Source organism: Salegentibacter sp. UBA1130, assembly GCF_002311535.1.
GTDB lineage: Bacteria > Bacteroidota > Bacteroidia > Flavobacteriales > Flavobacteriaceae > Salegentibacter > Salegentibacter agarivorans.
Genome location: NZ_DCAP01000036.1, coordinates 1 through 57,671, shown reverse-complemented (window position 1 = coordinate 57,671; position 57,671 = coordinate 1). Strand labels below are relative to the sequence as shown.

Sequence of the window (57,671 nt, the reverse complement as noted above, 5' to 3'; positions counted from 1 at the left end):
CCTGGGCTGAAAAACCTGGAATTTACCAGATGGATCATCAGCCTTTAAAATACGATATTCTGTGGTTAAAGTGCTGTGACTTCCTATAATGATATATTCTTTCGACTTCGATTTATAAACATAGGTGTTAAAAGTTTCATCTTCTTCTTCAAAAACCAGTTCATCTTCGGCAGAATCTGTACCTAAAATGTGTTTATAAATTCGATAAGAACGAAGCGTTTGTTCGTCCTTTTTAGTATAGAAAAGCGTTTTATTATCGGCCGCCCAGGTAGAACCTCCGGTAGCATTTTCAATTTTATCAGGATAAGTTTCTCCTGTTTGTAGGTCTTTAATTTGAATGGTATATTTTCTTCGGCTTAAAGTATCTACCCCAAAAGCCACCATTTTATTATCAGGGCTCACATTCAATCCGCCAAGACTGTAATATTCAAACCCATCTGCCATTTCATTTACATCAAAAAGCAATTCTTCTGGCGCATCCAATTCCCGGTTTTTCCTTGAATAAATTGGGTAATCTTTTCCGGTTTCAAAACGGGTTAAATACCAGTAGTTATTCAATTTATAGGGAACCGATTCATCATCTTCTTTTATTCGGCCTTTCATTTCCTCAAATAACCGCTGCTGAAAATCTTTGGTATGGGCAGTCATTTTCTGGTTATATTCATTTTCCTGATTTAGATAATCAATAACTTCCGGATTGTCGCGGTTGTTCATCCAGTAATAATTATCTATTCTCACGTCTCCGTGAAATTCCAGGGTTTTAGGTATTTTCTTAGCTTTTGGCGGTAAAATTTCTTTTTTCAAATCTGCATTATTTTTAAGCGCTTGCAAAGGTAAGGCTTCCCAACCAAATACATAATTAGTGGGTTCAAATTAACAGGATTAAACCTGTAATTAGTAAATTTGTGTTTATTAAATTTAAAAAAGAGACTATGTTTGGAGATATGATGGGTATGATGAATAAGATCAAGGAAACCCAACAAAAGGTTGAAGAGACTAAAGAACGCCTAAAAACAGTAACTATTGAAGAAAAATCCAGTGACGGACTTCTAAAAGTAACTATTAGCGCTACGCGTGAAATTAAGAATATTAGCGTTGCTGATGAATTGATGGAAGATAAAGAACAGCTGGAAGATTATTTGGTATTAACTTTAAATAAAGCGATAAGCAGAGCTTCAGATATTAACGAAGCAGAACTTGCTGCAGTAGCAAAAGATGGGATGCCAGATATTCCCGGTTTAGATCAATTTAAATAGAATTTAATTATCTTAAATCCTGAATCTATTTCAGAATTTAAATCAAAAAAAACCTCACAGTTTTTAGAAAGCTGTGAGGTTTTTCTTTTTATGCTTCTCCCCTTGCTGGATATTCTTTATCTACCACAAAATCTATAGCCTTTAATAATTCATCAAATTTTGGCCTTGCGAAAGGCATCGTTTGAATAGAAGCCGCATAAAGCGTATTATCAGGTTTTACAAGAAATAGTCCGGGTTCAAAGAAAACTTCGGGTTCATCATTAATTCCTTCCGAAATATATAAATCCCATTTCCGGGCATCTTCAGGATTAAGATTATAACCTATAGTAAGATTATCTACTTCCACTCCTTCACCGTCTTTTCTGCCAAGGTCTTATTATTCGCGCTAATGCAAATAACACTCACTCCTTTCTCCTGAAATTTCTCAACTTTTCTATTTAATTCTTCTAAATACGATTTACAAACCGGGCAGTGCAATCCGCGATAAAAAATAACCATCGTAAAATTCTCTGGCTTCTGGTCGCGTATATCCCATTGCATTCCCCTAGTGGTTTCCACTCTTAATCTTGGTACTTCTTTTCTTGGCAATACATTTTTCATAACTCAATTTTGGTTTTTTGAAAATTATGAAATTCAATTCCCGAAACATATTAAAAGCATTCTAAGTTTAGGTTAAACTCTATTAAAACCTATAAATTAATTTCCCGTAGAACCTTCAAAAACTTCTGGTGCATTTCTTCGGAATAATCCAAATGGGTAACAATCCTTAATTTTCCCTGTCCCATATTGCTTATTCTAATATTTTCCTGCTGAAGCTTTTTCATAAAAGCAGTTTCATCTGAAGCATTTTTCAGGTAAAAAATAATAATATTTGTTTCTACAGTTTCCACCTCGCCCACATAGCTTGCAGCATCTAAAGTTTCAGCAATGTCTGCAGCTCTTTTATGGTCTTCGGCTAAACGCTCTACGTGGTTATCTAAGGCATAAATTCCGGCTGCGGCCATAAAACCTACCTGGCGCATACCACCACCTAAAACTTTACGAATTCTAATCGCGTTTTTCATAATTTCCTTATCACCAATAAGTACCGATCCCATAGGGATTCCCAGCCCTTTAGAAAGACAAACCGAAATAGTATCAAATAATTTTCCGTATTCTTTCGGATCTTCATTTTTAGCAACTAAGGCATTAAAAAGCCTTGCTCCGTCTAAATGCAAACCTAATTTATGCGTATTGCAAACCTTTCTTATTTTTTTGATCTCCTTGAGGTCATAACAAGCGCCACCACCTTTATTGGTGGTATTTTCCAAACAAACCAAACTCGTTAACGGACTGTGATAAAAGTCTGGTGGATTTATATTTTCTTCAACCTGGGCAGCAGTAATCATTCCGCGATCACCATCTACCAACTTGCAGGAAACCCCACTATTAAAAGAAGCGCCACCGCCTTCGTAATTAAAAACATGCGCCCATTTATCACAAATAAGCTGCTCGGCAGGTTGGGTATGCAATTTTATAGCGGCCTGGTTAGCCATACTTCCGGTAGGAAAAAATAAGGCTTCATCCTTCCCGAACATTTTTGCCAGTTTTTCTTCTAAAGCGTTTACGCTAGGATCTTCCTTATAAACATCATCGCCAACTTCGGCGCCCATTATTGCTTTTAACATTCCGCTTGTTGGGCGGGTTACGGTATCACTTCTTAAATCTATTTCTTTCATATATATATTTCTTTTTTATTTCTGCAAAAACAGAAATTATTTCCATTTGATTCATTATAACTTAATTTCTAAAATCAATTTCAAACCTCCAATGCAAAATTTCTTTTTCAGAAGAAATTATATTATTCTGGAAAGTGAGAAACTGACTAACAGCAAAATAAGTTAAAATCGCTTCATTAACGGCGTTTTATAGGAAGTCTAAAACTATAAAAATATCGTTAAATACTTTCCCGTCGCAGTCTTAAATTCTATTTTTACCTTATAAAATTTAGATATGATTACAACTGAGCAGATCAAAGATCTCAGAGAGCGCCTTGGTGCGTTAAGGAGGTATCTTTGACATTGATGCCAAAAAAATAGAAATCTCCAACCAGGAAGAAAAAACTTTTGCTCCAGATTTTTGGGACGATCCTAAAAAAGCTGAGGCACTAATGCGTGATCTCAATACTGAAAAGCAATGGGTAGACGAATTTGAAAAAGGAGAAACCCTGGTAGAAGATTTAGAGGTTTTGTATGAATTTTATAAGGAAGATGAAGCTACGCAAAAAGATGTGGAAGAAAAACATAAGCAGGCCTTAGACCTTATAGAACACCTTGAATTTAAAAATATGCTTTCGGAAGAGGGTGATAAATTGAGTGCGGTTTTACAAATTACTGCCGGTGCCGGTGGTACCGAAAGTTGCGACTGGGCAGAGATGCTTATGCGTATGTACCTTATGTGGGCCGAAAAGCGCAGGTTTAAAATAAAAGAATTGAATTACCAGGCAGGTGATGTTGCAGGAATTAAAACGGTAACGCTTGAAATTGAAGGCGATTTTGCTTTTGGATGGTTAAAAGGAGAAAATGGCGTACACAGATTGGTACGAATTTCCCCATTTGACAGTAATGCGAAAAGGCACACCTCTTTTGCTTCGGTTTATGTATATCCGTTGGCTGATGATTCTATTGCGATAGACATTAATCCTTCTGAGATTTCCTGGGAAACTATGCGTTCTTCTGGAGCTGGGGGACAAAATGTAAATAAGGTTGAAACCGCGGTTAGATTGCGCCACGCTCCCACGGGAATTGTTGTAGAAAATTCTGAAACACGATCGCAGCTGGAAAATAAGACCAAGGCAATGCAGCTTTTAAAAAGCCAGTTGTATGAAATAGAACTTCAGAAACAACAGGCACAGCGCAGGGAAATTGAAGATTCTAAAATGAAAATTGAATGGGGATCTCAAATTAGAAATTACGTGATGCATCCGTATAAATTGGTTAAAGACGTAAGAACTGCAGAAGAAACCGGAAATGTAGATGCCGTGATGAATGGTGATATTGATATGTTTTTAAAAGCTTTTTTAATGATGATGGGACAACGGCAGGAAGATTGATAAGTTTATGCTCATAAATTTTAGAATTAGAATTTATTGTTTATTTTAAAGAAGCCAAAACCAAAAAATAATGATTACAGTTTACCATAACGCCAGATGTAAAAAATCCCGGGAAGGATTGGAAATCGTTAAAAACTCAGGAAAAGATTATGAGGTTAGAGAATATTTAAAAGAACCTCTTTCTGAAACTGAATTAAAGCAAATTCTGGATAAATTAAGTTTTTATCCTATGCAGTTAATAAGAACCAACGAAAAGATCTGGAAAGAAGAATATAAAAATAAAGATCTTAGCGACAGGGAATTAATTACTGTAATGGTTAAAAATCCAAAATTAATTGAAAGACCTATTGTAGAAACTAAAGATACTGCGGTTGTAGGTCGCCCGGGTTCTAAAATTGAAGATTTATTACAATAAAAGTTTTGGTAATTCAAACCAGTAAAAAATGAAAACTCAACATAAAATAGCTATAATTGGGGCCGCCGGATTTCTAGCAGCGGGATTTGTTTTTTCCCATTTTTACCTGCATAGAAAAAGCAGAAAAGAACTTCTTGAAATTGCAAGGGAATTAGCCTATACCTGGAAAAGAGAATTAGAACTGGATTTTGAACAAACCGGTAAACTTGAAGATCTTATTATAGAATACACACTTAAAAAGAATGAAATCCTTAATACTACGGCTTTACATGAAGATGAAATAATCTTTAAACTCAAGGAAATTCAAAAGGCAGAACATAGAAAGTTGCAGAAATTAATGAGCAAAAAGCAGTTTGAAAAATATCTTGAATTAAATAAGAAAATTAGTCGTAAATCTTAAGTATTGAAGCTCAGTGATAAAAGTACTTTTAACATTTAAAAGTCGTATTTAACGCGAGTTTAACCCAAATTCCATTAAACCATTTGAGAAAGTTGGGGTCAAAGAATAAAATTTTTCTATGACCACCAAAATCTTGAGTACGCTCAGTGCAGCGTTTTTTCTTTTTTTCAGCCTTAGCGGCTTCGCCCAATCGGGCCCGCATAAAATTTCCGGAAAAGTAATGGACGAGGAGATGAATGTTCCTCTTGAATTTGCAACAGTTTCTGTAGTTAATGCCAACGAACCTGCAGATGTTACAGGAGTTGTAACCAATTCTCAGGGAAATTTCTCTATAGAAGTTCCAGAAGGCACCTATAATGTTATTGTTGAATTTATCTCTTATGAAACTAAAGAATTCAATGATCGTAAGGTAGATTCAGATATTAATTTAGGAACTATCAGCCTAGGGCTAGATTCAGATAGTCTTGACGAGGTTGTAGTCCAGGCAGAAACTACACAGGTTAGCGTTCAACTTGATAAAAAGATTTATAATATAGGAAAAGACCTTACCACCGCAGGAGGTACTGTTAGTGATGCTCTTAATAACGTTCCTTCGGTTTCTGTAGATGTTGAGGGCGGAATTAGCTTAAGAGGGAATCAAAATGTTAGAATCCTTATTAATGGTAAACCATCGGCAATGGCCGGGTTTGGAGATAGCAACGTTTTAAGCCAGCTTCCTGCTGAAGCTATTGAACGTGTTGAAGTTATTACTTCCCCCTCGGCTAGATATGATGCTGAAGGTACAGCGGGTATTTTAAATATTATTCTTAGACAAAAAGAAACCCTTGGATTTAACGGTTCAGTAAATTTAAACTTAGGTCATCCCGATAATGCCGGACTTTCCACTAATCTTAACTATAGAACTGAAAAATTCAATCTATTTACTAATATTGGATGGCGCTATTTTGATGCTCCCCAAAATAACTATAGCGATACCGAATATCTAAGACGATTTAATTCTGATGGGGAAATTGTTAGACCCGAATATGATAGAATTCGCGAGGAACGGGAAACAGAGCGTTTAAATAGAAACTACAACGGTAATTTTGGAATTGAATATTTCCTTACCGAACAATCTTCCCTTACAGCCAGTATTTTTTATCGCTACGGTGAGGATGAAGATAAAACCTTGAATAATAGTGATCGCTATATTGGTGGCAGTTTAGTTGAAGAAACTTTAAGAAGAGAGTTGCAAAGTGAAGAAGATAATAGCTACCAGATTTCAATAAATTACCAGAATAAATTTAATGATGAAGGTCACGAACTTACTGCCGATTTTCAATATGAAAATGATGCCGAAGTTCAAAATACTTTTATAAACGAAGAATATATTTCTACAAACCAGGAAAATACTGAAGCTTTTCAACGAGAAGAAGTTTATACCGAAGAAGATCAAAAAGAATATTTAATCCAGGCAGATTATGTTTTACCGCTTGGGGAAGACGCTAGATTTGAAGCCGGTTACCGCGGAAATTTTGAGAACGAAATTACAGATTACCGTCTACAACAGGAAGATTTAGCTACTGGAAATTTGGTAACTAACGATACGCTTACCAATATCTTTGATTACGAAGAAAACGTAAATGCCCTGTATTCTCAATACGGAACCAAATTTGGTAAATTTTCATTTCTTTTAGGTTTAAGATTAGAAAACACTCAACTTAAAGGTGATATAAATTCAAGACTAAGTGATGAAGAACTTGTTGAAGCTTTTGGATTCCCAATTCAAACCAAATTTGACAACAATTATTTAGGCTTGTTCCCAACAGTTAATTTAATTTACGAATTATCCAGTGATGGTGGCGAAGAAGAAAATATAACTGTAGGATATAATAGAAGGATTAACCGTCCAAGAGGTTGGTATATTAATCCGTTCCCATCTCGTTCAAGTCGTACCAATGTATTTCAGGGGAATCCTAATTTACAACCGGCTTTTGCCAGCGCTTTTGATATTGGATACTTAAAACGGTGGGATAAAATAACCTTTACTTCTTCTGTTTATTATCAGCACGAAACAGATTCGTTTGAAAGAGTTGAAGAAAATACAGGCCAGGAAACTACAGATGGGATTGATATTATTAGAACTATCCCTATTAACCTTGCTACTAATAAAAGAACCGGTGGTGAACTTGGTATTCTTTACAACCCTGCAGACTGGTTAAGATTAAATAGTAGTTTTAACTTTTTCCAGTTTGAAACTGAGGGTGAATTTAACGGTGTAGATTATGGAGCAAAAAATACAAGCTGGTTTGCAAGGTTTAGCTCTAAAGTAACACTTCCCGGTGCTATAGACTGGCAAACCAATGCTTTCTATCGTGGCCCACAAGAAAATGCACAAACTAAAAACGAAGGGATTTTTTCTATAGATCTTGCTTTTAGTAAAGAAATTCTAAACGATAATGTTACGCTCTCTTTAAACGTAAGAGATTTATTAAATTCAAGAAAAAGGAAATCATTTACTTCTACTGAATTCTTTAACAGGGAAAGTGAATTCCAATGGAGACAGAGACAAATTAATCTTTCGGTAATATATAGATTCAATCAGCAAAAACGTGAACAACGACGTGGTGGTGAAGAAGATTTTGATGATCCAGGATTTGAAGGATAATTTAGAACTAATAAAACCGGCTTAAATAAGCCGGTTTTATATTTTATTGTTAAAAAATAAGGCATAAAAAAAGGGACATTAACCGTCCCTTTTTTTATGCTTTTTCTTCTTTAGCTTTTTTTCTAGCTTCTTTCTTTTCTTTAAGCAATTCAGCAACCGAACCGCCTATCCAATAGGGTAAGATAGCCATTAGGAAAATCATAAGCCAGAATCCCATAGTTAAAATAACCAGGAAAGCCAGGAAACCGAGGTATTGATCGAATTCGAACATAATATCAAAAGTTTTTTGATCTGGTCAAAGATAGTAAGCTTTGCCGGCTTATCACAATTAATTTGTGAGAAATTCACACTTACTTGACAAAAATCAGAAAAAATACAGGCTAAATTCTTTGTTTTTATACCTGTAAAAAAGCCGCTAACTTGTAAATTTGTGTCACAACTAATATATTAATTATGGACTATAGAATAGAAAAAGATACTATTGGAGAAGTAAAGGTTCCGGCCGATAAACTCTGGGGTGCCCAAACGGAACGCTCCCGGAATAATTTTAAAATTGGTCCTGCCGCCAGTATGCCTCTGGAAATAGTTTATGGTTTTGCTTACCTCAAAAAAGCTGCTGCATACACCAACTGCGAATTAGGTGTTTTGCCGGTAGATAAAAGAGATTACATTGCCCAGGTTTGTGACGAAATTCTTGAAGGGAAACATGATAACCAATTTCCTTTGGTAATTTGGCAAACCGGAAGCGGTACTCAAAGCAATATGAACGTAAATGAAGTTATTGCCAACCGCGCGCACCAACTTGCAGGAAAAACTTTGGGAGAAGGCGATAAAACCCTGCAACCAAACGATGATGTAAATAAATCGCAATCTTCTAACGATACTTTTCCTACGGGAATGCATATCGCTGCCTATAAAAAAATCACGAAAGTTACCCTTCCGGGTGTAAGACAGCTTCGTGATACTTTAAAGAAAAAGTCAGATGAGTTTAAAGAAGTTGTAAAAATTGGGCGTACGCATTTTATGGATGCCACTCCCCTAACCCTGGGCCAAGAATTTAGTGGTTATGTGGCTCAACTGGATCACGGAATTAATGCGCTGGAAAATACGCTTCCGCATTTAGCCGAATTAGCACTTGGTGGCACCGCAGTTGGTACGGGATTAAATACTCCAAAAGGATATTCAAAGCGCGTTTCTGAATTTATCGCAAAATTCACTGAATTACCATTTGTTTCGGCAGGAAATAAATTTGAAGCTCTTGCCGCACATGATGCTTTTGTTGAAACTCACGGGGCTTTAAAACAATTAGCGGTTTCCCTAAATAAAATAGGAAATGATATTAGAATGCTTTCCTCAGGACCAAGAAGTGGAATTGGAGAGATCAATATTCCGGCTAATGAACCGGGATCTTCCATTATGCCCGGAAAAGTGAATCCTACGCAATGTGAAGCTTTAACTATGGTTTGCGCACAGGTAATGGGTAACGACGTGGCGATTGGTGTTGGCGGAATGCAGGGCCAGTTTGAATTAAATGTATTTAAACCGGTTATGGCTGCCAACTTATTACAAAGTGCAGAACTTATTGGTGACGCCTGTGTATCTTTTGATGTTAATTGTGCCCATGGAATTGAAGCGAACACGCCAAGAATTAAAGAACATTTAAATAATTCCTTGATGCTGGTTACTGCTTTAAATACAAAAATCGGGTATTACAAAGCCGCTGAAATTGCCAATAAAGCTCACGAAGACGGCACTACACTTAAAGAAGCTGCCGTTGAATTAGGACACCTTACCGAAGATCAATTTGATGAATGGGTGCAACCTAAAGATATGGTTGGAAATATTAAATAATTGATTCCTTTGTATAAACTCAAAAAGCCTGTCTAAAAAATTTAGACAGGCTTTTTTATTATTCGTCTTCCTAAACTTGTTTCAGGATCTAAGTTGTTGTGAATCTACACATATTAGAAGCATAACCACATTGCTTTAGGCACGAGACTTTTCAGTTCGCAATTTTCTAATTATTTTTCAATCTTCTTCTTAGGCTTTTTAGCATAAAACTTCTGGAATCTCCAGTACGAAACTGCACCCAGCAAGGCTACTATAGCCACGGCGTAATAAATAAATGTTGGCGTTATCACTTTATCTCCGCTTGCGTATGAGTGTAAACCAGCTAAGTAGAAGTTTACTCCAAAATAAGTCATTAAAATACTGGCAAAAGATACAACAGCCATAAGGTTAAAGAACCACCTGCTTCGTAATCCCGGCACCAGTCGCATATGTATTACGAAGGCATAAACCATAATACTAATTAAAGCCCAGGTTTCTTTAGGGTCCCAGCCCCAGTAACGTCCCCAGCTTTCATTAGCCCACTGGCCTCCAAGAAAGTTTCCAATAGTTAACATTACCAAACCAACAGTTAAGGCCATTTCAGTAATAATGGTGATCTCTTTTATATTGAGATCCATTTTCCTCTTATTCTTTTCCGTAGTAAAAATCATTAAAAGCAATGCCACTGCCCCCAGAATCATTCCCAGGGTAAACGGGCCGTAACTTCCTACAATTACTGAAACGTGAATCATTAACCAATAAGAATCTAACACAGGCTGGAGGTTTGCTATAGATGGATCCATCCAGTTCCAGTGCGCAATCATCAAAATCATTGAAGTTACAAAGGCTGTAGATGCAATAGTTAAGGTACTTTTTCTTCCAAAAGCCAAACCAAAGAACATTGTGGCCCAGGCTACGTAAATCATAGACTCGTAAGCATCACTCCAGGGTGCGTGTCCAGAAATATACCACCGGGCAATTAAACCTAAAGTATGTAAAACAAAAAGGACTATTATAACGCCGGCGCTTATTTTAACCAGCCAATCAATAAATTTATTTTCTTTAAAAATCTTTACAATTACAATAACCAGCATAAATAAACCGGCGATCATATACATCCAGAAAAGATTCCTGAAAATATCGTATTTGTTATAAGCAATTTCTGCATTAACCTTTTCTTCTGAAGGCAATACTTCGGCCCCGAATTTTTTTTGAAATCCTTTTATACTTTCAAGAAATTGGTTTGCTTTAGAATAATCTCCACTTTCAACCGCATCAGAAAGGGAGGTCATATAAAGCGGAAGAATTTGTTTGGTGTACACCGAATCCATTCCTTTAAAAGCACCTTCTTCATCTTCTAATTCAGGATAAGAAACCCATTTATTATTTTCATGTTCCGGAATTGGGAAAATTCTTAAAATCTTACCCTGAAGCGCACGATATAATAAATTCACTTTTTTATCGGTATTGATAAAATCTTTCTGAAATTTATTAGGTACAGCAGCCTGGTAGGCTTCTTCTAAAAGTGGAGAAAGCTTATAATTCCCCATTTCGTCAAAGAAACTACTAAGAGTGAGGTATTTTTTCCCTTCTTCTACCCCAAGAAGATTATGCAAACTATCGTTATGTTTTTCAACATAAATAATAGGTACATTATACCAAATCATTGGGTTTTGAGTAAGTGAGACTAAAACCTGGTCAGAACTTAAACCTTCGTAAGAATCAGATTTACTTAATTTTCGAAGCAATTCTGAAGAATACGTATTAGCGGGTTTCATCCTTCCACCGGCATCCTGGATTATAAGTCGGCCAAAATCAGCAGCGTGCTCTTCGCTTATGGCGTTGCTTTTAATAATAGAATCTACTTCCCTTTTGGCCGATTCAGCATGTTCGTGCTCGTCTCCCGGTGTTTGTGCAAACATAGAGCCGGTAGCCATAAAGAAAATAAGCACAGTAGTTAATTTTTTCTTTTTGTCTTTTACTTTTTCAAGCATATCCTTAAGGTTTCCAAAACGGGAACCTTTATCAAACAAGATGAGCATTAATCCTAAATAAAGTAGAAAATAACCTATATAAGTTACCCAGGTACCCCAGAAATCGTGATTTACAGAAAGTACTGTACCGCTTTCATCTGGCATAAAACTGGCCTGGAAGAATCTGAAACCTTTGTGATCTAAAACGTGGTTCATATAAATCTCGTACGGAACATTTTCTTTTCCTTCTTCCACAATTTCAACTTTACTTTTAAATGAAGAATAACTGTTTTCAGTTCCCGGATATCTATTGGCAATAAAATCGTTCAATTTTAATGCGAAAGGCAATTCTATCTCTTTACTACCGTAGTTAAGGAATAGTTCCAGGCCGGCAACTTCTACTTTATGCGGTTCACTGGGAATTCCCTGGCCACCCAAAATAGTAACTGTTTCAGATTCCCCTTCAGAAGTAACTTTTACCGTTAGCGCATCGCTCTGGCCATCGGTTTTTTCTGGTGTTTTTACAATATCGTATTTTCCTTTAACCACCGGTTCAGGAATTACAAATTGCATAGCCCCTATATTATAAAGAGAGCGCAGCATTAAGTTTTGCGTAGAATCTTTAACCAAATTCCCTTTCTCCTGGTCGGCCATTCGCATATAATCGCCTTCAAATGGAGAATTTATAGTGTATTTTCCGGTTTCTTCCTCATACGTTATATTAATCGCTCCCTCGGTAGGTTCATTTAATGCAAATAAAACATTATGTATGTTTTGAACTTCGCCCTCCTTTAAATAATGGTCGTGACGATTACCACCACCGGCTTCTACCAGTTTAAGATGATTCTCTCCATCTTCGGCAGGAACTAATTCTTCTTTAGCACCATAAATAAAATTGGTAGCTTCAATAGTAACCGGTTGCCCATTATAATCGGTATTTAATACGTAGTCATTCTCGGTTTCAGGGGCAAAAAGTACCTGTTCTTCCAAAACCCTTCGGCGAGGTTCGCCGTCTATTTCCCCGTCAATAAATGCGGTAAAATAGGTTTTTTCTGAAAGCATGATATTTGTAGTTTCACCTTCCGTGATAGGCATCACCCCTTCATAACTAATATATCGGGTAATAAAGGCACCAACTAAAATTAATACAAACGACAAATGGATTAAAAGTGAAGACCATTTTTCGCGTTTATGAAGGTTATACCGTTTAATATTTCCGGCGAAATTAATCACAAAAAATACCATAATGGCTTCAAACCACCAGGCGTTATAAATTAACACTCTTGCGGTTTCTATACTGTACCAACTTTCAATAAATGTTCCCAACGCCAGGGCTATTGCATAGACCACAAATAAGACTGCCATTATACGTGTAGAAAATATGACAGAGGCTATTTTATTCTGCATGAAGTAACTCTTTTAAGCCCGCAAATTTAGGGAATTTTAACGGTTTGAAATAGTAAAAATCAAGACATTCTTCTACATGAATGTTAATTTTATTGCCTCAATATTTTTAATAATTTAGCCGAATGATAGAAGTGGTAATTTTAGGTGCAGGGAATGTTGCATTTCATCTTTTTAAGGCATTTTCTGAAGCAGAAAACACCAGGGTAATCCAGGTGTATAATCACCGGGAAGAAAACCTGAGTTATTTTAAAGATTACACCAATATCACAAACAGAATCAGCGATTTAAAAGTGGCCGATTTCTATTTACTCGCTTTAAAAGATGATGTAATTGCCGATGTTGCCCATAATCTAAAAAACCTTCCAGGATTAGTTTTACATACCTCGGGCGCGGTAAGTTTAAATGCGTTGGAAAATTTGAGTAATTTCGGAGTGTTTTATCCGTTGCAAACTTTTTCTAAAAACAAATTGGTAGATTTTGCTGAAATCCCGGTTTGCATCGAAGCAAATTCAGCTGAAAATTTAGAAAAAATTAAGAAACTGGCTTTAGAAATCACCAAAGACGTTAGAGAAGTAAATTCTGAACAACGCAAAGCTTTACACCTGGCGGCAATTTTTGTAAATAATTTCAGCAATCATTTATATACTCTTGGCGCAGAAATTTGCGAAAATAACCAAGTAGATTTTAGTATTTTAAGACCACTTATTAAGGAAACGGCTTCAAAAATTGAAAGCTTAACACCAAAAGATGCTCAAACCGGCCCGGCCATAAGAAACGATCAAAAAACGATTGAAGCCCATTTAAGACTTTTACCAAAAAAAAATAAAGACATTTACAGCATTTTAACCCAATCTATTCAGGATTTCCATGGAAAAAAATTATAAAGAATACCTAAACCAAATTAACACCTTTGTTTTTGATGTAGACGGTGTGCTTACCGATGGTAGCATTCAAATTAGTACCGAAGGGGAACTACTGCGAACTATGAATATTAAAGATGGCTATGCTTTAAAAGCAGCTAAAAATGCCGGTTTTACGGTTTGTATAATTTCTGGAGGGAAAAACGAAGGCGTTCGGAAACGTCTTAGAGACCTTGGAATTACAGATATTTATCTTGGCATTCACGATAAAGTGGAACAAATGGACGAGTTTTTCGATATTTATGAAATTAACGCCGAAGATGTTCTCTATATGGGAGACGATATACCTGATTATTACCCTATGAAACTTGTTGGTTTACCTTGCTGCCCCCAGGATGCGGTAGCCGAAGTAAAAGAAATTTCAAAATATGTTTCGCATAAAAAAGGCGGAAAAGGCTGTGTAAGAGATGTGATTGAGCAGGTGATGAAAGTGCAGGGTAAATGGATTGAGAAATAATAAATGAACTGGATTATACTTATTCTCGCCGGACTTTTTGAAGTAGGTTTCGCTTTTTGCCTGGGAAAAATGAAAGTCACCTCGGGAAATACCAGTACCCTTTGGTTTGTTGGCTTTTTAATTTCGCTCACGCTAAGTATGGTTCTACTTTACAAAGCTACCCAAACGCTACCCATAGGTACTGCTTACGCGGTTTGGACAGGTATTGGAGCTGTGGGCACGGTTTTGCTGGGTATTTTTATCTTTAAGGAACCCGTGCATTTTTGGCGAATCTTTTTCTTAAGCACCTTAATTATTTCCATCATAGGTTTAAAATTTGTTTCTGAATAATTAAATATGATAGCATACCTCAAACTAATTCGGTGGCCTAACCTGGTTTTTATTGCACTCACTTTAATCCTGATTAAATTTTCATTTTTTGAGGAATTTGGCGCTGCAATTACGCTTAGCACTTTTGGGTATGCGCTACTTATGCTTGCCACACTTTGTATTGCCGCTTCGGGATACGTAATTAATGATATTTATGATGTACAGGCCGATAAAATTAATAAGCCGGAAAAGCTAATTATAGACAATAAAATTTCAGAAAAAAATGCGAATAATTTATTTATAATTTTAAATGTTATTGGCGTAGGAAGTGGTTTTTACCTGGCTAATTTACTGGGCAAACCCGGGTTTGTTGCGATTTTCATCTTTTCTTCAGCTTTACTCTACCTCTATGCCAGTTATTTAAAGCAAATTCCTGTGCTGGGGAATGTTTTAATTAGCTTGTTGGTTGGCTTTGTGGTGCTTTTGCCTTCGGTTTTTGATCTTTTTCCTGCAATAAATTCACAAAACAAGCAGGTTCAATCTTTACTATTTTCAATTTTACTGGATTATGCAATTTTTGCCTTTCTAATAAATTTACTTCGGGAAATATTAAAAGATCAGGAAGATGTGAAAGGAGATTATAACGCCGGAATACAAACCTTACCTATAATGCTTGGGCATAGCCGCACCAATAAAATCATTTTTGCAATAGGTATTTTACCTGTGGCCGCAATTGTATATTATATTTATAATTATTTATTTGAGAATACTTTCCTAGTAATTTTTACTCTTATTTTTATACTCGCACCCCTACTATATTTTCAGGTTAAAATTTGGGAAGCTAAAAAGAAGAAACATTATTCACACCTAAGCTTATTATTAAAAATAATAATGTTTTTCGGACTAACTTCTATAGGCTTATATCAGTTTATTCTTGCTTCATAGAATTTACAGTCGGTCTTTACAATGAACCAATTTTCCAAATAATCTTATCTTTCAGGGATTTTAATAATATTACTATGCTAAAAGCAATTTTAAAAAATAAAGAAATAATTCTCGCTTCAGGCTCACCGAGACGTCACCAATTTTTTAAAGACCTGGATATTCCCTTTAAAACCGATGTAAGACCGGTGAAAGAAGTTTGTCCCGACTACCTTAAAAAAGAAGAAATAACCGATTTCCTGGCTCAGTTAAAAGCTGAAGCTTTTCAAAAAGAATTAAAAAAAGATCAGATTTTAATTACCAGCGATACCATTGTGTATAACGAAAACAAAGCTATGGGAAAACCTGAAACCACGCTTGAAGCTAAAGAGATGCTTAGATCATTATCGGGTAAAACCCATAGTGTGTTTACTTCGGTATGCTTTACTACGCACAATCATCAATCTACTGTAAACTGCGAAACAAAAGTAACTTTTAAAGAACTTACCAGTGGGGAGATTGATTATTACGTTGAAAATTTTAAACCCTTTGACAAAGCTGGCGGCTATGCCATACAGGAATGGATTGGCTTAATTGGAATTACCAATCTGGAAGGAAGTTATTTTAATGTAGTAGGACTTCCAACCTATTTAGTTTATAACGAACTAATTGATCTTGCTTCTATTTAAATTGTAATTATTTTATTATAAAATTATTATGCAATACAATCTTAAGCTTTGAGTTAACTTTAAACGAAAAGTAAAAATTTTAAATAAGTCCATAATTTTTATTTGAAAATAGCTTTTAAAATCTACCTTTATATAAAATTATTAGCACTAAAATGTTTGAAGTTTTAACTCAATACAGATCTGAAATTACCTACACGATAATTACTGTATTTGCCTTATTAATCGTTCAGTTTTTATTAAAAAAAGCTGCTCATAGGGTTGGAAAACGAAGTGAAATAGACTTTACCCGAACCCGGTTAATGTTTAAATACATCAATATTCTTATCCTGTTTATCGCGGTTTTCTTATTAGCTATTGCCTGGGGAATGGGACTAACCGAACTTTCTTTAATCTTTTCTTCGGTTTTTGCAGTGCTTGGAGTTGCGCTTTTTGCTATTTGGTCTATTCTTAGCAATATTACTTCTGGTGTAATTCTTTTCTTTTCATTTCCGTATAAAATTGGAGACAAAATAAAGATTCACGATAAAGATCTACCTATTGAAGCTATTATTGAAGATATAAAGGCTTTCCATTTGCACCTCAGAACTTTAGAGGGAGAATTAATAACCTACCCAAATAACTTAATTCTGCAAAAAGCGGTTTCTTTAGTTGCCAAAGATGTTTACCTGGATGGAGATAAAAGCAGTCTTTAAACATTTTAGAAATCTTTTGCTTTCTAGAATTCTGCGGGTATTATTGTAAATTATAAATAGCTTCAGCATAATTAAATTACGATTACCGGGTAAAAGCAGTTAATTTTCTATCTTCAGGCGACTAAAGTTTTTATATTTGGATGTCTTATTAATCGCCGTGAAATTTATGCGAAAACTATTTAGTTTACTTTTCTGTTTTTTCCTGTTGAATTTACACGCACAGGAACCCGAAAAATTAAATGCTTCTGAAATATTTCAGAAAATAAAAAAGCTGAATTTCCTTGGTTCGGTTTTATACATTGGCGCACACCCCGATGATGAAAACACCCGATTAATCTCCTATTTTTCAAACGAAAAACACGCGCGAACAGCATATTTATCCTTAACCCGAGGCGATGGTGGTCAAAACCTAATTGGCCCAGAACTAAGAGAACAACTGGGATTAATAAGAACCCAGGAATTACTTGCGGCGAGAGAAATAGATGGTGGAGAGCAGTTTTTTACCCGTGCTAACGATTTTGGTTATTCTAAAACCCCGGAAGAAACCCTTGAAATATGGGATAAAGAAAAAGTATTAAGCGATGTGGTTTGGATAATTAGAAATTTTAAACCCGATGTGATTATAAATCGGTTTAATCATCGCACCCCAGGCAGTACTCACGGGCATCACACTTCTTCTGCCTTACTAAGTTTAGAAGCTTTTGATGCTGCTGCAAATCCCAATAAATTTCCAGACCAATTAAATTATACCAACACCCACCAACCAAAACGAGCATATTTTAATACTTCGCCCTGGTTTTATGGCGGTGAAGAAGCTTTTGAAGAAGCCAGTAAAGATAGATTTATAAGTTTTGACACCGGAGTTTATTTTCCGCTGCTGGGACTTTCAAATCCCGAAATTTCATCTTTAAGCCGAAGCCAACACCAATCTCAAGGCTTTGGAAGTACTGGATCCCGTGGGAAACAAATGGAGTATTTAGAACCAATTAAAGGAGATACCATACGCTCGCAAGATGTTTTTGAAGGTATAGATACTTCCTGGAACAAATTAGAAGGTGGTGCTGAAATTGGCCAAATTCTATATCAGGTTGAAGAAAACTATAGGTTTACAAATCCTGCAGCGAGCCTACCCCAACTTCTTGAAGCCTATAAACTCATTAAAAAATTACCCAATGAACATTGGCGGGAATTAAAGACCAAAGAAATTAAAAATATTATTTATGCTAGTACAGGCTTATTTTTAGAAGCAGTAGCTTCTCAGCCTTCAGCAACTCCAAAAGATAGCGTAACAATTAATCTGGAGGCCATTAACCGAAGTGATTTCCCTGTAACTCTGAGTTCAATTGAATTAAGTCTGAATAACTCTAAAATTCAACCCGAAGCCAAACTAAAAAATAACGAAAACTGGCAAAATAAGATCGCTTTAAAGGTTCCGGAAAAAACATCTTATACCACGCCATACTGGTTAGAGGAAGAATCAAAAAACGGAATGTATATTGTAAAAGATCGTGAACTTATTGGGCTACCCGAAACACCAGGTCTTACTAAAGCAGTTTTTAAGCTCAATTTTAAGGATGTTTCCCTAAACTTTGAAAAACCTATAGTTTATAAATATAATGATGCTGTTTTTGGCGAAACCTATCAACCTTTTGAGATTATTCCTAAAGTTTCCCTCGTTTTTGAAGAAGATGTAATCATTTTTGAAAATGAGAAATCTAAAAAAGTTTCAGTAAAACTTACTTCGGGAAAACCAAATATTCAGGGAGAGGTTAGTCTTACTGCCGGGGAAAACTGGAAAATTAAACCAGAAAATCACAAATTTCAGCTTCAGCAAAAAGGGAGTTCAGTAACGGTAACTTTTGAGGTTACTCCGCCCAAAGAACAGGAAGAAACTTTTATAATTCCTTCAGCTACAATAAACGGAGAGGAATTTTCAGAAAAACTCATCAGTATAGATTACAAACACATTCCGAAACAAAACCTGGTAGTTCCTGCAAAATTAAAAGTTGCAAGACTGGAAATCGAGAAAAAAGGAGATTTAGTAGGTTACATTGAAGGTGCGGGTGATGTTGTTCCAGAAAGCCTTCAGCAAATTGGATATAGAGTTAATAAATTAAATGTGGCTTCAATTTCACAGGCTTCATTGCAAAAATATGATGCGGTGGTACTGGGAATTCGTGCATTAAACACCGTGGAAACCTTAAAATATAAGCAACAGGCGCTTTTTGATTATGTAAAAAATGGCGGCAATCTTATTGTGCAATACAACACCAACCATGGGCTGGTAACAGAGAATATTTCTCCTCTTCCGCTTGAATTATCTCGAGACAGGGTAACCGATGAGACGGCCGAAGTTAGGTTTTTAGCCGAAGATCATCCCATCTTAAATTTTCCGAATAAAATCACCGAAAAAGATTTTGAAAATTGGGTGCAGGAACGCGGACTTTACTTTCCTGATTCCTGGAGTGAGGAATTTACACCAATCCTTTCTATGAACGATAAAAATGAAACTCCCAAAGATGGAAGTTTAATGGTTGCAAAATATGGAGAAGGGTATTTTATTTATACCGGTTTAAGCTTTTTTAGACAGTTTCCGGTGGGAGTTCCCGGAGCTTACAGGCTTTTTGCTAATATGATTTCAATAGGAAAATAATGAAGAAACCCGAAAAATTTACCTGGAAGAAATCCTACACTTTTGTTCTTTTGGCCAACGCAGCCTACATAATTGTGTTTTATTTTATAATGTCTCAATTCACCTAATATGCAATTAATAGACTGGATTGTTCTTCTTGGTACGCTTACTTTTATAGTTACTTACGGCGTTTACAAAACCCGAAATAATAAGGGCGCACAAGATTATATTCGCGGTGGCAGCGAGACCCGGTGGTGGACAATTGGGCTTTCTACAATGGCAACTCAAGCCAGTGCCATCACCTTTCTTTCTACACCAGGCCAGGCTTTTCACGATGGGATGGGTTTTGTACAGTTCTATTTTGGGCTACCTATTGCAATGGTAATTATTTGCATGTTTTTTATTCCCATTTATCGAAGACTCAACGTTTATACCGCTTACGAATATTTAGAATCAAGATTCGATAGAAAAACCCGAACATTAACTGCAGTACTATTTTTAATACAACGAGGCCTGGCAGCCGGTTTAACTATTTTTGCGCCTGCAATTATTCTTTCAGCAGTTTTAGGCTGGAACCTCTCTGGATTAACTGTGCTAATTGGTTCCTTAGTTATTATTTATACGGTTGCCGGGGGCACAAAAGCCGTAAGTGTTACTCACAAGCAACAAATGGCAGTAATTCTCACGGGTATGTTTGCTGCATTTTTTATTATTCTAAGCTATTTACCCGAAAATATTAATTTTAGCAATGCTCTTGAAATTGCCGGTGCCAGCGGCAAAATGGATATTCTGGATTTCTCTTTCGATTTTGAAAACCGATATACTTTCTGGAGCGGAATTATTGGCGGTAGCTTTTTAGCACTTTCCTATTTTGGAACAGATCAAAGCCAGGTGCAACGTTATTTAAGCGGAAGATCGGTTAACGAGAGCCGAATGGGAATGATTATGAATGGGATGCTTAAAGTGCCGTTACAGTTCTTTATTTTGCTTGTAGGTGTCCTGGTTTTTGTATTCTATCAGTTTAACAACGCTCCTTTGAATTTTAATCCCGCAGCCACTGAAACCGTTTTAAATTCAGATTACGGAAATCAATATGAAGATTTAATGCTGGAGCACGATGAGATACAGCAGGAAAAACAGAATCTTCATTTACAATTTGCCGAAAACAATAATTTTACTCCTGAAAATAATTCTACTTATCGCGAAAACCTGGCTACTTTAAATGCTTCAGAAAACGAAACGAGAGAAAAAGCAAGGAAATTAATAGACGCATCAGACAAAGATGCCGAGAGCAACGATAAAGATTATGTATTTATTCATTTTATTCTGAATAACCTTCCACGCGGATTAATTGGTTTGTTATTAGCAGTAATCCTATCTGCAGCAATGTCTTCTACCGCTTCCGAATTAAATGCGTTGTCCTCCACAACTTCCATAGATCTATATAAAAGAAGCCGAAAAACAGAAATGTCTGACGAGCATTATGTAAAAGCTTCAAAATGGTTTACCCTACTCTGGGGAGCCATTGCCATTGCCTTTGCCAGTTTTGCTAATTTATTTGATAACCTTATCCAGCTGGTAAATATCATCGGTTCTATTTTCTACGGAAATGTTTTGGGAATATTTTTACTGGCATTTTTTATTAAAATTGTAAATAGTAATTCGGTTTTTGTAGCCGCAATAATCACACAAATTATAGTAATAATTCTCTATAAATTTGATGTGATGCCCTATTTATGGCTCAATTTAGTAGGATGTTTACTTGTCATGGCACTTGCTCTAATCCTGGAATTATTTATAAAAACCCCGGAACATAAAATTAAAAGAAACACCTAATTTTCAGTTTAAAATTTAGGTTTTTCAACAAAAATTAACTCTCTAAAATAAATTTTATTTAAGATGAAAAATATAAAATGGGGAATCCTTGGCCTCGGAAAAATTGCCGGAAAATTCGCCACTGCTTTAAAGGATGTTGAAGGTGCCGAACTTTATGCGGTTGCCAGTAGATCTAAAACCAAAGCTGAAACTTTTGCAAAAGAACATGCGGCTACAAAATTATTTTCCAGCTACCAAGCAATGTTAAAAGATGAAGAATTAGATGTAGTTTATATCGCTACCCCACACGTTTTTCATTACGAACAGACTCTTCTTTGCCTTGATCATAAAAAAGCCGTTTTATGCGAAAAACCATTTGCTATGAATAAAAAGCAGGTGGAAGAAATGATCGCAAAAGCCAAAAAGGAAAAGGTTTTTCTTATGGAAGCAATGTGGACGCAGTTTCTTCCGCATTTTAAATTTGTAATAGAACAAATTAAGTCTGAAAAATATGGGAAAATCAAAAATCTAAAAGCCGATTTTGGATTTCCGGCACCGGTAGATCTAGATAAACGCCTTTACAATAAAAACCTGGGTGGCGGTAGCTTACTGGATATTGGCATTTACCCTATCTTTATGGCAATGAGTGCTCTGGGAGCTCCAGAGAGAATTCAGGCGAAAGCCAGTTTTCATGATACCGGAGTTGACGAAAACTGTGATATTATTTTTGAGTATAAAAATGGTGTAGAGGCAGAATTGGGTAGTTCTATTATAAAACAAACCCCTACCGCAGCAATTATTCAGTTTGAAAAAGCTACGCTTACACTAAAAACCAGGTTTCACGAACCTACAATTATTATTATACAAACACCAGAAGGTGAAGAAACCAAAGAGTTTAAAGTGAATTCCAACGGTTATAATTTTGAAGCGGAACACGTTCAAAAAATGCTACGCGAGGGCAAAACTGAAAGCACCGAAATGACCTTTGAGAAAAGCCTGCAATTAATTGAGCTACTGGATAAAGTTAGAACTAAAATAGGGTTGGAATATTAATATTTATAACAATTATCAACTTAACGTCATCCTTAAACCAGTTCAGGATGACGTTAAGCTGATTTTTTTTGTGATTTTAAAACAAAAAAACCTCACAGATTTAAGTTTCTGTGAGGTTTTTTATTATAAATTTCAGAAAATTAAGCTTCTACCTTTTTAGTAGTTTTTACTTCTTCTCCCTCTTCGCTTTCAATTTCAGCTAAATAACGTTCAGCATCAAGAGCAGCCATACATCCAGTTCCAGCTGCGGTTACTGCCTGGCGATAAATTTTATCCTGCACATCACCTGAAGCAAAAACTCCCGGAATATTGGTTTTAGTAGATTTACCTTCGGTAATTAAATACCCGGTATCATCCATCGTTAATTTACCTTTAAAAATATCGGTATTTGGTTTATGGCCAATGGCGATAAACAACCCGGTGATATCGATTTGCTCTTTTTCGCCAGTTTCTTTATTCAGCATTCTTAGGCCTTCTACTACCTGTTCGCCTATTACTTCGTCTACTTCAGTATTAAACCTAACATCAATATTTTTAGTACTGTTTACTCGGTGTTGCATAGCTTTAGATGCACGCATCTGGTCACCTCTTACAAGCATAGTAACTTTGCTGCAAATATTAGCTAAATAGGTTGCTTCTTCTGCAGCAGTATCTCCCCCACCAACTATAGCAACATCCTGACCTTTATAGAAAAATCCGTCACAAACGGCACAGGCTGAAACTCCACCGCCACGTAAACGTTGCTCACTTGGTAAACCAAGGTATTTAGCGGTAGCACCGGTAGAAATAATAATCGTTTCGGCTTTAACCCAGGTTGCGTTATCTACGCAAGCTTTGTGAATTCCGCCGGGCTTATCGGTAAATTCAACTTCGGTTACCATCCCCATTCTCACTTCGGTACCAAAACGTTCAGCTTGCTTTTGCAGATCCATCATCATTTTTGGCCCATCTACTCCATCGGCATAACCGGGAAAGTTGTCTACTTCGGTTGTTGTAGTTAACTGTCCACCAGGTTCCATTCCTGTATACATAACTGGTTTAAGATCGGCTCTTGCCGCGTAAATTGCTGCAGTATATCCTGCCGGTCCAGATCCTATTATTAAGGTTTTTATTCTTTCTATTTTATCGCTCATTTTTATCTTGTTTTTCTATCTTACAAAAGTAATAACTTTAGTTATAAACTTAAGCTGTTCCTAATTAAGTTTTCCTATTAGCAAATAATTTGAAGGTATAGATTTCATTCAGAAAATAAAAATTAAGGGCTTCCAGAATTTAACTATACCTTTGTTTATTATATGGAACTTACTCTTTTCAATATACTCGATATCCTGGGAACCATAGCCTTTGCTATTTCTGGAGCTTTGGCTGCCATGGATCGGCGACTTGACCTTTTTGGTATTTTTATTATTGGTTTTGTAACTGCTATTGGTGGTGGTACGCTACGCGATACTTTAATAGGAAACACTCCAGTAACCTGGATGGAAAATACCATCTATATTTACCTAATTGGTGTTGTAACCATTCTTGCCATTATTTTTAGGAACAAAATTAATTATCTAAAAAAATCCCTCTTTCTTTTTGATACCATTGGGCTGGGAGTCTTTACTATTACCGGTGTTGAAATAGGCATTAGAAATGGGCTTGATCCCATTATTTGCATTGCACTTGGTACTATGACGGGTACTTTTGGTGGTGCAATTCGGGATATTCTTTGTAATGAAATTCCCGTGATCTTTAGAAAAGAAATCTACGCCACTGCCTGTATCATGGGCGGACTCGCTTTTGTAATAATGCACGAGCTTGGTATAAATCGTGACATCATTTACCTTACCACCACACTAATCGTAATTTCAATTAGACTTGTTGTTGTAAAATACCATATTTCACTTCCCTATTTCTATATTTCTTCAGAAAGTAAAAACTAATTTCTTCCCTGCGAAACCCAAAATTTTTATTAATGCGGAAGTTTCTCCCGAAGCAATCCGTATAAAAAAGTGCCTAAAAGCGAACCTATAAATACGATTAGAATTGGTAAAAATCCTGCACCAATTAGGGTGAAAATTGGTCCCGGACAGGCGCCGGCTAATGCCCAACCTAATCCAAAGATAATTCCGCCGTACATGTAGCGGCTAAAACTCTTTTCTTTTGGGGTAAATGAAATTCGTTCTCCAAAAAAAGATTTCAGGTTCTTACGTTTTATAATTTGAACACCAATAACTCCTAAAAGCAATGCCGAACCCATAATTCCATACATATGAAACGACTGGAACTGAAACATTTCATAAATCCTGAACCAGGAAGCGGCTTCAGATTTAAACATTACAATTCCAAAAAATATACCTATCAATAAATATCCTATACTTCTCATAATTTCAATTTAAAATATTAGAGGAAATAATAAATGTACCATCACCAAACCACCTATAAAAAATCCTATAACGGCAATTAAAGAAGGTAATTGCAAATTACTAAGTCCAGAAATAGCGTGCCCCGATGTACAACCACCGGCATAGCGAGCACCAAATCCAATTAGGATTCCGCCTACCAGTAAAATGATAAGCGCTTTAATTCCGCCAACTGCTTCCCAACTATATATTTCAGTTGGTAGGTAAGCTTCACCGGCGCTATTAAAGCCAAGGTCTTCCAAAATTGTAATCGTATCAGGGTTTATTGCTACAGAAAGATCGTTACTTAATAAATTTGCTCCAATAAATCCGCCAATAATCGCTCCTGCAACCACAATAAGATTCCAGCGTTGAGATTTCCAATCGAAATTGAAGAAATCGGCTTTAGAATCGGCACCGCAGATGGTACACATGGTTCTAAGGTTGGAAGACATTCCAAACTGTTTCCCAATAAAAATTAGTAAAAACATTATTAAAGCTATAAGCGGACCCGATACATACCAGGGCCAGGGCTCAAAAATCCATTCCATAGTTCATTTTTTTAATGAGGTGCAAATTAACTGTAATTTACGAAGTAAGACAGTAACAAATGTTACAACAAAAAACCTCATAGGTTTTGAAAACCTTTGAGGTTTGAATTATATATATTGAGGTTTATTTGAAATAAGATTTCAAATTTTCCAATACCTTTTCAGATAAGCGTTTTTGAGTTTCTGCACTCCAACCTGCGCTTTTAGAATAAGAAATTACACGATCTAATGCTTTTGTATCTTTAGAAAGTGAAGCTCCCCCATCACCATCAAAAATCCCGAAATTACCTTCAGATTTTATCCAGTTTTCAAAAGCTCCTTCCTTAAAAGGAAGCCCCAGCGAAGTATTGATTAAAATTTTTCCCGCATCAAAAGTTTTAAATTCTTCCTTTCCAAGTAGCCTGGTCTTCTTTGGAAGATGAAGCGAGATAATTTCTGAAGTTTTCAGCAATTTTTCCAGTTCTAAATACTTGACTCCTTTTTCTTCCCAGTCTTTTTTTCTACTTCTACTGAAATAATAAAGATCGGCTCCCAGCGGCAATAAAGCTTCGGCCAGAAGTTGCCCGGTGGTACCTAAACCAATAATCCCAATCTTTTTATCGGTAAGTTCTACCGGCATTTCGCGCCATTGATGTTTACCAAATCCGTGCAGTAATCTTATCAATTCCGAAATAATGAATTCTATAACCCCAGGATCGCCATAATCGAAAATACCTTTCACGGTAATTTCTTGCTTCCTGGCAAAATCTACAGCAACATTAGCCGATTCATCATCATAGAGGCTGCAGGCCATCCCAATATATTTAAGATTGCTACATTTTTTTATAACATTTTCAGGGATTTGCGTTTGCCAGGAAACTATTACAGCTTCGGCATCGCCAATTCGATTAATAAGCTCTTTTTCGGTTTCAGGACTATCTTTATAAACTTCAACTTTAGCTTCGCTAAATTCCTGAAGTTCATCTATAGCCCAATCTTGCAATTTTGTGTGATCTACACAAACAATTTTATTGAATTTCACTCCCATTCTGGCAGTATTGTTTCATCGTAAACCTGGTTCAATAATATACTGTCTTCGCGAACTCTTGTAGATGTTTCAAATTCCAATTCCAGTTTTTTTCGTTTCAAATTTATATTTGTAGTAGTAATTTTAGTCATACTTTAAATCTTAAATTTTACTCAATTAAATTAAAAAATTACAAAGGTATATTGCCGTGTTTTCTTTCCGGTCTAAGTACTTTTTTATTTTCGAGCATACTAAAGCCTTTCAATAATTTTCTTCTGGTATCGCTTGGCATAATTACCTCATCAATAAATCCGCGTTGAGCAGCTTCAAAAGGATTTGCAAAAGTTTCTGCATATTCAGCCTCTTTTTCAGCTAGTTTCGCTTCGCTATCTTCAGCTTCCTGAATTTCTTTTCTAAAAATAATCTCACTGGCACCTTTGGCTCCCATTACCGCAATTTCAGCCGTAGGCCAGGCAAAGTTAAGATCGGCTCCAATATGTTTGGAATTCATTACATCATAAGCGCCGCCGTAAGCTTTTCTGGTAATTACGGTCACTTTTGGAACCGTGGCTTCACTTAGTGCATAAAGTAATTTTGCGCCGTTTAGGATAATTCCATTCCACTCCTGGTCGGTTCCGGGTAAGAAACCGGGAACATCAACTAAAACTAGCAACGGAATATTAAAACAATCGCAAAAACGGGTAAATCGAGCTGCTTTTTTAGAGGAATCTACGTCTAAAACTCCGGCAAGACTCATTGGTTGATTGGCAACAATCCCAATACTTCTTCCGCCTAAGCGCGCAAAAGCAACAATAATATTATCGGCGTAATCTTTATGGATTTCAAAGAAAGAATCTTCATCAATTATTCCCTTAATAACCTCGTGCATATCGTAAGGTTTATTGGAACTATCTGGAATCAAGGAATCTAACTCTTCTCTAATTTCATCACCTAATTCATACGGAAGTTTTTCCGGTGCCTTTTTGTTATTTTGAGGCATATAACTCACCAGTTTCTTTATATCTTCAAGACAGGCAATATCGTTGAATGAAGTGATATGAGTTACCCCAGATTTTGTAGCGTGCGTTGAAGCGCCACCAAGTTCTTCTGAAGTTACTTCCTCGTTAGTTACCGTTTTCACCACATTTGGCCCGGTTACAAACATATAACTGGTATCCTGAACCATAAGTGTAAAATCTGTCATTGCAGGCGAATACACTGCTCCACCGGCGCAAGGACCCATTATGGCAGAAATTTGCGGAATAACCCCTGAAGCTTTTACATTTCTGTGAAAAATATCGGCATAACCTCCTAAAGATTTTACGCCTTCCTGAATTCTGGCTCCCCCAGAATCGTTTAAGCCGATCATTGGCGCTCCAACTTTTACGGCCAGGTCCATCACTTTACAAATCTTTTCGGCGTGTGTTTCTGAAAGTGAACCTCCAAAAACCGTAAAATCCTGGGCAAAAACATACACCAGTTTTCCGTTTATGGTACCATAGCCTGTTACGACTCCGTCTCCATAGATCTTTTGATCTTCCATTCCAAAACCGGTAGTTCTATGAGTTACCAGGATGCCAATTTCTTCAAAAGAACCTTCGTCCAGTAAATAATCTACACGCTCCCGGGCAGTAAGTTTCTTTTTTTCGTGCTGCTTCGCTATGCGTTTCTCACCGCCACCAAGATGTGCCTGCTTAATTTTATCGTTTAACTTCTCTATATTCTGACTCATCAATTTATTTTTTACGCGATAATCTAGATTAAATGTTTGAGGTTACTTTTAGTTTATTGGTAACCTCAACTCCTGTTGATCTTTGAGATATTGCTTTAAAGCTACAATAGCCGCTAATTTGGCTTCTTCTTCAATTTCATTTTGAAGTTTTTCAGCGGAATAATATTTTTTTACAAAATGGGTATCAAAATTTCCGCTTCTGAAGGCTTCGTGTTCAAAAACAAATTTTCCAAACGGAAGCGTGGTCATTACACCCTCAACTTCATATTGCTTTATCGCTTTTAGCATTAATTGAATTGCCTCCTCGCGGGTTTTTCCGTAAGTAATCAATTTTGCCAGCATTGGGTCGTAATAAATAGGAACTTCCATGCCTTCTTCAAAGCCGTTATCTACACGTATATTTTCACCTTTCGGAATACTATATTTATTAAGTGTTCCCACACTCGGCATAAAATTATCCATAGGATCTTCAGCATAAACCCTGAGTTCTACCGCGTGCCCTTTTATTTTTAAATCTTCCTGAAGTAATCTCAGTTTTTCCCCCCGGGCAATTCTAATTTGTTGTTCTACCAGGTCTACGCCTGTAATGTATTCTGTTACGGGATGCTCAACCTGCAAACGGGTATTCATTTCCAGGAAATAGAAATTTTGATCTTCATCGAAAAGAAATTCTACGGTTCCGGCGCCAACATAATCACAAGCCTTTGCTACCTTTACAGCAGCTTTGCCCATTTGTTTCCGAAGTCTTGAATCCAGCACTACAGAGGGAGCCTCTTCTACCACTTTTTGATGCCTACGCTGCACACTACATTCTCTTTCGAATAGATGAATATAATTCCCGTGGGAATCAGCTAAAACCTGGATCTCAATATGCCTTGGTGAAGAAACATACTTTTCTATAAAAACCGAACCATCACCAAATGCTGATTCAGCTTCGCTAATGGCACGTTTCATTTGGTCTTCCAAATCTTTTTCCTTTTCAACGATACGCATTCCCTTACCACCGCCACCGGCAGAAGCTTTTATTAAAATAGGAAAACCGATCTCTTTAGCGATTTTCTTGGCTTTTTCTGGATCGGTAATCGCCTCGTCAATTCCGGGAACCATTGGGATGTCATATTCTTTTACCGCATCTTTTGCGGCAAGTTTGCTCCCCATAATTTTAATGGCTTTAGAACCGGGACCTATCCAGGTAATGCCGTTTTTCTCTACATTTTCGGCAAAACCGGCATTTTCACTTAAAAATCCGTAGCCAGGATGAATCCCATCTACATCAAGTTCTTTAGCTACTTCAATAATTTTATCGCCTTTTAGGTAAGATTCGTTAGAAGGGGCTTCTCCTATGCAAACCGCCTCATCAGCAAATTTTACGTGGGGCGCATTCCTATCGGCCTTAGAAAAAACAGCCACGGTTTTGATCCCCATTTTTTGAATGGTTTTCATTACCCGCAAAGCAATCTCTCCCCTATTGGCTACTAATATTTTTTTCATTTTAATTATTTTGAATTCTAATTATTCCCATTTTAGAGGATTAAGGGCTTATTCCATTTCAATTAATAACTGGTTCTTCTCTACGGTTTGCCCGGTTTTTACTGAAACAGATTTTACCACACCATCCCTGGGTGCAGTAAGTGTATTTTCCATTTTCATAGCTTCTAAAACCAACAAGTAATCCCCTTCTTTAACTTCAGCACCTTCCTCAACATTAACTTCAAGAATTAACCCCGGCATAGGCGCTTTTATATCATTTATCATTTGCGCGGTGCCAAGAGAAAGTCCCATTTCTTCAATAAGTAAATCCAACTCATTGGAAATAGCTACATTATAGGTATTAGAATTGATTTTAATATCGTACTTGCGTTGAAGAAAGTTTTCGGTAAGAACCTCAGCCTTAAAACTGCGATTTTCTTTTAATAAATGATAATGTTTAGTGGCAATTTCCTGTGTATCTAAAGCGGTGATCTGGTCTTTGGTAAATTCAAATTCAAATGAATTATTCACCTTAACCTTATATTTTTTTTCCATATTTCGTAGTTTTCAAATCTAATTTGAAGCTTGTGTTGTAAATATAGAAAAAGTTTGGAGCTTTTACTTATGAGTTTTTAAGATTTAGATTCTGGATATTACCAATCCGTTCACAATGAAACATAAAAAAAGCCCTGTAAATTCAATTATCTACAGGGCTTTAAAATAATAACTAATTAATTACGAAAACTCTTTAATCGCTTCACTTAGATCATAAACTTTAGTGTTCTTAAATTTATTTTCAAGAATACTACTTCCTGCGGCAGAACGATATCCTCCGGCACAATGTACCATAAACGGTTTGTCATCTGGTAATTCATCGGCACGGTTTCTTAGCTCATTCAACGGAATTGCTTTAGCGTCGTTAAAGATCTTCCCTTCTGCAATTTCACTTTCATTTCTAATATCTACAATAGTGTATTTATCTTTATTGGCTTTAAAATCTTCTAAATTGAAATCATCTGAAGATTTTGAAACTTTTTCAGATAAAGTCACTACCCCTTTCATTTGCTTTTCATAACCGATTTTCGCAGTTCTTTCCAGTAAATCGTCAATTTGATCTACGCTTTCAGCAACGAGGTAAAATTCTTCCTCGGGCTCAATAATAGCACCCAGCCAGGTTTCATATTTATCACTTTCAGAACGGGCCATGATATTAATACTATTGGGTAAATGTCCCTTTTTATAAGCATCCCCGTCACGAGTATCTACTACAGTGATTCCTTCTTTTTCTACAGAATCTACATACAGTTTTACCGGAACTTCATACTTCGCTTTTTGAACATTTAAAGCTCCTTTTCGGTTTAACTCTACACTAAAACCAAAATAGGCAGGAATAAAAGGCTGATCCTTTAAAATTTCTTCTACAAACTTCTCTTCGGTTTGGTCTTTAAACGCCCAGTTTCCCTGGCGTTCATTTCCAAGAGTACTTGAAGAAGCATCACTCATATTTTTTCCGCATAGCGAACCTGCACCGTGAGCCGGATAGATTATGGTATCATCTGGCAATTCGTTAAATTTGGTTTGCATGGTGTTGTACATTTGCTTCGCCAATTCTACACGTTTTGCTTTCATATTTCCAGCTTTTTCACGTAAATCTGGCCTTCCAACATCGCCTATAAAAAGTGTATCCCCACTAAACATAATGGTTTCACCGTTTTCTTCAGCTATAAATGTTAAACTATCTGGTGAGTGACCCGGAGTATGAATAGCCTTTATACTGGCATCTCCAATTTTCACTTCGTCACCTTCATCAAATGGAGTATGCGTATATTCTACACCAACATTTTTACTAATATAGATAGTTGACCCCGTCTCTTCCTGAATTTGCAAATGTCCACTCACAAAATCGGCGTGCGGATGCGTTTCAAAAACTGCTACTATTTTTGCATTATTTTCTTCGGCATATTTATAGTATTGCATAGGGTTACGGCTAGGGTCTACCAGGGCCATCTCTCCATTACTTACAAGTGCATAAGAATAATGCGCTAAAGGATCGTCTTTAAATTGTTTTATCTTCATTTCTTTAATTCTTTTAAATTATAAACTGTTATTGTGCGTTCTTTTTTCTAAATGGAAATACCATTTGATTTTTAAAATCTTCAGGAAAATCTTCGTCTCCTTCAAAACCTAATTCTATATCTTTTCCTTCCTGCGGAATATATGCTGTGCCAAATAAATAGTCCCAAATGCTTAGGCTTAAACCGAAATTCATTCCATAAGGCCTGTCTTTCGGAAGTTCTTTTGAATGGTGCCAGATATGCATTTTAGGGTTATTTAAAAGATAACCAAAAATTCCATAGTTCCAGCCAACATTTGCGTGGTTTAAATGCCCAATAAATACAGCAAACATATGTACCACAAAAAATTGCTGAATTCCAAAACCAATCATCGCCAGCGGAATATACTGCACGGTTTTATAAACAATAGTTTCCATAAAATGAAACCTAAATTGTGCCGCAAATCCCATTTCCTTAACGCTGTGGTGTACTTTGTGAAATTCCCAAAGCCACGGCTGCTTGTGTAATTGCCGGTGGACATTCCACTGGATAAAGTCTGCAATCACAAACATAATAAGCAACTGTACCCAAACGGGGAAATTTTGTACTTCTATGGCTATAATATTAGTGATGCCAAAAATGCCCAGGAAATCATTAAATAATTCTACGGCAACATTAGAGATTGCGTTATAACCAACTAGCGAAAACAGGAAAAAATTAAATAAAATATAGAACGTATCCAGCCAGAAATCCTTCCGAAATATCTTTTGATCTTTTCTCCAGGGGATTAAAATTTCCAATACCCAAACTAAAAGTGACAATCCAATAAGCCAATAAAAATAATTGGTCCAGGACGGATTGTTAATTTCATTAACCAGGTAATTAAAATAACCTGTAAATGAATTGGCAATTATGTTTAAGTACTTTTCCAACCGGTTAATTAAGTTTTACAAGGCAAAAATATAATAATCCTACGTTTAGGGCAGTAACTTTTGTTACAGTACTAAATTTCACCTGCTTTTCTTAATTAAGTGCATCTTAACAAAGGCCGTGCAAAAAATGTTAGTCTTTGTTAAATGGCAATGACGTAAGGCTTTTCTGTTTTAATTTTAATATTGAAAATAATAAGAATTCAAGATTTAAAACTATAAAATTATGAGTCAGTTTACATTACAACATAAATTCGGTTTAGGCGGAGTCGCCATTGGTAACGGATTTAAACAAATAAGCGATGCTGAAGCCGAAAAAACACTGGAAGGAGCCTGGGAAGCCGGTGTGAGATATTATGACACCTCGCCCTGGTATGGATTAGGCCTAAGCGAAAGAAGATTTGGACATTTCCTGCATAATAAAAAACGAGAAGATTATGTACTTTCTACCAAAGTTGGCCGGGTTTTAAAAGCCACGAAAAATGTTCCTGAAACAATGTGGAATAATCCTGCACCTTTTGATTATAAATATGATTATTCAGCTGAAGCTGTTCGCCGCTCTGTAGAAGACAGTTTGCAACGCTTAGGTGTAGAAAGTATAGATTATGCTTTTATTCACGACCTCTCACCAGATCATAATGATGAATACGAGGAAGGAACCACCTGGGAAGATCATTTTGAAGTTGCGAAGAAAGGCGCAATGCCAGAGCTCGAAAAAATGAAAGAAGAAGGTCTCATCAAAGCCTGGGGATTGGGAGTAAATACCATAGAACCTATTTTAATAACTTTAGAAGTTGCAAAACCAGATGTTTTTCTTTCGGCTATTCAATATTCTTTGGTTCACCATAAAGAAGCATTAGAGCGTTTATTACCGGCTATAGAAAAAAGCGAAGCAAGGTTAATAAATGCCGCACCATTCAATGCAGGCTTACTTGCCGGGCAAAAGCGTTATAATTATGATGGAAAAATGCCCGATGATATTTCAGATCGATATAAAAAAATATTGAAAATTGCTGAGAAACATAAAGTAAACCTCGTGGCTGCATCGCTTCAATTTTCTTTAGCCCCAAAAGCAGCAGGAACAGTTTTAGCCGGAGCCAGTAAACCGGAACAGGTTCAGGAAAATATTAAAGCCCTGGAAGAAAAAATCCCAGTGGAATTCTGGGAAGAATTAAAACAACAAAATCTAATAGAACAAAAAGCAGAAGTCCCTGCTTAAAAAATAGAGCCCTGAATTTACGAATATTCGTGAATTCAGGGCTTATCAATTTATAACCTCAGAGAGACATAATTGTTTTCACCATCAAAGAAGCAGAACAAACTAGCGCTTCCTTTTTCTGTTTTTAATGTATTCTTCAATAGCCTCTTTAGTAGTAAGCCAATTTCTGCCTTCTTTATAGGCGTCAATTTTTCCCTGCCTTGCCAGTAAACTAATATATTCCTGGCCATAGGGTAATTGCTCCTCCTCTACCAAATTAGAAATTTCAGTATAATTTGCATCATTATCTGGCAGCGCCTGAATATAAATATTTAAAGTACGCTCTAAGGCCTGGCACATTAATAATGCAAGCTTGTTATAATCTCCCTTATTTGCAGCATTTAGTGCTGCATAATATTTTTTACGATCGTTACGTAGAATAATTGCTGGTGGGAAACCTGCATTCATTAAAATAAGGTTCATCGCCAAACGCACCGTTCTTCCGTTTCCATCGAAAAAAGGATGAATCCAAACAAATTTATGATGAAAAACCATCGCGAGTTCAATTACATTTAACTGGTGTTTATTTTCATTCACAAAATTCACTAAATCATCAAATAACCCGGAAACCTTTTGGGCATCAGGCGGCACAAAATTTGCCCCAGCGATTCTAACACCAGAATTTCGCAATCTACCGGCAAAATCATCTTCTATGCTTCTTAAAACCAGTTCATGTAATTTGAGAATATCTTTACCATTTAGTTGATAACCTGGTTTAACCAGGGTGTACAAATAATCTAAAGCGGTTTCGTGATTTTTGGCTTCAAAATGCTCTCGCAGTGACTTTCCCTTTACGGTAATTCCTTCTTGCAACACCATTTGAGTTTCCCTTAGGGTAAGGGTATTTCCTTCTATACTATTTGAATTATAAGTCCATTCTATAGAAAGAACTTCTTTCATTTTTTTCAAAGCGATATTGGGCAACGGCCTGGCTTTTTCCAGCATTGCTTTTTTTTCGAACAAGCGCTCAAAAGTGCTTTGCATCTCTGCTCTATATCTTACATCTACTTCCCCCATAGCACAAAGATACAAATTATCGGGTGAAGTTATACATAACCTATCCGATATTAAAGTTAATTTTTAAATTTAAGTAATTTCACAGCCTTATTGTCTTTATAATCCATTCGAAGAAAAATAATCCCGGCTGAAATTAAAGTTAGAATTCCAATTAACATAATCGCCGCTTCAATACTCACCAAATCTGCAATTAACCCGGTTAAGATCGCTCCTATAGCATATCCCAGGTCACGCCAAAGTCTAAAAATACCAATACTTTTTGCCCGATCCTGCGGATGGGTGTTATCGGCTATAGTTGCAAGGAATGTCGGGTAAACCATTGCGGTTCCCCAGCCCAGTAAAGAAGAAAGTATCACAAAATGCGTCATTGTTTCAGCCCAAACTAATATTACCAGAACTATGGCCTGCAGAAGCATCCCAATAAACAGCATATCTTTCTTACTAAAAATATCAGCCATTCTTCCCGTAAATAGTTGGCCTATTCCCCAAACTGCAGGATAAAGTGCGGTAACAATTCCAATTTGTTCAAGATTAAAACCTTTTCCGGAAAGTAAAATAGGAAATAATCCCCAGGCCATCCCATCATTTAAATTATTGATTAGCCCCGCCTGACTAACAGAACCAAGGTTTTTATCTTTCCAGGTGGTATCCCAGAAAATATTTTTTAATCGCAACATATCGCTGCTTCCCTCATCTTTGGCAACGTGGTGGCGCGTATCATTAATTAGGAAAATACTAAAGAGCAACCCCAGAATCATAAGTCCAATTCCCAGGTAGAAAGGATAAGGTCTAACACCATATTCTGAAGCGATCCAACCCGTAAGAAAAGCTACAACAGCTACTGCAAAATATCCGGCAAATTCATTTAAACCCATTGCAAAACCACGCTGCTTTTCACCCACCAGGTCAATCTTCATCACTACGGTGCTGCTCCAGGCCAATCCCTGGTTTATTCCCAGTAAGACATTGGCGGCGATTATCCAATTCCAATTTTCAGCATAAATGAGGATAAAAGGAATGGGAATGGCAAAAATCCAACCTAAAACCAACAGGTTTTTCCTTCCAAACCTATTTGCCAATGCCCCGGCGTAATAATTGGAAATTGCCTTTACCACTCCAAAAACTACAATAAAAGATAAAATGGCACTGGTTGCTGCAATACCAAATTCTTTTTCGGCAATTTCAGGCAAAATACTTCGTTCCAGCCCTACCATTCCGCCAACAAAGGCGTTTACCAATACCAATAAACTAAATTGTTTCCAGTTCTCTTTTAATCCTAATTTTATATTTTCCATTCGTGGTTTATAACTTTAAAAACTGAAATTGGTAACAAAATTCAACTGGTTAAAATTACTCCTGTTAAATATACTTTCTGCACTGGTATGGTTTTGATTTTTCCTATAAACCCATAAGATATCAAAACTCAATCCTTCAAAGAAACCCTTTGCCTGGTAACTTAAGTGACTATTTACCTGGAACGATTCATCAACATTATATTTATTAAATTCAAACCTACCGGTTTCAGGACCTTGTAACTGTTGCATTTCTATTCCAATATAAAAATCGGGTTTTGGAACGTGGTATGCTGCTTTTAAGATAAAAACATCTGCATTTCCAAGGCCTTCCAGGCGTGATCTGGAAATAGAAGTAAAAAAGCGATCCCGCCCTAATTCCTTCGGAAATAAAAACCGGCCGGTATCAAAAGCGTGGGTATAACCAAGCGCGAGATTGAAACCCGATTTCTCCCAACTGAGCTGAGAATTCAGTACCTGTCCATTTTCTCCAGGTTGCACATATCTATTCACGTAAACCAGGTCTTCAGAAAAGGAAAGAGGATTTTGATAAACATATTGCACTCCGAAGTTAAAATCGAACAGGTTATACCCTATTTCTGCCCAAATTGTATTCATTATTTTATCCTGGTAAAAATCATAGAAATTAAGCTGAAAATTATCTTTTCTAAAATTGTAGTTTAAAATCCCAATCCCTGATGAAGGATAAAATTCGTGATAATCAGCCATTTCTCCATTGGGTTGAAATCCGTTATAGAAAAGTCCCAAAGCTTCATCCATACCAAACCACTCGGTGGTTGACCGCGGGGAAACTCCATCAAGCCAACCCAAATTAACCTGGTGTTTTGAATTGAAATTTAAATGTGCCCAGCCTCCCCTATGCGCAAAAGGTTTCATTCGGCCATCGCTATGATTTAAAAGTGGTGTAAATTCGGTTTCAAACTTGCCATAACTTAAATATGAATTTCCAAAGCGATACCTTATAAACAGCTCCTCCAACCTATCAAGATCCCTAAAATTTCCTTTATTCAATACATCATAAAGTTCGTACTCCCATTTAGCATTTTTTCCCGTTACCGCATCCTCAACACCCAAATCACTGCCAAAGGTTTTATAAGTAAAAATTCCCTTCACTCCAATCTCAAAACCTTTAAAATTTCCGGTAGTAAATCCAATTGCACCGCCGCTTGCATTGGTATAATAATCCTTTAGCTCACCCCTGTTAATGGTGTTCATATAGAAATTACGAATATGGCCGTGAAAGGTTGCGTTTTTAAATATCTCTATAAGTTGAGGCTTTTCATCTTTTAAGGAATCGGAAGATTGAGCCTTGAGGTTAAGACTTAAAACCAGGGATAAAAACAAAGTAAGTAAATTAAGAACTTTCAATATTTAAGATTTTCAGATTCAAATCGCAAAAGTCTCTATTTTGTGAGAGCGCTGCAGTAACAAGGGTTACTTTAAACAAAATTGCTTTGTAACATTAGTCACGCTATTATTAAAATCTTATAATTACTTTTGCGAAATATGAAGCGAAAACATCTAACACTATTACTTCTTGGCTTTCTTGCAGGCTTTTCAACTATGGCTCAAACTAACAGCGTAAAAGTAGCCGGAGCAATGAAAAATGTGATGAAAAAAGGAGAACTTCAGGGTACAATTTCCCTGGATTCTGTAGCTAAAAAAGGTGTTTACGGACTTGGGCCAGTAGAATTCCTTAGTGGTGAATTGCTTATTTTAGACGGAGAAGTATTTAAATCAGTTGTTAGGAATGAAAATTCAATGGAAGTTGGAAAAACAAATGCAGTTAAAGCACCGTTTTTTGTTTATGCTGAAGTTAAAAAGTGGAAATCGGTGTCACTGCCAAAATCAGTAAAATCAATGGAGAACTTGGAAAATTTTCTAAACGAAAGGACACCTGATAATGCAGAAGCTTTTCCATTTCGACTAAAAGGAAAAATCAATTCAGCTAAAATTCATATTGTAAATTTACCTCAAGGCCAAAAAGTGAGTTCTCCAAAAGAAGCTCACGAAGGACTTACAAATTATACTTTAGAAGATAAAGAGATAGAAATTCTCGGATTTTTCTCTCGCAAACACCAGGCGGTTTTTACGCATCACAATACCTATATGCATCTTCATTTAATTACCGAAGACAAAAAGCAGATGGGGCACCTGGACCAGGTTGAGTTTGATGCAAATAATTTAAAACTCTATCTTCCCGAATAATGCAAATCAAAGCTTACATAGCGATTTTCCTTACCGTGGTTTTCTTCGGAAAATTCCTGATGCTGGACGCAAAAGTGCTGAATAGTATTTTGGATGCTGAAGGAATTGCACTGGTAAACCCGTTTTGTAAGAAAAAATCCCAAAAATCGGTAGATGATAAAACCTTCACACAAGATTCTTCGGTATTGGTGATTAGCAGCGATGCCGTTTGTAATCCGGCCTTTAACCTGGCAAAAATGGCCTGGTTCGAGACCGAAATAACAACAAATTTTCAAGATTACAATTACCTCAATCCTGCGGTAATTTCAACCTATTTCTCCAAAAACTACCCTCCTCCAAAGGAATTAGCAACGTAATCACTTTAATTATATCGGTGTCTTTGCCGATAAACGAGCTATTAATTTGATAATCGAGATTTAAATACCAGGGCTTGCCTCGAAATTAAAATTTTATTTCTCAGACTGCCTTGTGAGCTTGCTCTTAGGTAGTTTAATAATTCTAAATTCAATGAACACAAACATTTCAGTGAGTCGTCGCTCTATACAATTGTTACGGGTGATGCTCAGCGGGATATTTCTCGTAGCCAGTTTACAACATTTATTCAATATTGAAAAAACCGTAAATAGAATTGACCAGGCCAGTTTTAAAGGACTCGCCTATTTTTTCGGAAACCCTGAATTGCTAGTAATTCTATCTGGCGTGGTTATGCTTATTGCGGGTTTTGCCCTGCTTATAGGTTTCAAAACTCGCTGGACTGCCATAATTCTACTGGCAGTTTTAATTCCCATTACCCTTACCGTGCAGGTAGGACAAATTACAACACTGGGGCCGCTTTTTAAAAATATTGCCATAGCCGGCGGACTCCTGTTTTTTATCCTCAACGATTTTAAAGATCAACAAACAACAAAAATATAACCGGCTGTTTCAGCCATGAAAATTCAAAAAAATGAAAAATTCAATTTTAATATTTACAGCTTTTTTTATGCTGTTTTCAATAACTACAAATGCTCAAAATCACAATCCTGACAAGAATAATTATGTGGTTTTAACCAAGAAAATTCCGCAGTTACAACCCATTTTAATTACTGCGGAAGAGTTGCAAAAAGAAGATGGTCATCATTTTGGTGATTTCCAGGTTATTGTTTGCGGCCAGACCGTAAAAGGCTTAACCGATAAAGAACAAATGAAAAAGTATATTCAGCGAGCCGAAAAAGCCAATGTTGCCATTAAAGCCTGCGGATTTTCCCTCAAAAAATTTGGTGTAGATCCTAAAGCGATTCCATCAGAAATGGAAGTTGTTGAGAATGGAATTCTATATGATTTTCAACTTCAGAAAAAAGGATATTTCAGTATAGAGCTTTAAAAAAAGTATTCTAAAACATATAAAATATCAAGATGATAAAAAAAATAGGAATTCTAATCTTAGTATTTATGCTAGGCGTTTCAGGTTTTGCTCAAACAAAAACAGGAATTGAGAAAAATAATTATGTAGTCTCTACTTCCAAAATTCCACAGTTAGAGCCAATAATCCTTACTGCTGAAGCACTAAAACAAGAAGATGGTCATAAATTTGGTGATTTTCAGATAGTCCTTTATGGACAAAATGTTAAGGAGCTTACAAATAAAGAGAAGATGAGCAACTATATAAAAAAAACTAAAGCTGCGGGCGTAGAGATCAAGGTTTGTAAACTCTCAATAAACTATTTAAAAATTGATAAAAAAGATTTACATCCCTACATAAAAGTAGTAGACCACGCCTTTACGCATCTTTTACAATTACAAAAGAATAAGAACTATTACAGTATAGAGCTATAAAAAGATAATTTATGAAAATTAGTTTAAAGACAGCATTAATCCTGTTTTCAGGCATTGCTACCATTGGTTTATATACCTCGTGCAACAATGCAAATGGTAAAAACCCGGACAAAAATAAAGATGAAACCACTAAAATCACCATTTTACAAACGGCCGATATTCACGGCCAACTAGATTCTCACCCCGAATTATTTTGGGAAGATGAAGAAATAGTTTTTAAAGAACGTGGAGGCCTCGCCCACATTCAAACCCTCTTTGAAGAAGAAAGAGCCAAAAACCCTAATACCATAATTTTTGATGGCGGTGATCTTATCCAGGGAAGTGGCTATGCCGCACTTTCTGAAGGAAAAATTTTTCCTGAAATTATAAAGAATATGGATTACGATCTTCTAGTGCCGGGAAACTGGGAAGTAGTCTATGGCAAAAAAATAATGATGGACGTTTTACAGGGTTTTGAAACTCCGGTGATTGTTCAGAATATGTTTCATGAGAAAGATAAAAAAGAACTTTTCCCACCTTACTGGACCAAAGAAATTGAAGGTGTAAAGCTTGGGTTTATCGGAATAAACGATCCCGATGTTCCTGTTCGGCAAAACCCAATTTTTAGCGAGGGAATTGGTTTTAGCGGCTTAGACGAAGGCGTTCAGGAACTTATTCAGAAAGTGAAAACCGAAGAAAAAGTTGATGCGTTGTTTTTAGTGACGCATTTTGGAATTTTTAAGCAAATTGAATTAGCCAACAACCCAATAGCTAAAGATGTAGATTATATTTTCGGAAACGATACCCACGAAAGGGTTCGTCAACCCATTGAAGGAAAATATGCGAAGGTTACAGAGCCCGGTGCTTTTGGTTCTTTTGTGGGGAAATTAAATCTCTATTTTAAAGATGGCGAAATTGTAGATGAGGAATATGAATTAATGGAAGTTGATCCTGAAAAATATGCTGCAAATCCAGAAATAGCCGGGTTAGTTAAGAAAGCTAAAGCTCCCTACAAAGAACACCTGGAGACCGTAATAGGTTATACTGAAACTCCGCTTTATCGCTATTTAACTGTAGAAAACCCGATGGATAATATGATTACCGATGCAGCTCGTTGGAAAACCGGTGCCGATATTTCAATTTCTAACGGATTTCGCTTCGGAAATCCTATAGTTCCCGAAAACGGGGAAGCTGCACCAATTACAAGAGCAAATTTGTGGAATTTATTACCGGTAAACGAAAAAGTAAAAACCGGAAAAGCCAGCGGAAAACAAATTAAAGAATGGTTGGAAAATGAAATGCACAATGCATTTGCCCAAAATTCAACCGAACGATTTGGTGGCTGGCTGGTAAGATTTTCAGGAATGGAAGTCGATTTTAATTCTCAGAATAAAAAAGGAGAACGCATACAATCGGTTATGGTTAAAGGCGAGGAAATGCAGGATGATGAATATTACACAATTTCAGCCTGTGTTCGGCCCGGAGACCCGATTGATAACCTTTGCCGAATGCCAAATGTAAAAGACGTTGAAGTAAAAGATTATACCATTCACGAGTTGGTAGAAGAATATTTACAAAAACATTCGCCGGTCTCGCCAAAATTAGATGGCCGCGCTTATTGTGAATATTTAGGCGAAAAATCTTTTTCTACAGTTCCGGGAACCGATTATAAATTTCAATAGTTTAAAAAACCTCAAAGATCCAGGTGTTTAGCGGGATCTTTGAGGTTTAATTTTTCAGTTTAATGGCTTTCTCGCTACAAAACGAATTACTGCTGCTTTTCCCTGGTGATATTTACCTTCTGAAAGTTCAGTAATTAGATCTTCAAATTCCTCAAATTCGTAGCCGCTAAAATAGGTTTGCAATTCTTCTTTAGAAAAAAGCATTTCAGCATTTTTAGGTCCGCCAGATTTTGGATTCTCTTTCTGAATATCTATTTGTTCTTTACTAAAAGCTTCAAAAATAATTACTCCACCGCGTTTCAGTAACTTTTTAAATTTCTTTAGATAGTTTTCCTTTTTTTCTTCCGAAAAATGAACAAAAATCAAAGCAATCACATCCGTTGCTCGTCTTTATAATCAAGGTCTGGAAGGTCACCTACTTTGTAATCAATTTCTACGCTTTGTTTATTAGCCAGGTTTAGAGCTTTTTCCTTACCTTTTTCACTAATATCAACCTCCCGATCCAGGCTTGCAGCATACACCGCATTTCTCCCTTCTCCTTCTGCCGGCAATAAAATTTTACCGGGTGGCATTTCATCAATTTTTTCTTTAAAATATTCGTTTGGTGTTTTGCCGTAAACATAATCTTCATCGGCATAACGTTCGTTCCAAAAATTTTTCATAATATTTTATTTTTTTCTAAAACAACAAAATGTAAAATTCTGAATCGCCCCGGTTGGAGTTTTATGATCTAAATTTTCGCATTTCAAAAGAGCAAATTTATCCTGTAATAACGCTTGAAGATCTTCTTTTGAATATTGCTTAATTGTTCTTCCACTGCATTTTACTGGTCCCTCTTTTGAAAATGTTGCCAAAATTACAAATCCACCGGAAGCTACCGAATTTTCCAGGGTTCTTATATAATTTTCAATCTGTTTTTCTTCAGTTAAAAAATGAAAAGCAGCGCGATCGTGCCAAAGATGATAAACCTGTGTAGCTTCAAATTCTGAAGCATCAGCAACGATCCAGTTTACCTTTTCGGCATCATTATTTAAACGTGTTTTTGCTTTTTCCAGGGCTTTTGCAGAAATATCCAAAACCGAAATATCCCGATAGCCTTCTTTTAATAAGTAGTCTACAAGATTAGAATCTCCTCCCCCTACATCTATAATTTTTGAACATTCAGGCAAATCCAGTTCAGCGATAAATTTTAAAGATGTTTCAGGTTTTTCCTGGTACCAGCTGGCATCTTTGTAAGACTTTTTATTATAAACCTCTTCCCAATGCGACTTTGTTTCCTTCATAATTCAATTCTTTTATTCAAAATTCCACCATTCTTCCTGTGAAAATTGTTCTCCTAAAACATAAGCTTCACCAATTCTTGGCGAAACTACTTCTTGCTTTTGTATTCTGGTTTCTGCCATTAGTCTCCTAATAGGTTCGTTCCAGGGATGTACCGAAAGCACAAATTTCCCCCAATGCACGGGGAACAAAATTTTAGCATTTAGATCTTTCGCAGCTTTCGCGGTTTCCTCAGGAAACATATGTATTTGGGGCCAATATTTACCATATTGTCCGCATTCCAGAAAAGCGAGGTCAAATTCCTTAAATTTTTCTCCAATTTCTTTAAACTGCGAACTGTAACCCGAATCACTACCAATATATATTTTAAAACCCTCCCATTCCAGGGCAAAAGACGCCCACAAACTCGTGTTTCTTTTTACGTTTCTGCCAGAAAAATGACGGGAAGGCAATGCGGTAACTTTTAAATTTTGATGTACTTCCTCACTTTCATTCCAGTTGAGCTCGGTAATTATATCAGGTTGTGTATTCCAATATTCTAAATGCTCTCCTACTCCAAGGGGAGTAACTATTTTTAAAACTTTTGTCTTTAATTGTTTTAAAAATTTATAATCCAAATGGTCATAATGATCGTGAGTAAGAATTAGCAAATCAATTTTTGGAAAATCTTCGGCTTGATACAGATCGGTCCCCGGGAAGGATTTTCCAAGGAATTTAAAAGGGGAAGCGAATCCGCTAAAAACGGGATCTACCAAAATATTATAGCCATTAAAACTTAATAAGTAAGAAGAATGTCCAAACCAGACCACTGTCGGTTTTTTGGTATTTATATTTAATAAATCAGCTTTTTTATGAGGAATTTCTGATGAAGGCCGAACCGTTTTTGGCCTACTCAGCATCTGTTTCATTATTTTAAACATAGAAACATCTTCTGGTTGCACCGCGGTAGGTTCTATATTTTGAAACGTACCGTTTTGTGTATTTTCGGCATTCTTTATTCGTTCCAACCTTTCACCAGTAGGTTCTTTTCCAAATCTTTTTAAGATCATTAGCTATTTTTTGAATGAGATTACCAAATTCCGCAATTAATTCAGGAAAAATTACTCGTATTCCTTCTCATTTTTTTCCAACACTTTAATCATATTAAAAGATTTCATTAAATGAAAAAGTCCTGGTAAAATAATAAATCCGCCTATTAGCAACATAATCGCCAAATTACTTATCGTAGATTCTGGTGCCAGGTTTTCTAACAGACTTATCTCCTGATCGGCAGTGATTATAATATAAGGAAAATGTGCATATAGCGCAGCAAAAAGTATTAAAACTACCTGGAAACCGGCTAAATATCTACTGGCAATGCGATATTCTTTTTTTATAAATTTCCAAAGCGGAAATAAAAGAATTCCCGATAAACCAACGCAAGCTAAAGAAACCGGATTATGAATAAAATCTTCAGCAAAATTTATCCCGCTGAAATAACCATAACTGATAAGAATAAAGCCAAGCGCCACCAATACAACCGTAAAAAAAGCCGAGTTTTTAGCGTAGTGTTTTCGTGCTTTTCCATCGGCTTCTCCAATTAATAAAGTTGAAGCTAAAAAAGCACAAAGGGCAGCATAAAATAAACCGACCAGCAAAGCGAAAATATTAAGCCAATGCTGCATAAAAAGATCGTAGAAACCGTAGGTTTCATAATCTTCAGTAATTATTATTTTGCCACCAATTAACGCTCCAAAAGACATTCCCAGGAAAATCGGTGTTACAAAACTTCCTATTCTAAAAAGCCAATTATACCAAAACTGAGATTTATCTAAAACCGCATCATAATGCCGAAAAACAAAAGCAACACCCCTAAGCGTAATTCCCAATAAAACAAGGCTTAAAGGAATGTGCAGGTAAATAATCATCACATTAAAATAAGCCGGAAACGCCACCCATAAAATCACCAGCATAATAATTAGCCAGATATGGTTTGCTTCCCAAATTGGGCCCATTACCCGGTAAATTGTATCGCGCGTATGCTCTTTATTTTTAGCCGAAGAAAACAACTCAACGATACCGGCACCAAAATCGGCGCCACCAAGGAGTACATACAAGAACAGTGAAAACAACAGAAAAAACAGAACTACATATAACATAACTAATCTTTGCTTTTATTTCCACCCGTAGGCTTAAAATTCTTTTCTGAAGTATTTTTAACCTTTTCCTCGGCAGTTTCCCGGTTAAGCGACCTTATTTGGCGGTTCATTAACCAGGTTACAGTTATGGCGAGTACTGTATAGAGAAAAAGGTAGTAGAAAAAACTATATTTCATCCCCGGCATTGGGGTTACGGCATCTTCGGTTCTCATAATCTGGTGAATAATCCAGGGTTGTCTTCCCACTTCGGTCACTATCCATCCGGCTTCAATAGCCACAAAGCCAAGTGGCGCAACCGCAATAAACAACAACCAGTAATATTTATTCTGAAGCCAGTTTTTCTTTCTTAAACTTATAAAATAGATCAATCCTGCAAACATTAGTAAAGTACCAATACCCACCATAGTTTGGAAGGCGTAATGTACAATTGCCACCGGTGGTAATTCATCATCGGGAAAATCGTTTAATCCTTTTACTTCGGCATTAAAATCGCCAAAAGCCAGGAAAGAAAGTGCTTTGGGAATTTCAATCTTGTTGGAAACCGTACGGCTTTCTTCATCTACGATTCCACCGATGTAAAGCGGCGCACCTTTTTGCGTTTCATAATGTGCTTCCATAGCAGCGAGTTTCACCGGTTGCCGCTCTGCAACATCTTTTGCTGAAAGATCGCCACTAATAGGTTGCAAAAACGCAGCAATAGCTCCAAAAACAATAGCAATTTTAAAAGCCCTGGTATGTAATTCTACATTTCTTTTACGGAAAATTTGAAAAGCATGAATCCCGGCCACTCCAAAACTGGTGGCTACAAAAGCAGCCAGTGTCATATGTAGTGCCTGTGTAAACCAGGCCGGATTTAATAAAGCAGCCACCGGATCTATATTGGTGAATTCTCCATTTATATAATCAAAACCCGAGGGCGCATTCATCCAGCCATTAGCCGAAACCACGAGAATACCTGAAGCTACTCCTGCAACGCCAATAATAACCCCGGTAAACCAGTGAAATTTTTCAGGCAGTTTATTCCACCCATATAGATAAAAACCGAGAGCGATGGCTTCTACAAAAAAGGCAGCACCTTCTAAAGAAAATGGCATTCCAATTATGGGCCCTGCGTGTTTCATAAACTCTGGCCATAACATTCCCAACTCAAAGGAAAGCGCAGTTCCAGAAACCGCTCCAGTAACAAAAAATATTGCTACACCTTTTAACCATGCCATGGTTAATCTTTTATATATAGGGTTTCTGGTTTTCAACCATTTATGGTGTGAAACCACCATAAAAAAAGGCATCACCATCCCAATACAGGCAAAAATGATATGAAAGCCCAGGGTAAACGCCATTTGCAGACGTGCATAATCTAAATTCTCCATCAAATTGGTTTAATTGATTTGCTGTCTTTTAAAAAGACTTTTCAATATAATTTTCAATGAATAAATTTAGGGAAAAATCTACCGGTGTTCTGCCGGTAATCACGATAATTTGGATACTTTAAGCATAATTGCTCTTCTTCATATTCAGATTTAAACCAGAATAAAATAAGCAATAAGAACACGATCCCTATTTTATAACCAGAGCCAAAATATAATGAAAGGAAAAAGAGGAAAATTAGAATTCCGGAGTAAATAGGATGCCTTATATATTTAAAGAGCCCGCTTGTTATTAAAGTTGCATTTTCTTTTGGCTTCGGAAATGGTGAAAGATTGGTGTTTAGTTGAAGAATTGAAATTAAAACGATTAAAAAACCTATTCCGCTTAAAACTAAAAAAACCGGCTGAAAAAATTCCAACCGGTTAAATTTTAAAGTTTCAATTTCAAATAGCCAGGCAATGAAAAGCAAAAATTGCATCCCGACATAAAAATAGTTTTTAAGAGCCATCACATCAGTTTTCCTGATTGAAATTTACGAAATTTCAGCCCAAATGATATAAATACCCATTATTAATACAAACCAGCCAAAACCTTTTTTCAGCTTTTTTCCGTCTATAAATTTATTGAGATAAATCCCTATAAACATTCCTACCATGGAAAGCCCGGTGAAAATTCCTAAAAACAGCCAGTTAATATTCATATTTTGGACATCTCCAATAAAACCTATAAGTGATTTAATGGCAATAATTAATAATGAAGTAGCTACGGCCTTTTTCATAGGGAGTTTTGCTAAAAGCACTAGAGCCGGGATAATTAGGAATCCTCCCCCGGCCCCCACAATTCCTGTGAGAACACCTACAACAATTCCTTCAAGAACAATTAAAGGGTAATTATAGCTAATTTTTTCATTTTCATTTTTTTTCTTTCCATTCTCCCTAATCATAGAAACTGAAGCCAGGATCATAATAATGGCGAAAAACAGCATAATACCAATGTTCTTGGTAATTTCAAAATCTCCAACACTGAAAAGAGATTCAGGAATAGCAGGTACCATCCATTTTCGAGTGGCGTATACCGCAATAAAAGCAGGAATCGAGAAAACAATTGCAGTCCTAAAATCTACCAGTTTTTTCTGCATATTTTTAAAAGCGCCTACCAGAGAGGATGCTCCAACAACAAAAAGAGAATATGCAGTGGCGGTTACGGGATTAATAGCCAGCAAGTAAACCAGCACGGGAACCGTTAAGATAGAACCCCCGCCACCAATAAGGCCTAAAACAATACCAATTACCAATGCACCAACGTAACCCAGTATTTCAAGTATTTCCATATTATATTTTATTACGCTGCAAAAATACCTGCAATATGGCTGTTGTACAGTAACAAGGGTTACAAAGAATTAAAGTTCTAAAACTTCTATGCTGTTACGCTGCAGTTTTATTCTACCGTCAATTTCCAGTTTTTTTAATAACCGGGAAATTACGACCCGGGAGGTATGCAGATCGTAAGCAATTTGTTGATGTGTAGCTGCAATTACTTCATTCTGATTGATTTTTGCTTTATCCTGAAGGTATTTCATTAAACGCTGATCCATATTCATAAAAGCAATAGTATCTATAGTTTCCAGCATTTCGTTAAGTCGGGCGTGGTAACTTTCAAAAACAAAATCGCGCCAGGATTTATATTTAGAAGTCCATTCTTCCATTTTTTCAATAGGAATCATAATCAACTTTGTGTCGCGTTCGGCAACTGCTCTAATTTCACTTTTGGTTTGGCCAAGACAACAGGAAAGCGTCATTGCGCAGGTATCACCACGTTCAAGAAAATACAAGAGAAGTTCGTCTCCATCTTTATCTTCACGCATCACTTTAATAGCACCTTCCATTAATAGAGGCATCATTTTTACGTAATCGCCAATTTCAATGATCTTTTCACCGGCAACAACATGCTGTAAACTGCCTACCTGGGCGATTTCTTCAATTAGATCGTCTTCAAAAATAAATCCGTAAGCTTCTTTTAATTCCTGTAGCATAAAATTCTGGCTGAGCTATTATTAATTCTGAATTTGAATTTTTCAGAATCTAAAATTAGTATTAAAATTGAGAAAATTCCACATTTTTAGCTCGAAAGTCTATCCCGGCAAAACATAGAAATAAATAGAAAGATAATGACAAAACGTACCAAAAAGTACGAAAATGTGGAAGATAGCGTGGTTAAATTTCACTCTATCCAGACTAAATAACACAGCACCAATGGTGTAAGAGAGTCCGCCGCCAATGAGCCACCATAAACCTTCAGAGCTTAAATTATCGTATAAAGGTTTAATTGCAAATACAATTATCCAACCCATTACCACATACATTATTGTGGACAGCGTTCTATATTTTCCAATGTAAAAAAGCTTAAGAATAATCCCGGTAAGGGCACAAGCCCAAACCACTCCAAAAATAGTCCAACCTACCCAACCTTCTAAAGTTACCAGGGCAAATGGGGTGTAACTTCCTGCAATAAGTACGTAAATTGAAGCGTGATCCAGAATATTTAACCTGTATCTCCAGTTTTTATTTGTGGCTGAATGATATAAAGTAGAAGCCGCATAAAGTAAAATCATACTCGCTCCAAAAATACTAAAGCTCACCAGGTGCACCATTTCTCCAAGTTCATTGGCTCTTGAAATCAATAAAACAAGACCCAGTATACTTAATGCAAAACCAAAAGCGTGAGAGATCACATTTAATTTTTCTTCTAAAGGCTCATATTGGTTAATTGGCATTTTTTGCAAATTTTGATGGGAGAATTTAAAATACAAGAATTATAATTCCAACAAGGTTAAAAAGACTTGCAGGAAAGTTGATGACATAAATTTAAAGATATTAAGGCTTAATTGGAATATTTTAAACGGGCAATTTTTATTAATTTCGAACTTTCACACCGGCATTAATTCCTTAAGCGATTCTTATGAAAATTCTGCATACCGCCGACTGGCATATTGGTAAAAAACTGCATAAGCATAGTTTACAGCCAGATTTTGATCTTTTTATAGATTGGCTGTGCGATTGTATTGCGGAAAATAAAGTAGAAGCTTTACTGGTTTCGGGAGACGTTTTTGATCTTGCCAATCCTTCTTCTGAAGCAAGACAGCAATATTTTAAAGCTCTAATGAAGCTGAAACGTTTGGATTGCAAAATAATTCTCACCGGTGGCAATCACGATTCTCCCACAATGCTAAATGCGCCTCAGGAAGTTTTGCGCGAACTGGATATTCATATTATTGGCGGCTTGCCTATTGAACTTTCAGAATGTATTATTCCTGTAAAAAATAAACAAAACAAAACCGAAGTTGTGATCGCTGCCCTACCCTATTTACGGGATGCTGATCTTAGAACTGCGAGCCAGGGAAATTCTTATGAAGACCGCTTAGAAGCTTTACGAAAAGGAATTCAGCAAACGTTTTTAGATGCCGCTGAAATTTGTAAAATTCAATATCCTGGCGTTCTAGCTATTGCTATGGGACACCTTTTTGCTGCTGGCGCCGAAACTTCAGAAAGCGAACGGGATATCCAAATCGGAAATCAAGCCGCATTTAATGCGCTTCAGTTTGGCGATTATTTTAATTATATCGCGTTGGGACATATTCATAAACCGCAAAGGGTAAATGCTACTACCCCTACTTTTTATAGTGGTTCGCCCATTGCACTATCCTTTAGTGAACGCAGTAATAAAAACCGCATTCTACTTTTAAATACCGTAACCGGCTGGGAACCGGAAAGTATAGAAATTCCTGTTTTTCGGGAATTACTCAAAATTACCGGTAACCTGGAAAAACTTCAGCAGAAATTACTAGAGCTACAACCACGCAACGGACTCGCTTCTTTAATTGAAATTGAACTAAAGGAAGGGAATTTCGATTCTAATAAGATTTATGAACTGGATCAACTGGTCGATAATTTTAAGGTTGAAGGTTACGAAATCGTAAAACACCGCGCCACTTTTGAAAATAAGATAAGTGGCAGTGGCGAACTTTATGAGCAAAAACAGCAATTGGAAGATCTTCAGCCTTTAGATGTTTTTCAAAAATTAGTAGATAAGCAGGAAGAAGACGAAGAAACCCGAAAAGAATTAATGAGTGCTTTTAATGAAATTTTGGAAGAAGTACATCAATCAAAAAGAGGCTAAAAAATGAAAATATTAAGCATTGCATTTAAAAATATAAACTCCTTAAAAGGTGAAAATTATATAGATTTTGAAGCCTCCCCTTTTTCAGGAAATACGCTTTTTGCCATCACCGGGCCCACGGGTAGTGGGAAAAGCAGTATTCTGGATGTAATTTCGCTGGCGCTTTTTAACCAGGTACCGCGGTTGGGAAAAATCAGCAAAAAAGAAATTAGGGAAAAAGGTGCCATTCTTACCCGAAACCAAAAAGAAGCTTACGCAAAAGTTACTTATGAAACCGGTGCCGGTCGTTTTACTTCTTCCTGGAGTATTGAGGTGAACCGAAATGGAAACCTGAACGATTACAATATGGAGATTGCTAATCTCCAGGATAACTCGCTGTTAGATCTTAAAAAATCTGAAGTTCCGGAGAAAAATGAAGATCTAATCGGTTTAAATTACGACCAGTTTATTAAATCGGTTTTACTGGCGCAGGGTGATTTTGCTAAATTCCTTTCGGCTAAAAAAGAGGAACGTGGGGAATTGCTGGAAAAAATAACCGGTACCGGGATTTACCGCCAATTGGGAATAATGGCTTTTGAACGTTTTAAAGCAGAAACTTCAGAAATCGAAAAACAGCAAGATGAAATAAAACTGATTAGCTCATATTTACTGTCTGAAGAGAATTTGACAATTTTCAAGAAAGATTTAAAAGAAAAAACCACTCAAACAGAAACTCTGCAGAAGGATTTAAAGTTGATTGAAAAACAGCTGGAATTAAAGAAAACCATTACTGAACAAGAAAAGGAGATCAACGGTTTAGAGGCTGAAGAATTAAAACTGAATGCGCAGCTAAAGGAATTTGAAAATCAATATGGAGAAAGCCTTAAACAGCACGAAAAACTACAGCCAATTGCTGAAGAGATACAATCCTGGAAACGCTTTCAACAGGAATTAGAAGGAATAAAAGACGGATTGAATAAAACTTCAGAAAAAATTGAAGCGAATAAAAAGAATACAGGTGATTCTATTCAACAGGTGAAAGCTTTTGTTCACGAAGAAATTTCTGAAGAAAACCTCAAGGAAAAACTAACTGAATTTACAGAGAAAATAAGAAAACTCCAGGAAGAAAAAGCTTCCCTGGGACGCGATTATAAAAGTAAGCTACAATTATTTAAAACTGAAATCAGGGAATTAAAATTGGAGTTTCCGGAGAATGATTTAAAAGCAGGCAAAGAAATCCTGGAAAATCTTAAAACTGAAAAAACTGAACAGAAAAAACAGCTGGAGAACGATTTAAAAGAAGTTGATTTAGAAAATATTGCTGCAGAAAAGAATCGTTTAAAAACCGAGTTAGAAAAAAGTCGGGAAGCCAGAAGTTTTGCAGAAAGAAACCTGGAACAAAAGCAAAAACAATTAGATTTAAAAAAAGAAATTGATTCCCTTAAGCCGGAATTGGAGAATTTGCCAAAAATTATTCAGGAAGAAAAAAACCTGCTTATTTCTTTAAAAAAGGATCACGAAATTCTTCAGCTTAAAAAAGAAAATCAGTTAAAAACAGCACAATTAGAAGATCTTAGAAATTCACTAAAAACAGGAGAAGCCTGCCCGCTGTGTGGATCAAAAGAACATCCTTATTCTGAACATCTTCCCCACTTTGAAGACGATCTTGCGGCTAAAATTTCAGCAAAAACTTTAGAAATAGATGCGCATAATTCGAAGCTTACCCAAGCACAAGCTAAATTAACTCATTTAGATGAGTCGCTACAAAAAACGAAAAAGCAATTAAACGAAATTGAAATCGGTATAACCGAGAGCGAAGAAATTTTCAGGAAGAAATATTCTGAATTTAAAGAACCGGAAGCTATTGATTGGGAAACACAGATTTCTCAGATAAAAACTACCATTGAAAAATTAGAATTTTTTGAAACTATAAATCCGCAATTGAAGTCCCTAGCTAGTGGATTACCAATTTTAGAGGAATTAGAGAAAATACTACAACGCGGAAAATTACTGCAGCAGGAACTTCAGCAAAAATATTCAGGAAAAAATATTGGTGATGATAGTCAGCGGTTAATGGATGATTGGAATTCATTACTTCAGGAAAAAAAATATCTTCAGAAAAACGAAGAAGAGCAAAAAGATCTATTTCAGGAACAATCTAAGATTTATAAGGATTTACAGGAAAAACTAAAACAACAGGTTTTAGAAAAAGATTTTGAAAGTCTGGAAAATGCATACCATTCACTTTTACCGGGAAATAAATTCTTTGATTTAAAAAAGCAAAAAGATGATTTTCTAAAACAGAAAAGCATTGTTGAAACAGGAATTTCTACCCTGAAAAAACAACTAAAACAATTCAAAGAGAATGAAAGTAAACGTTCTGAAGATGATCTAACTGCGGAGCTAAAAGAAAAAAAGGGAGCTTTTGAATCTACGCAATCTAATTGCGAAGAATTGAGAAGAAAACTAAATAATAATGCGGAAAATATTTTTCGGCTAAAAGAGCTTGAAAATCAAATTGCCGAAAAGGAAAAAGATTGCAAACGTTGGCGACTTTTAAACACATTAATTGGAGACAGGCAGGGTAAAAAATTTAATGATTTTGCGCAAGATTTAACTTTATCTCAGCTAATTTATTTAGCAAATATTCGATTAAAGGATTTAAGTGAACGCTATAAAATTGATAAAGCCCTGGAAGGTGAAGACGATGGTTTGGTAGCGATAGACGAAGATATGGGCGGACAAAGGCGATCTGTAAAAACACTTTCTGGTGGTGAAACCTTCCTTTTGAGTTTATCTCTCGCATTGGCTTTATCTGATCTCGCTTCCAGAAACGTAGAAATTAATAGCCTATTTATAGATGAAGGTTTTGGGACTCTAGATCCAGAGACTTTAGATCAAACCCTGGATACATTAGAAAAACTCCAGGCAGAATCTGGTAAAACTATTGGGATCATTAGTCACGTAGCTTCCCTGAAAGAACGAATTGGCACTCAAATTCAGCTAACCAGAAATGGGCAGGGATATAGTAGTTTGGTGGTGAAATAGGGTTGCGAGTTGCGGGTTGCGGGTTGCGGGTTGCGGGTTGAAAATAAAAATTATTTTTACTCTAAACTGCAGGTTTCAGAATCCAGTTCAAATTGAATGGTAAAATGTTCAAAATTATAGGTTTTTAAAGACTCTAAGACTTCAGATTTACGGTTTAGGTATTCCTCAACGCTATTAATATTTTCCAGTTTTACGTGAGCTGTAAAAACGTGATGCTCTCCCTCCTGAGACCAAATATGTACGTGATGTGTGGAAGCTACCCCTGGAATTTCTTTAATTTGTTGTTTTACCTCATCAAGATTAATATCAGATGGGGTACCTTGTAGAAAAATAAAAAGGGTCTCTTTTAACCTTTTAAAAACATTCAATAAGATATAGATGGTAATAACCAGAGACAAAGCCGGATCAAGGTAATGAATGTCTTTAAACTGGAGAATAATTGCCACCACCAGGATCGAGGCCCAGCCCAGCACATCTTCCATAAGATGCCAGGAAATCACTTTTTCGTTCAAGGTTTTACCACTGCTTAATTTCCAGGCGGCAAAGCCGTTAACAATTACTCCCATAATTGCAAAAACCATCATTCCTTCTGCATCAGAATGTTCGGGAGCCATTAGCCTGCCCACCGCTTCATAAATCACATAAACCGAACCTGCAATAAGTATCAAACTATTAAGCAAGGCTCCTAAAAGCGAAAACCTGCGATATCCAAATGAGAATTTTGAGTCGCTTTTTTGTTGGGATTTATGATCTAAATACCAGGAAGTTCCCAGTGAAAGGCTATCGCCAAGATCGTGAACAGCATCTGAGATAATGGCTATACTATTTACATAAATTCCGCCAATAAATTCAATAATGGTAAACCCGAGATTGAGAAAAAATACAAGTTTTAGATTTTTTTCAGAAGAATTCTTATGATGATGGTGCCCCATACTGCTGGAAAACTTAGGTCAATTGCTTTTCACTTCGAAATTAATCATTTTTAATGTATTTATAAACCTTCTTAGTCTTCAGTGAAAAATATTGTGTTCAGTTTAGATTTCACTATTAATTTTCTTCAAAATTTCGTATATTAGAATGAATATCAAAAACTTATAGCTGTGAAAAATTTAAAAACTTTAATGCCATTTCTAGTGGGTATGCTTATTTTCTACGCGCCCCTAAAAGCTTCGCCATTTTTACAGGATTCCGATCAGGATTATGTAGAATACAAAGGTGAAGTGATCAACTCCAATAATGAAGATGTGATCGTGAACGCCCATTTATCTGTAAATGAAACCAATATTTCTACGGTGACGAATTCTGAAGGTAAATTTTCTTTAAAAGTCCCAAAAGGAACGGGTCCTGCTACGGTAAATATTTCTTATTTGGGATACCAAAGCAAGAATTTACCTCTTAGTTATTTTAAACCCAGGGGAACAATTATTTACCTGGAACCCGTGGTAGAAGAACTTTCTGAAGTTAAAGTATATGAAGCCGGGGATGCAAGAAGGCTGGTACGTACCATGTTGGCTAACCGGGGAGATAATTATATTGACGATCCTACCCAAATGACCGCCTTTTATAGAGAAAGTATAAGCAAAGGGAATAGAAATGTCTCCTTGAGTGAAGCCGTGGTGAAAATTCATAAAAAACCCTATAGTGATTTTGGTGAAGAAGATATAGAACTTGTTAAAGCCCGAAAAACGGCTGATTATGAACGTTTAGATACCCTGGCCCTAAAATTGCGTGGCGGCCCCTTTAATACGCTGTTTATAGATGTAATGAAGTATCCAGATTACCTCTTTTATGAGCGGGATTTAGATAATTATGAATTCAGTTTTGAAGAGCCTACTCAAATTGATAACCGCTACTTGCATGTAGTGCGATTTGAAGATATGAATAAAGATATGCCCTGGTTCTTTGGAACGCTGTTTATAGATGCTGAAACTCAAAGCCTGGTAAGAGCCAAACTGAATATGAATGTAGATAACCGGCGCGCTGCTACCAATATGTTTGTAAATAAAAAACCTGGGGGCACTAAAGTGTACCCTATTGAGGTGATGTATGATATAGATTACCATCAACAAGATGGCAAATGGTATTTTGGTTATTCCAATGCGCAGCTTCTTTTTGTGGTAAATTGGAAGAAAAAATTATTTAATTCCAGATACTTTGTAGATTCTGAAATGGCTGTTACCAACTGGCAACCACAAAACGAAGATAGAATTAAGAAAGGGGATAACTTTTTAAACAAAAGAGTAGTGATGGCCGATGATATTTCTGGTTTTACCGATCTACAATTTTGGGGAAGCAATAATATTATAGAACCCGATAAATCTATACAAAACGCCATAGAAAAAATCCAGGAAAATATTCAGTAATACCGAAAAAAAAGCTCATTATTGAATAAAATATTTTAAAAAGAATATTGATGGTTGTTTAGAAAGCATGTTAACTTTCTAAACAACCTTTTTTTATGAAAAATAAATTTAAAACTGATGCTCAGGTATTTAAAGAATATCCACGCTTAAGTTCTTAAAAAATGACATTTTCGCTTTGATAATAGTAAATAAGCACTTTAATTTGTGACTTGAATTAAATAGATGACTTGCTCTTGCTCAGGATAGGTTGTTAAGGAACCACCTTTAAAATAGGTAGTTCTAAAAATTGAAATTGAGCATACTTCAAATCGGGATGTGGCGCAGTCTGGTAGCGTATACGCCTGGGGGGCGTGGGGTCGCAGGTTCAAATCCTGTCATCCCGACTTTTTAAGATTTCAAAATATCACAAATAAAGGGTAATTGTATGGTTTTCATATAGTTACCCTTTTTTGTTTCTCAAAATTTAACAAAACATTTCAAATTTAATGTGAGTTAATCGTGAGTTCATGGCTATAACTGTGAGTTAATCGTGAGCTTTTTTATTGTATTTTTATACGTCTCATGTACTATAATTACATGTGCAGTTTGACTTCGTATTCTTAATGATTGTTTAATTTAAATTGTAAAGCTATGCGTACCAGTCAAACCTTTTCTATTTCTTTTGTTGTCCGAAAAAAGAAAAACCAATCAGGTCTAGCCCTTCTTTATGCCCGAATTACCGTTAACGGTAAATTCCTTGAAATTAGTTTAAAACGTACTATTCCAATTGATAAATGGAATCAGGCTGGAAATAGATTAAAAGGGAATAGCCCGGAAAGTCAACAGATCAATAAAAAGATTGATGAAACCAAAGCCTTATTATATGATGCATATGATACTCTTGTGAAAGAAGACCAGGTTATAAATCCACAGAAAATCAAGTCGCGATACTTAAAAAGCGATCAACAACATTTTACACTAACCTATTTAATTAATTATCATAAAGAAAAGATGGATAAAATTCTGAAGTATGGAACAATGAAAAACTACTACACTACAGAATCTTACTTGCAAAAATATCTAAAAACACACTTAAATATTTCTGATATCTATTTAAAGCAGATTGATTATCAATTTACTCTTGGATTTGAAAGTTTTTTACGAGACTTGCCAGGTCTTCATAATAACGGAGTAATGAAGCATATGGAGCGTTTCAAAAAGTTAATGGGCCTAGCCGGAGATTTGGATTGGATTGAAAAAAATCCTAGTAAAAAATTCAAGCTCCGGTTTGAGCAAGTAGATATGGTATACCTAAACAAAACAGAGCTGGAAAAGATTAAAAATGGAATATTAGAAAAAACCGTATTATCTATTAACAGAGATATTTTTATTTTTTCTTGCTATACTGGCCTGTAATCGGTAAGTAACAATGCG

General features: G+C 36.2%; 57 protein-coding genes and 1 tRNA gene (1 of these 58 running past the window's edge). 28 read left to right on the top strand and 30 right to left on the bottom strand.

The window, feature by feature from the left end; genetic code table 11:
* A protein-coding gene (locus B4F31_RS14680; RefSeq protein WP_286761626.1) for a S9 family peptidase crosses the window boundary here: on the bottom strand, nucleotides 1-804 show its 5' end (the start). Its footprint begins 1,257 nt before the window's first position; 804 of the gene's 2,061 nt are visible here — the first part of the coding sequence; the start codon lies at nucleotides 802-804; the stop codon falls past the left edge of the window.
* Nucleotides 805-911: 107 nt separating this feature from the next.
* On the opposite strand from B4F31_RS14680, the gene B4F31_RS14675 reads away from it, so the two are divergent.
* Nucleotides 912-1,256: a YbaB/EbfC family nucleoid-associated protein gene (locus B4F31_RS14675; protein ID WP_286761662.1), complete on the top strand. Its 345-nt coding sequence runs from the start codon at nucleotides 912-914 to the stop codon at nucleotides 1,254-1,256.
* A gap of 88 nt (nucleotides 1,257-1,344) precedes the next feature.
* Here B4F31_RS14675 and B4F31_RS18110 read toward each other — a convergent pair whose 3' ends face one another.
* The 3 genes from B4F31_RS18110 to B4F31_RS14665 all read right to left on the bottom strand — a co-directional run bounded on the left by B4F31_RS18110 (nucleotide 1,345) and on the right by B4F31_RS14665 (nucleotide 2,974).
* A complete protein-coding gene (locus B4F31_RS18110; protein ID WP_349675931.1) occupies nucleotides 1,345-1,602 on the bottom strand; it encodes a hypothetical protein in 258 nt (85 codons plus the stop codon).
* Nucleotides 1,593-1,856 (bottom strand): redoxin domain-containing protein, encoded by a 264-nt coding sequence (locus tag B4F31_RS18105; RefSeq protein WP_349675930.1) that lies wholly within the window; start codon nucleotides 1,854-1,856, stop codon nucleotides 1,593-1,595. Before B4F31_RS18105 ends, B4F31_RS18110 begins: the two co-directional genes overlap by 10 nt.
* Before the next feature lie 89 nt (nucleotides 1,857-1,945).
* Nucleotides 1,946-2,974: a threonine aldolase family protein gene (locus B4F31_RS14665; RefSeq protein ID WP_286761625.1), complete on the bottom strand. Its 1,029-nt coding sequence runs from the start codon at nucleotides 2,972-2,974 to the stop codon at nucleotides 1,946-1,948.
* A gap of 274 nt (nucleotides 2,975-3,248) precedes the next feature.
* Here B4F31_RS14665 and prfB point away from each other — a divergent pair.
* From prfB to B4F31_RS14645, 4 genes are all read left to right on the top strand, one after another.
* Nucleotides 3,249-4,347 (top strand): peptide chain release factor 2 gene (gene prfB / locus B4F31_RS14660; RefSeq protein ID WP_286761624.1). Its coding sequence is split into 2 segments (ribosomal slippage): nucleotides 3,249-3,311 and nucleotides 3,313-4,347, totalling 1,098 coding nucleotides; the frame shifts between segments, so codons are not numbered across the junction.
* A gap of 70 nt (nucleotides 4,348-4,417) precedes the next feature.
* Entirely contained in the window at nucleotides 4,418-4,762 is a 345-nt protein-coding gene (gene arsC, locus B4F31_RS14655) for an arsenate reductase (glutaredoxin) (protein WP_075326743.1), read from the top strand.
* 28 nt (nucleotides 4,763-4,790) lie between these two features.
* Entirely contained in the window at nucleotides 4,791-5,162 is a 372-nt protein-coding gene (locus B4F31_RS14650) for a hypothetical protein (protein ID WP_286761623.1), read from the top strand.
* A gap of 118 nt (nucleotides 5,163-5,280) precedes the next feature.
* The gene (locus tag B4F31_RS14645) at nucleotides 5,281-7,809 is read left to right on the top strand and encodes a TonB-dependent receptor domain-containing protein (protein WP_286761622.1); all 2,529 of its coding nucleotides are present in this window, start codon (nucleotides 5,281-5,283) and stop codon (nucleotides 7,807-7,809) included.
* A 94-nt stretch (nucleotides 7,810-7,903) separates the two neighbouring features.
* Here the strand turns inward: B4F31_RS14645 and B4F31_RS14640 are convergent, their stop codons facing one another.
* Nucleotides 7,904-8,080, bottom strand: coding sequence for a hypothetical protein (locus tag B4F31_RS14640; RefSeq protein WP_093302571.1), 177 nt, complete (start codon nucleotides 8,078-8,080; stop codon nucleotides 7,904-7,906).
* A gap of 182 nt (nucleotides 8,081-8,262) precedes the next feature.
* Here B4F31_RS14640 and fumC point away from each other — a divergent pair, with 182 nt between their 5' ends.
* Nucleotides 8,263-9,660, top strand: coding sequence for a class II fumarate hydratase (gene fumC / locus B4F31_RS14635; protein ID WP_286761621.1), 1,398 nt, complete (start codon nucleotides 8,263-8,265; stop codon nucleotides 9,658-9,660).
* Nucleotides 9,661-9,830: 170 nt separating this feature from the next.
* On the opposite strand, the gene ccsA is transcribed toward fumC, so the two are convergent.
* The gene (ccsA, locus tag B4F31_RS14630) at nucleotides 9,831-13,019 is read right to left on the bottom strand and encodes a cytochrome c biogenesis protein CcsA (RefSeq protein WP_286761620.1); all 3,189 of its coding nucleotides are present in this window, start codon (nucleotides 13,017-13,019) and stop codon (nucleotides 9,831-9,833) included.
* 122 nt (nucleotides 13,020-13,141) lie between these two features.
* Here ccsA and B4F31_RS14625 point away from each other — a divergent pair, with 122 nt between their 5' ends.
* The 9 genes from B4F31_RS14625 to B4F31_RS14585 all read left to right on the top strand — a co-directional run bounded on the left by B4F31_RS14625 (nucleotide 13,142) and on the right by B4F31_RS14585 (nucleotide 22,507).
* Nucleotides 13,142-13,903 carry a Rossmann-like and DUF2520 domain-containing protein gene (locus B4F31_RS14625; protein WP_286761619.1) on the top strand — a complete coding sequence of 254 codons (762 nt, stop codon included), beginning with the start codon at nucleotides 13,142-13,144 and terminating at the stop codon, nucleotides 13,901-13,903.
* Nucleotides 13,887-14,396: a KdsC family phosphatase gene (locus B4F31_RS14620; RefSeq protein ID WP_286761618.1), complete on the top strand. Its 510-nt coding sequence runs from the start codon at nucleotides 13,887-13,889 to the stop codon at nucleotides 14,394-14,396. The genes B4F31_RS14625 and B4F31_RS14620 overlap by 17 nt, the downstream gene beginning before the upstream one ends.
* 3 nt (nucleotides 14,397-14,399) lie before the next feature.
* The gene (locus tag B4F31_RS14615) at nucleotides 14,400-14,726 is read left to right on the top strand and encodes a DMT family transporter (protein WP_286761617.1); all 327 of its coding nucleotides are present in this window, start codon (nucleotides 14,400-14,402) and stop codon (nucleotides 14,724-14,726) included.
* Between the two features lie 6 nt (nucleotides 14,727-14,732).
* On the top strand, nucleotides 14,733-15,650 hold the full coding sequence (locus B4F31_RS14610) for a geranylgeranylglycerol-phosphate geranylgeranyltransferase (RefSeq protein ID WP_286761616.1): 918 nt from the start codon (nucleotides 14,733-14,735) through the stop codon (nucleotides 15,648-15,650).
* Between the two features lie 74 nt (nucleotides 15,651-15,724).
* Nucleotides 15,725-16,315 (top strand): Maf-like protein, encoded by a 591-nt coding sequence (locus B4F31_RS14605; RefSeq protein WP_286761615.1) that lies wholly within the window; start codon nucleotides 15,725-15,727, stop codon nucleotides 16,313-16,315.
* A 152-nt stretch (nucleotides 16,316-16,467) separates the two neighbouring features.
* Entirely contained in the window at nucleotides 16,468-17,007 is a 540-nt protein-coding gene (locus B4F31_RS14600; protein WP_075326733.1) for a mechanosensitive ion channel domain-containing protein, read from the top strand.
* 166 nt (nucleotides 17,008-17,173) lie between these two features.
* Nucleotides 17,174-19,660 carry a PIG-L family deacetylase gene (locus B4F31_RS14595; RefSeq protein WP_286761614.1) on the top strand — a complete coding sequence of 829 codons (2,487 nt, stop codon included), beginning with the start codon at nucleotides 17,174-17,176 and terminating at the stop codon, nucleotides 19,658-19,660.
* Nucleotides 19,661-19,768: 108 nt separating this feature from the next.
* Nucleotides 19,769-21,475, top strand: a complete 1,707-nt coding sequence (locus B4F31_RS14590) for a sodium:solute symporter (RefSeq protein WP_286761613.1) — start codon at nucleotides 19,769-19,771, stop codon at nucleotides 21,473-21,475.
* Between the two features lie 63 nt (nucleotides 21,476-21,538).
* Nucleotides 21,539-22,507: a Gfo/Idh/MocA family protein gene (locus tag B4F31_RS14585; protein WP_286761612.1), complete on the top strand. Its 969-nt coding sequence runs from the start codon at nucleotides 21,539-21,541 to the stop codon at nucleotides 22,505-22,507.
* 140 nt (nucleotides 22,508-22,647) lie between these two features.
* Here the strand turns inward: B4F31_RS14585 and trxB are convergent, their stop codons facing one another.
* Nucleotides 22,648-23,640 carry a thioredoxin-disulfide reductase gene (gene trxB, locus B4F31_RS14580; RefSeq protein ID WP_286761611.1) on the bottom strand — a complete coding sequence of 331 codons (993 nt, stop codon included), beginning with the start codon at nucleotides 23,638-23,640 and terminating at the stop codon, nucleotides 22,648-22,650.
* Between the two features lie 162 nt (nucleotides 23,641-23,802).
* Here trxB and B4F31_RS14575 point away from each other — a divergent pair, with 162 nt between their 5' ends.
* Complete coding sequence (locus B4F31_RS14575; RefSeq protein WP_208225277.1) at nucleotides 23,803-24,432, top strand: trimeric intracellular cation channel family protein; 630 nt, start codon at nucleotides 23,803-23,805, stop codon at nucleotides 24,430-24,432.
* A gap of 29 nt (nucleotides 24,433-24,461) precedes the next feature.
* On the opposite strand, the gene B4F31_RS14570 is transcribed toward B4F31_RS14575, so the two are convergent.
* The 9 genes from B4F31_RS14570 to B4F31_RS14530 form a co-directional block, all read right to left on the bottom strand.
* On the bottom strand, nucleotides 24,462-24,875 hold the full coding sequence (locus B4F31_RS14570) for a DUF6691 family protein (RefSeq protein WP_286761610.1): 414 nt from the start codon (nucleotides 24,873-24,875) through the stop codon (nucleotides 24,462-24,464).
* 9 nt (nucleotides 24,876-24,884) lie between these two features.
* Nucleotides 24,885-25,442, bottom strand: coding sequence for a YeeE/YedE family protein (locus tag B4F31_RS14565; RefSeq protein WP_208225276.1), 558 nt, complete (start codon nucleotides 25,440-25,442; stop codon nucleotides 24,885-24,887).
* A gap of 124 nt (nucleotides 25,443-25,566) precedes the next feature.
* Complete coding sequence (locus B4F31_RS14560) at nucleotides 25,567-26,469, bottom strand: NAD(P)-dependent oxidoreductase (RefSeq protein WP_286761609.1); 903 nt, start codon at nucleotides 26,467-26,469, stop codon at nucleotides 25,567-25,569.
* Nucleotides 26,460-26,600 carry a hypothetical protein gene (locus tag B4F31_RS14555; RefSeq protein ID WP_286761608.1) on the bottom strand — a complete coding sequence of 47 codons (141 nt, stop codon included), beginning with the start codon at nucleotides 26,598-26,600 and terminating at the stop codon, nucleotides 26,460-26,462. The genes B4F31_RS14560 and B4F31_RS14555 overlap by 10 nt, the downstream gene beginning before the upstream one ends.
* A gap of 38 nt (nucleotides 26,601-26,638) precedes the next feature.
* Nucleotides 26,639-28,180: an acyl-CoA carboxylase subunit beta gene (locus B4F31_RS14550; protein WP_286761607.1), complete on the bottom strand. Its 1,542-nt coding sequence runs from the start codon at nucleotides 28,178-28,180 to the stop codon at nucleotides 26,639-26,641.
* A 48-nt stretch (nucleotides 28,181-28,228) separates the two neighbouring features.
* Complete coding sequence (accC, locus tag B4F31_RS14545) at nucleotides 28,229-29,671, bottom strand: acetyl-CoA carboxylase biotin carboxylase subunit (protein WP_286761606.1); 1,443 nt, start codon at nucleotides 29,669-29,671, stop codon at nucleotides 28,229-28,231.
* A gap of 48 nt (nucleotides 29,672-29,719) precedes the next feature.
* Nucleotides 29,720-30,205: an acetyl-CoA carboxylase biotin carboxyl carrier protein subunit gene (locus B4F31_RS14540; RefSeq protein WP_208225272.1), complete on the bottom strand. Its 486-nt coding sequence runs from the start codon at nucleotides 30,203-30,205 to the stop codon at nucleotides 29,720-29,722.
* A 180-nt stretch (nucleotides 30,206-30,385) separates the two neighbouring features.
* A complete protein-coding gene (locus B4F31_RS14535) occupies nucleotides 30,386-31,726 on the bottom strand; it encodes an MBL fold metallo-hydrolase (protein ID WP_286761605.1) in 1,341 nt (446 codons plus the stop codon).
* Nucleotides 31,727-31,754: 28 nt separating this feature from the next.
* On the bottom strand, nucleotides 31,755-32,636 hold the full coding sequence (locus tag B4F31_RS14530; RefSeq protein ID WP_286761604.1) for a sterol desaturase family protein: 882 nt from the start codon (nucleotides 32,634-32,636) through the stop codon (nucleotides 31,755-31,757).
* Nucleotides 32,637-32,859: 223 nt separating this feature from the next.
* Between B4F31_RS14530 and B4F31_RS14525 the strand changes: the two genes are divergently transcribed.
* Nucleotides 32,860-33,852 carry an aldo/keto reductase gene (locus B4F31_RS14525; protein ID WP_286761603.1) on the top strand — a complete coding sequence of 331 codons (993 nt, stop codon included), beginning with the start codon at nucleotides 32,860-32,862 and terminating at the stop codon, nucleotides 33,850-33,852.
* Between the two features lie 102 nt (nucleotides 33,853-33,954).
* On the opposite strand, the gene B4F31_RS14520 is transcribed toward B4F31_RS14525, so the two are convergent.
* The 3 genes from B4F31_RS14520 to B4F31_RS14510 are packed head-to-tail and all read right to left on the bottom strand — an operon-like array spanning nucleotide 33,955 to nucleotide 37,589.
* A complete protein-coding gene (locus tag B4F31_RS14520) occupies nucleotides 33,955-34,908 on the bottom strand; it encodes a Fic family protein (RefSeq protein ID WP_286761602.1) in 954 nt (317 codons plus the stop codon).
* A gap of 56 nt (nucleotides 34,909-34,964) precedes the next feature.
* On the bottom strand, nucleotides 34,965-36,203 hold the full coding sequence (locus B4F31_RS14515; protein WP_286761601.1) for an MFS transporter: 1,239 nt from the start codon (nucleotides 36,201-36,203) through the stop codon (nucleotides 34,965-34,967).
* A 15-nt stretch (nucleotides 36,204-36,218) separates the two neighbouring features.
* The gene (locus B4F31_RS14510) at nucleotides 36,219-37,589 is read right to left on the bottom strand and encodes a hypothetical protein (RefSeq protein ID WP_286761600.1); all 1,371 of its coding nucleotides are present in this window, start codon (nucleotides 37,587-37,589) and stop codon (nucleotides 36,219-36,221) included.
* A gap of 195 nt (nucleotides 37,590-37,784) precedes the next feature.
* On the opposite strand from B4F31_RS14510, the gene B4F31_RS14505 reads away from it, so the two are divergent.
* The 6 genes from B4F31_RS14505 to B4F31_RS14480 all read left to right on the top strand — a co-directional run bounded on the left by B4F31_RS14505 (nucleotide 37,785) and on the right by B4F31_RS14480 (nucleotide 41,905).
* Nucleotides 37,785-38,429: an acetolactate decarboxylase gene (locus tag B4F31_RS14505; RefSeq protein WP_286761599.1), complete on the top strand. Its 645-nt coding sequence runs from the start codon at nucleotides 37,785-37,787 to the stop codon at nucleotides 38,427-38,429.
* On the top strand, nucleotides 38,429-38,785 hold the full coding sequence (locus B4F31_RS14500) for a hypothetical protein (protein ID WP_286761598.1): 357 nt from the start codon (nucleotides 38,429-38,431) through the stop codon (nucleotides 38,783-38,785). The genes B4F31_RS14505 and B4F31_RS14500 overlap by 1 nt, the downstream gene beginning before the upstream one ends.
* Before the next feature lie 151 nt (nucleotides 38,786-38,936).
* Nucleotides 38,937-39,344: a DoxX family protein gene (locus tag B4F31_RS14495; RefSeq protein ID WP_286761597.1), complete on the top strand. Its 408-nt coding sequence runs from the start codon at nucleotides 38,937-38,939 to the stop codon at nucleotides 39,342-39,344.
* 31 nt (nucleotides 39,345-39,375) lie between these two features.
* The gene (locus tag B4F31_RS14490) at nucleotides 39,376-39,792 is read left to right on the top strand and encodes a sulfur reduction protein DsrE (RefSeq protein WP_286761596.1); all 417 of its coding nucleotides are present in this window, start codon (nucleotides 39,376-39,378) and stop codon (nucleotides 39,790-39,792) included.
* A gap of 32 nt (nucleotides 39,793-39,824) precedes the next feature.
* A complete protein-coding gene (locus tag B4F31_RS14485; RefSeq protein ID WP_286761595.1) occupies nucleotides 39,825-40,244 on the top strand; it encodes a DsrE family protein in 420 nt (139 codons plus the stop codon).
* A gap of 11 nt (nucleotides 40,245-40,255) precedes the next feature.
* Nucleotides 40,256-41,905 carry a bifunctional metallophosphatase/5'-nucleotidase gene (locus tag B4F31_RS14480; protein ID WP_286761594.1) on the top strand — a complete coding sequence of 550 codons (1,650 nt, stop codon included), beginning with the start codon at nucleotides 40,256-40,258 and terminating at the stop codon, nucleotides 41,903-41,905.
* 54 nt (nucleotides 41,906-41,959) lie between these two features.
* Here the strand turns inward: B4F31_RS14480 and B4F31_RS18100 are convergent, their stop codons facing one another.
* The 10 genes from B4F31_RS18100 to trhA all read right to left on the bottom strand — a co-directional run bounded on the left by B4F31_RS18100 (nucleotide 41,960) and on the right by trhA (nucleotide 49,465).
* Nucleotides 41,960-42,280, bottom strand: coding sequence for a hypothetical protein (locus B4F31_RS18100; RefSeq protein WP_339647853.1), 321 nt, complete (start codon nucleotides 42,278-42,280; stop codon nucleotides 41,960-41,962).
* Nucleotides 42,277-42,567 (bottom strand): class I SAM-dependent methyltransferase, encoded by a 291-nt coding sequence (locus B4F31_RS18095; RefSeq protein ID WP_339647854.1) that lies wholly within the window; start codon nucleotides 42,565-42,567, stop codon nucleotides 42,277-42,279. Before B4F31_RS18095 ends, B4F31_RS18100 begins: the two co-directional genes overlap by 4 nt.
* Nucleotides 42,568-42,573: 6 nt before the next feature.
* Nucleotides 42,574-43,188: a class I SAM-dependent methyltransferase gene (locus tag B4F31_RS14470; protein ID WP_286761593.1), complete on the bottom strand. Its 615-nt coding sequence runs from the start codon at nucleotides 43,186-43,188 to the stop codon at nucleotides 42,574-42,576.
* 12 nt (nucleotides 43,189-43,200) lie between these two features.
* Nucleotides 43,201-44,235 (bottom strand): MBL fold metallo-hydrolase, encoded by a 1,035-nt coding sequence (locus B4F31_RS14465; protein WP_286761592.1) that lies wholly within the window; start codon nucleotides 44,233-44,235, stop codon nucleotides 43,201-43,203.
* 51 nt (nucleotides 44,236-44,286) lie between these two features.
* Entirely contained in the window at nucleotides 44,287-45,324 is a 1,038-nt protein-coding gene (locus B4F31_RS14460; protein WP_286761591.1) for a cytochrome d ubiquinol oxidase subunit II, read from the bottom strand.
* A 2-nt stretch (nucleotides 45,325-45,326) separates the two neighbouring features.
* The gene (locus tag B4F31_RS14455; protein ID WP_286761590.1) at nucleotides 45,327-46,694 is read right to left on the bottom strand and encodes a cytochrome ubiquinol oxidase subunit I; all 1,368 of its coding nucleotides are present in this window, start codon (nucleotides 46,692-46,694) and stop codon (nucleotides 45,327-45,329) included.
* 53 nt (nucleotides 46,695-46,747) lie between these two features.
* The gene (locus tag B4F31_RS14450) at nucleotides 46,748-47,200 is read right to left on the bottom strand and encodes a methyltransferase family protein (protein WP_286761589.1); all 453 of its coding nucleotides are present in this window, start codon (nucleotides 47,198-47,200) and stop codon (nucleotides 46,748-46,750) included.
* Nucleotides 47,201-47,224: 24 nt separating this feature from the next.
* Nucleotides 47,225-48,022 carry a sulfite exporter TauE/SafE family protein gene (locus B4F31_RS14445; RefSeq protein ID WP_286761588.1) on the bottom strand — a complete coding sequence of 266 codons (798 nt, stop codon included), beginning with the start codon at nucleotides 48,020-48,022 and terminating at the stop codon, nucleotides 47,225-47,227.
* Nucleotides 48,023-48,091: 69 nt separating this feature from the next.
* A complete protein-coding gene (locus tag B4F31_RS14440; protein WP_208225255.1) occupies nucleotides 48,092-48,724 on the bottom strand; it encodes a Crp/Fnr family transcriptional regulator in 633 nt (210 codons plus the stop codon).
* Nucleotides 48,725-48,823: 99 nt separating this feature from the next.
* Nucleotides 48,824-49,465, bottom strand: a complete 642-nt coding sequence (trhA, locus tag B4F31_RS14435; protein ID WP_286761587.1) for a PAQR family membrane homeostasis protein TrhA — start codon at nucleotides 49,463-49,465, stop codon at nucleotides 48,824-48,826.
* A gap of 185 nt (nucleotides 49,466-49,650) precedes the next feature.
* Between trhA and B4F31_RS14430 the strand changes: the two genes are divergently transcribed.
* Nucleotides 49,651-50,868 (top strand): exonuclease SbcCD subunit D C-terminal domain-containing protein, encoded by a 1,218-nt coding sequence (locus B4F31_RS14430; RefSeq protein WP_075326701.1) that lies wholly within the window; start codon nucleotides 49,651-49,653, stop codon nucleotides 50,866-50,868.
* A 3-nt stretch (nucleotides 50,869-50,871) separates the two neighbouring features.
* The gene (locus tag B4F31_RS14425) at nucleotides 50,872-53,895 is read left to right on the top strand and encodes an AAA family ATPase (protein ID WP_286761586.1); all 3,024 of its coding nucleotides are present in this window, start codon (nucleotides 50,872-50,874) and stop codon (nucleotides 53,893-53,895) included.
* A 56-nt stretch (nucleotides 53,896-53,951) separates the two neighbouring features.
* Here the strand turns inward: B4F31_RS14425 and B4F31_RS14420 are convergent, their stop codons facing one another.
* The gene (locus B4F31_RS14420; protein ID WP_075326699.1) at nucleotides 53,952-54,827 is read right to left on the bottom strand and encodes a cation diffusion facilitator family transporter; all 876 of its coding nucleotides are present in this window, start codon (nucleotides 54,825-54,827) and stop codon (nucleotides 53,952-53,954) included.
* A gap of 168 nt (nucleotides 54,828-54,995) precedes the next feature.
* On the opposite strand from B4F31_RS14420, the gene B4F31_RS14415 reads away from it, so the two are divergent.
* The 3 genes from B4F31_RS14415 (at nucleotide 54,996) to B4F31_RS14405 (ending at nucleotide 57,653) form a co-directional block, all read left to right on the top strand.
* Complete coding sequence (locus tag B4F31_RS14415; protein ID WP_286761585.1) at nucleotides 54,996-56,258, top strand: carboxypeptidase-like regulatory domain-containing protein; 1,263 nt, start codon at nucleotides 54,996-54,998, stop codon at nucleotides 56,256-56,258.
* A 309-nt stretch (nucleotides 56,259-56,567) separates the two neighbouring features.
* Nucleotides 56,568-56,641: transfer RNA gene (locus tag B4F31_RS14410), tRNA-Pro, on the top strand.
* A gap of 247 nt (nucleotides 56,642-56,888) precedes the next feature.
* Nucleotides 56,889-57,653, top strand: coding sequence for a phage integrase SAM-like domain and Arm DNA-binding domain-containing protein (locus tag B4F31_RS14405; RefSeq protein WP_286761584.1), 765 nt, complete (start codon nucleotides 56,889-56,891; stop codon nucleotides 57,651-57,653).
* The last annotated feature ends 18 nt before the right edge of the window (nucleotides 57,654-57,671 follow it).

Coding starts and splice junctions, on each gene's coding strand:
- B4F31_RS14620 (WP_286761618.1), top strand. CDS start 13,887: ATGGAAAAAAATTATAAAGAATACCTAAACCAAATTAACACCTTTGTT.
- B4F31_RS14445 (WP_286761588.1), bottom strand. CDS start 48,022: ATGGAAATACTTGAAATACTGGGTTACGTTGGTGCATTGGTAATTGGT.
- B4F31_RS14465 (WP_286761592.1), bottom strand. CDS start 44,235: ATGATCTTAAAAAGATTTGGAAAAGAACCTACTGGTGAAAGGTTGGAA.
- B4F31_RS14520 (WP_286761602.1), bottom strand. CDS start 34,908: ATGGGGGAAGTAGATGTAAGATATAGAGCAGAGATGCAAAGCACTTTT.
- B4F31_RS14470 (WP_286761593.1), bottom strand. CDS start 43,188: ATGAAGGAAACAAAGTCGCATTGGGAAGAGGTTTATAATAAAAAGTCT.
- B4F31_RS14615 (WP_286761617.1), top strand. CDS start 14,400: ATGAACTGGATTATACTTATTCTCGCCGGACTTTTTGAAGTAGGTTTC.
- B4F31_RS14420 (WP_075326699.1), bottom strand. CDS start 54,827: ATGGGGCACCATCATCATAAGAATTCTTCTGAAAAAAATCTAAAACTT.
- trhA (WP_286761587.1), bottom strand. CDS start 49,465: ATGCCAATTAACCAATATGAGCCTTTAGAAGAAAAATTAAATGTGATC.
- fumC (WP_286761621.1), top strand. CDS start 8,263: ATGGACTATAGAATAGAAAAAGATACTATTGGAGAAGTAAAGGTTCCG.
- B4F31_RS18105 (WP_349675930.1), bottom strand. CDS start 1,856: ATGAAAAATGTATTGCCAAGAAAAGAAGTACCAAGATTAAGAGTGGAA.
- B4F31_RS14560 (WP_286761609.1), bottom strand. CDS start 26,469: ATGGGAGTGAAATTCAATAAAATTGTTTGTGTAGATCACACAAAATTG.
- B4F31_RS14490 (WP_286761596.1), top strand. CDS start 39,376: ATGAAAAATTCAATTTTAATATTTACAGCTTTTTTTATGCTGTTTTCA.
- B4F31_RS14405 (WP_286761584.1), top strand. CDS start 56,889: ATGCGTACCAGTCAAACCTTTTCTATTTCTTTTGTTGTCCGAAAAAAG.
- B4F31_RS14610 (WP_286761616.1), top strand. CDS start 14,733: ATGATAGCATACCTCAAACTAATTCGGTGGCCTAACCTGGTTTTTATT.
- ccsA (WP_286761620.1), bottom strand. CDS start 13,019: ATGCAGAATAAAATAGCCTCTGTCATATTTTCTACACGTATAATGGCA.
- B4F31_RS14495 (WP_286761597.1), top strand. CDS start 38,937: ATGAACACAAACATTTCAGTGAGTCGTCGCTCTATACAATTGTTACGG.
- B4F31_RS14570 (WP_286761610.1), bottom strand. CDS start 24,875: ATGAGAAGTATAGGATATTTATTGATAGGTATATTTTTTGGAATTGTA.
- B4F31_RS14515 (WP_286761601.1), bottom strand. CDS start 36,203: ATGGAAAATATAAAATTAGGATTAAAAGAGAACTGGAAACAATTTAGT.
- trxB (WP_286761611.1), bottom strand. CDS start 23,640: ATGAGCGATAAAATAGAAAGAATAAAAACCTTAATAATAGGATCTGGA.
- B4F31_RS14650 (WP_286761623.1), top strand. CDS start 4,791: ATGAAAACTCAACATAAAATAGCTATAATTGGGGCCGCCGGATTTCTA.
- B4F31_RS14485 (WP_286761595.1), top strand. CDS start 39,825: ATGATAAAAAAAATAGGAATTCTAATCTTAGTATTTATGCTAGGCGTT.
- B4F31_RS14525 (WP_286761603.1), top strand. CDS start 32,860: ATGAGTCAGTTTACATTACAACATAAATTCGGTTTAGGCGGAGTCGCC.
- B4F31_RS14645 (WP_286761622.1), top strand. CDS start 5,281: ATGACCACCAAAATCTTGAGTACGCTCAGTGCAGCGTTTTTTCTTTTT.
- B4F31_RS14505 (WP_286761599.1), top strand. CDS start 37,785: ATGGCTCAAACTAACAGCGTAAAAGTAGCCGGAGCAATGAAAAATGTG.
- B4F31_RS14585 (WP_286761612.1), top strand. CDS start 21,539: ATGAAAAATATAAAATGGGGAATCCTTGGCCTCGGAAAAATTGCCGGA.
- B4F31_RS14555 (WP_286761608.1), bottom strand. CDS start 26,600: ATGACTAAAATTACTACTACAAATATAAATTTGAAACGAAAAAAACTG.
- B4F31_RS14640 (WP_093302571.1), bottom strand. CDS start 8,080: ATGTTCGAATTCGATCAATACCTCGGTTTCCTGGCTTTCCTGGTTATT.
- B4F31_RS14600 (WP_075326733.1), top strand. CDS start 16,468: ATGTTTGAAGTTTTAACTCAATACAGATCTGAAATTACCTACACGATA.
- B4F31_RS14500 (WP_286761598.1), top strand. CDS start 38,429: ATGCAAATCAAAGCTTACATAGCGATTTTCCTTACCGTGGTTTTCTTC.
- B4F31_RS14480 (WP_286761594.1), top strand. CDS start 40,256: ATGAAAATTAGTTTAAAGACAGCATTAATCCTGTTTTCAGGCATTGCT.
- B4F31_RS14535 (WP_286761605.1), bottom strand. CDS start 31,726: ATGAAGATAAAACAATTTAAAGACGATCCTTTAGCGCATTATTCTTAT.
- B4F31_RS14575 (WP_208225277.1), top strand. CDS start 23,803: ATGGAACTTACTCTTTTCAATATACTCGATATCCTGGGAACCATAGCC.
- B4F31_RS14550 (WP_286761607.1), bottom strand. CDS start 28,180: ATGAGTCAGAATATAGAGAAGTTAAACGATAAAATTAAGCAGGCACAT.
- B4F31_RS14590 (WP_286761613.1), top strand. CDS start 19,769: ATGCAATTAATAGACTGGATTGTTCTTCTTGGTACGCTTACTTTTATA.
- B4F31_RS14625 (WP_286761619.1), top strand. CDS start 13,142: ATGATAGAAGTGGTAATTTTAGGTGCAGGGAATGTTGCATTTCATCTT.
- B4F31_RS14460 (WP_286761591.1), bottom strand. CDS start 45,324: ATGTTATATGTAGTTCTGTTTTTTCTGTTGTTTTCACTGTTCTTGTAT.
- B4F31_RS14595 (WP_286761614.1), top strand. CDS start 17,174: ATGCGAAAACTATTTAGTTTACTTTTCTGTTTTTTCCTGTTGAATTTA.
- B4F31_RS14665 (WP_286761625.1), bottom strand. CDS start 2,974: ATGAAAGAAATAGATTTAAGAAGTGATACCGTAACCCGCCCAACAAGC.
- B4F31_RS14450 (WP_286761589.1), bottom strand. CDS start 47,200: ATGGCTCTTAAAAACTATTTTTATGTCGGGATGCAATTTTTGCTTTTC.
- B4F31_RS18095 (WP_339647854.1), bottom strand. CDS start 42,567: ATGAAAAATTTTTGGAACGAACGTTATGCCGATGAAGATTATGTTTAC.
- accC (WP_286761606.1), bottom strand. CDS start 29,671: ATGAAAAAAATATTAGTAGCCAATAGGGGAGAGATTGCTTTGCGGGTA.
- B4F31_RS14455 (WP_286761590.1), bottom strand. CDS start 46,694: ATGGAGAATTTAGATTATGCACGTCTGCAAATGGCGTTTACCCTGGGC.
- B4F31_RS14425 (WP_286761586.1), top strand. CDS start 50,872: ATGAAAATATTAAGCATTGCATTTAAAAATATAAACTCCTTAAAAGGT.
- B4F31_RS14430 (WP_075326701.1), top strand. CDS start 49,651: ATGAAAATTCTGCATACCGCCGACTGGCATATTGGTAAAAAACTGCAT.
- B4F31_RS14540 (WP_208225272.1), bottom strand. CDS start 30,205: ATGGAAAAAAAATATAAGGTTAAGGTGAATAATTCATTTGAATTTGAA.
- B4F31_RS14565 (WP_208225276.1), bottom strand. CDS start 25,442: ATGGAATGGATTTTTGAGCCCTGGCCCTGGTATGTATCGGGTCCGCTT.
- arsC (WP_075326743.1), top strand. CDS start 4,418: ATGATTACAGTTTACCATAACGCCAGATGTAAAAAATCCCGGGAAGGA.
- B4F31_RS14605 (WP_286761615.1), top strand. CDS start 15,725: ATGCTAAAAGCAATTTTAAAAAATAAAGAAATAATTCTCGCTTCAGGC.
- B4F31_RS14440 (WP_208225255.1), bottom strand. CDS start 48,724: ATGCTACAGGAATTAAAAGAAGCTTACGGATTTATTTTTGAAGACGAT.